Source organism: Lysobacter sp. cf310, from assembly GCF_900114355.1.
Classification (GTDB): domain Bacteria; phylum Pseudomonadota; class Gammaproteobacteria; order Xanthomonadales; family Xanthomonadaceae; genus Lysobacter.
The window spans coordinates 583,907-639,935 of sequence record NZ_FOSS01000003.1; the positions used below are offsets into that span (position 1 = coordinate 583,907).

Below are 56,029 nucleotides of genomic sequence, written 5' to 3' on the forward strand. Positions count from 1 at the left end.
CCGTCCTCGTCCTCGTCGCCGCGCTGGCCGCTGCGCTCGGCCTGTGGGCCGCACAACGCCACTTCGGTACGGCCGCGCCTTCGCAGTGGCCGCAGACCCAGGCCGTGCGCCTGTTCGCGCCGCCGCGCGAGCTGCCGGCCTACTCATTGCGCCAGTCCGATGGCACCGCCTTGGTGCCGGGCGAGCTCAAGGGCCACTGGACCCTGGTGTTCCTGGGCTTCACCCATTGCCCCGACATCTGCCCGACCACCCTGGGCGAGATGGCGCAGGCGCAGAAGCAGTGGGCCTCGATCCCGGAAGCGCTGCGTCCGCGCGTGCTGTTCGTGTCGGTCGATCCGGAACGCGACACGCCCGACCGTATCGGCGAGTACGCCCATGCCTTCCACAAGGACACCCTGGCCGCGACCGCGGATCTGCCGGCGCTGGAGCGCTTCGCCAAATCGCTGAGCATGGTGTTCGCCAAGGTGCCGCCGCCCGAAGGCGTGCCGGCCAATCAGTACTCGGTCGATCACAGCGCCTCGATGGCGGTACTGGACCCGCAGGGCCGCATGGCCGGACTGATCCAGCCGCCGCTGGATCCCAAGGCCATCGCCGCCGACATGGCCGCCCTGACCGAGGCCATGCCGTGAGCCTGCTGACCACCTTCACCTACGTGCTGCCGCACCGCGCGCTGTCGTCGATCGCGCGCGCCCTGGCCTACTCCAGCCGCCCGGCGGTCAGCCAGTGGCTGATCGATACGGTCACGCGCAAGTTCGGCGTCGACCTGTCCGAGGCGGCCGAATCCGATCCGCGCGCCTACCCGACCTTCAACGCCTTCTTCACCCGCGCGCTCAAGCCGGGCGCGCGCGTGGCCGATGCCGATCCGCGCAGCCTGCTGATGCCGGCCGACGGACGCATCAGCCAATGCGGGCCGATCGTGGACGGCGACATCTTCCAGGCCAAGGGCCAGTCCTTCACCGCCGCCGAGTTGCTGGGCGACGATGCGGCGGCCGAGCCGTTCGAGAACGGCGTGTACGCGACCGTGTACCTGTCGCCGAAGGACTATCACCGCGTGCACATGCCCTGGGCCGGCACCCTGCGCGAAACCGTGCACGTGCCGGGGCGTTTGTTCTCGGTCGGTCCGGACGCGGTGCGCAACGTGCCGCGCCTGTTCGCGCGCAACGAACGCCTGGTCTGCCACTTCGATACCGACTTCGGCCCGATGGCGGTGGTGATGGTGGGCGCGCTGCTGGTCTCCGGCGTGGAAACGGTGTGGAGCGGCGTCGAGATTCCGCGCTACGCCGACACCGTGACGGTCAAGGACTATCGCGGCGCCGGCATCGCGCTGGACCGTTTCGCCGAAATGGCCCGCTTCAACTACGGCTCGACCGTGATCGTGCTGCTGCCGCCGGGCGTGGCCACGCTGTCGCCGACGCTGGCCGCGGAGACGGCGGTGTGGCTCGGGCAGGCGCTGGCCACTCGGACCGACTGAAGACGCCGGCGCGCCAACCCCTCTCCGCAGCGGAGAGGGGTTGGGCCAATACCAACAAACTCAGTAGATCGGCGTAGCCACATAGGCCATGCCGGCGCCGGTCTGCGGATTGATCGCTTGTCCGCTGATGCGGCCGAAATCGTCGATGTCGGTCGCGGTGGTCAGGCGCGGGCCGTCGGCCGGGAAATCCGCGATCAGATCGCGCAGACGATGGACGCCGCCATCGCGCCACAGCACCGCATCGCACGCCGACATGCTGGCATCCGTGCAGGAACGGCCCACCGCGTGCCGCCACAGGTTCAAGCCGTTGGCCTGCGCATTGAGATGGCCGGCCAGCTTCGGCAGCGCGCGCATGCCGCCATGGCGCGTCCACAGGAACGCGCCCCAGTCCGGCGCGCCTTCGTCGGTGAGCGACTGATTGCCGAAGCCGACCACGTCGCCCTGCGGATTGATCGCCATCGGCGTGTTCCAGGCCGCGCCGCCGATATCACCCAGCACCGTCGGTTTGCCGCGCTCCCACAACACTGCGCGTATCGCGCTGAACTTGCCGACCGCGTCGTCGCAGATGCCGGAAATACCGACCACCTGGCCGCGGTCGTTGATCGCGGTGGCGGCGCTGACCGTATCGCCAGCCGCCACCACCGGCGGCAGCTCCTTGATGCGGTTACGGCGCGGTTCCCACAACGCGGCGCGGAACTGGAACTTCTGCGGCAGCGTGCAGCCGACCGGGTCGCGCACCGTGGTCTCGGCCCAGCCCACGACCTGGCCGAAATTGTTGGCGCCGGTGGCGAAGCCATGGGTGCCGCCGAAGGTCGGCAAGGCCCGCATATGCCCGTCCTCCCAGACGAAGCCCAGGCATTGGTAGCGCGGGCCACCGGCCGGTCGCGCCAGCAGGAAGGCCGAGCAGCTCCAGTCCTCGTTCTCGCTGTCGATCACATTGGTTTCGGCGATGCCGGCGATGATGCCGCGCACGTTCTTCACCGGCCAGACCACGGCGCTCTGACGCTCCGGGCTGCCCAGGGTGCCCAGGTCGGTGATCTGCCGGTTGCGCCAGAGCACGGCGTGACGATGCGACGGCGCCGGCGAGGTAAGCGTCGACCGGCCGGCGACCCAGCCCAGATCGTTGATGCTGGTGGCGGTGCTGGAACCGCCCAGCGACGGCAGGTAATCGATGCGGTAACGCGGCGGCGCGGCCTGGGCGGCGCCGATGGCGAACAGACTCAGACTCAACAGCGAAACGGGCAGCGAGAGCTTCATGGCGGGCTCCTTCGGGCCGAGCGCGGTCGTCGCGATGCGCGAGCGCGATCGGCGTGGATGTATCGACGGTGATGCGATTACGCGCCGGCGGCGCAGCGTCTGTATGCGCTGGGTTACGGCCGATTACTCGCCGTTTTCGGACGACTTCCTGTCGCGTGGCGCATGCGAATCTTCAGGCGTCGCCCGGAACAGGAAAGATGTGCGCAGCCTGCGGATTGACGCTGCGTGAAACAGCGATTGGAGCGGTGTCGGCTCACTCACTCCCAACGCATCGACCGCGCCAGCTGGCGGATCGGCGCTCGCTACGATGAATCGGCCTGCGCGCACGCAGGTGCCACGGCAAAAGCCGGGCACTCGCGGAAACGCCATGAGCGCCGGCCGCCGCGCGCAGGCAATCGCACCCGGCGGCCGATCGTCAGCAGTCCTGCCGGCGACGCGCGCCGGCAGGCGCTACATCGAGCGCGCGGCCCGTTGGCTTTGCTGCTGCTCCTGCTGCTCGGTCTGCGGCGCGGGCACGGCGCCCAAACGCTGTTGCAGTTCTTCGCTGCGACCGCGCAACGCGTCGGCCAGGGGCATCGAGGCGATCCGGCGACCGGGATCGCTCAGTTCGCCCTGCACTACCAGCACATTGGGCTCCTGCCCGGGCGGCGAACGCCCGAGCATCACGTGGTCGATGCGGTCGAAACGGTGCTGCGCGGCCAGGCAAGCCACGTTGAGATCCAGGCATGCGCGCGCATCGCCGCTCACCGCGCCCAGCTGAGCGTCCAGGCCGCGGCCCTGATCGCGTGCCTGCCGCAACAGCGGATGGTCCGCGCGCTCGGGCGCCACCGGCGCATCCACGTCCAGGCTTGCGCGCAGTCCGGGCGCGCGCGGGTCCACGTGCAGCAGTTGGCTGACGTTGCCGTCGCGGGCCAGGTTGAGGTCGGTGGTGCCGTCGCGGTTGCGCACGCGGCTGAGGTCGTTGCGCGCGACCTCCGACCACTGCCCGTCCAGATAGGCGCGGCCGGGTCCGTCGCGATTCCAAAGCACGAAGTCGTCGCCCTGAGCGTACAGCCCGCCGGTGGCGCGGTTGCGGCCCTCGGCCTGCGGGCGGCCGTAGGCGTAGCCCGCGCCGCGGTCCAGGGCATCGATGAACGCCGGCGCCTGTTCCTTCTGCAGGAACAGCTCCTTGATGGTGGTGTACTCGGCGCGCTGGTTGGGACGGGTCGCGTCCTGGCCCAGCTGCGAAGGATTGGCCAGCGGATCCGCGAGTACGCCCTGCCAGGCGGTATGCAGGGGGCTGCGCGCATCGGCATTGCGTAGTGCGACCACCACCTCGGCCCCGGCCAGGGTGGCGTCGCGGCCGGACTCCATGTAGTCGCCGTTGGCGCGCAGCATGCGGCCGATGGCCTGATTGACGTCCGCGACGCTGTCGTGGGTGCCGTTGTTCATGTCGCGCAACAGGCCCGGCGCCCAGCGATCGCCGCTTTGGTTCTCGACCTTGGCGACCATGGCCGCCAGACGGATCTGATCGTCCGGTGTCGAATTGCGGAACAGCGCGGTCTGACGCACCTGCGCCAGGGTGCCGGTCATCAGCTCCTCGACCTGGGCCGCGTCGCGATCGTGGATGTAGGTGACGCCGGCATCGGAGCGCAGGAAGGTATTGAGGTTGCGTTCGATGCGCGCGTCCATCGGCCGGCCGTTCTGCGCGTCGATGGTGTCGCCGTTGCGGGCCAGGTCGGCGGCGGTCTGGCGACGCTCGGCCGCGCTGAGCGCGGTGCCGGCCGGCTGGGTCGCGGCCCAGGCCTGGTACGCGTCCAGCAGGGACGGAATCACTTCCGGGTGCTGGCCCAGATCGGTCTGCAGGGTGCCGATGGAATAACCGCTGTTGCCTACCGGGGACATGCGGCCGGTATCGGCGTCGCGGTTGCCGGCGAAGGACAGGCGCGTGGATACGTCGCGCCCGCCAATGCTGCCTTCGGACCCCACGCCGATGGCGAAATACGCCACGGCGCGCAGTTCGGCATCGGTCAGCGGGCGCGGCGTGGCGGCGGCGGGTGCTACTTGGTCTGCGGGTACGTTCATCGCGTCGCCTCCTTGGCGTGATCGCGCTCAGTCCTGTTCGGCGTCTTCTTCGCAGCCGCTGGTGTCGTCGGGCACGGCCTGGCCGGCCCCGGCTGGGTGCAGTTTCAGATAAGGCCGGTAGCCGTCGCCGGACTTGCGGTACCAGCCCAGCGCGGCGCCTTCGCGCGCCAGGTAGGCCGATGCTTCGCCATAGTTCGGGCAGGTGGGGATTTTGCCACCGGCCTCGCCTTCGCTGCACAGGCGCAGATACAAACGGCCGTCGCGCAGCTCGCCCTGCAACTGGCCGTTGTCCCCGCGCGCGCGGGTGCCGTCGTCCCAGCGGCCGCTGACGCCGTTGCCGGACTCGACCAATTCCAGGTGGGCGCTGTGCTGCCAGCCGCAGGACTGGCGATAGGCCCACTGGCCCGAGAATTCTTGCTTCGGCGCCGCCACGACGGGTGCGACCGCAGGTGCGGCGGCGGGCGCGGGCGCAGCGGCGGTCCGCTCGGGAGTCGCCGCCTCGGCCGGCTCGACGGCAGCGCTGTCGGGGCTGGGCGACTTGGCGGCGCAAGCCGGCAGCGCCAATAAGGCGGCTAAGGCGAAAACGCTGAAACAACGTCCTGTAAGCATGGGGCCACCGAGGCTCCTGTCGGTGGCTCAGTAGTAGCACGAGGCTCGGACCGACGACAAGGCAGAGCGAAGGCGCACAAAGCATGCCGCTGACGGCCGCTCACCCGAGTGCGGCAATGCCTGCGCGACGACGGACGCTCGTCGCCCGCGCGACCCGCGCAGCCGCCGTGGATCGAGGTGCCGCCGCGGCGATCGCGGCGCCGGCCATGCGAGCAGGCGCGGCTATCGGCCCTGCTCCAACTCGCCCAAGTTGCGCTCGAACCTCGCGACCAGGGCCGGGTCGGCGTCCTTGCGGTGCTGGTCGAGAAAGCGCCGCAATTCGCTGCGGTATTCCTCGACGAACTCGGGATTGTCCGGACTCGCCGCCAGTTGCGCGGCGGCCCTGTCCACCGGCCCGCGCGCCTGCGCGACCGCCCAGCGGCGTCCGTAGTCGGACTCGTCGCTCATGATCGCGACGTTGCGTTCGAAGCCCGGCACGTACTTGACCACGAAGCGCTGCCCCTGCGGCGGCAGCAGGATGGTGTTGCGGATCGGATAGATGCTGGCCGACATGGTGTCGAACTCGAACTTGACGTCGCGCCCGTCCGCGGTGCGCAGCACCGCCCAGTAATCGGAAATGTACTGGTCGTTGAGGGTGGAGTTGGTCAGCTCGGAGTGCACGATCACCGCCGTGCCGCGGCTGCCGTAGGCATTGAGGAACCAGGCGTTGAGGATATGGCCGGTGAAGATGTTGAGCTGACCGCCGATGAACGCCGCCAGCAACAGCAGCATCCAGCGCGCCTTTCCGGTCCACCGCAGCATCAACAGGCTCGCTGCCAGCGCCAGCAGGACCAGCGCCAACCACGACCAGAACGGATGGTGCGCGAGCGCGTAGAAGAACCCGGAAAGTACGATCATGAGGCGAGAGCGATCCGTGGTGGGCCGCACTCATATTCGCATCGTCGTACGACCTATTGCACCGGATTCGGTATCGGGGCTGGGCAAAGACGGCATCGCCGCAGAAAACGGCGATGCCGCCGCCTAGACGCCCGCGGTCAGGGCGGATCGCAACAGGCGATGCACGAACCGCCCGAAGCGCGTACGCCGCTGCGCCGCTGCGCCGATCAGCAGTATGTACAACAACACGTCCGCGATCGATCCTTGCATGCTCCGTTTCGACATGGCGCTCCCTGCCTTGAACGACGACGTTTCGTTGCGGCGGTCGCTCGCCGCTGTGTCGCTCGTTTATAGGGCGAGGCCGTAGCCGGTACAAGCCGGCAAGCCCGTGTTTGCGCCGAGCCGAATAGCGGCGATGTAAATCAGCCGCACTGCTTGTAGACAGGTGGCACTGATTGCGTGCTCACGCGCTTTAGCGCTCGCGCACAGACAAGCCGATCCAGGTCTGCGCCAGCCAGTAAGTCGCCAGCACCACCACGCTCGCGCTCGCGAACGGTGCGGCGAAACGGTCGATCGCCAGGCTGGCGTCGGAGATCACGAAGCTCAGGCCGCCCAGGGCCGCCAGCGCGGTCGCGCGCGTGCGCTGCCGCCACCACAGCGCCGCGGCCTGCGCGGCCATCGCCGCCAGCACCGCCACGTAGACCACGACCGGTACGCGCAGCTCGCTCGGCAGATGCGGCCACAACACCGCCAGCACGGCGGCGGCGAGCGCGGCGTAGGCCAGGAACGGCCACAGCGCCGCGAACGCGCGCGCCCGGCGCGTGAACGCGACCAGATAGGCCAGGTGCGCGCACAGAAAGCTGCCCAGCCCGAACACGAACCAGTCGCCGGGCAGCATCAGGAACACGTCGCCCAGGGTCGACAGCGCCAGGCCGATCAGGATCGCGGGCCGATACGTCGGGGCGCCGGTCCGCATGCGCCAGACCATCGCCAGCACCAGCAAGGTCGCGCTGGGTTTGGCTAGGTAGTGCAGCCAGGGCAGCGGCGCCATCGCACCGACGATCGCGAGCACCGACGCCAGCGCGATGGCGGGCAGCCAGTAGCGTGCGCCACCGTCGCTGGATTTCGCCCTGTCGATCGTATCGGTCGGTCCCACGCCCTGCCCCTCCACTTACGATGCGGTCTGTCGCTGTTCGATCATCGCCTGCATGTAGCCGCGCAGTCGCCCTTCGCAGCGACGGGTTGCGACGTCGATCGAAGTTTCGGCGGCCGCGCGCGATCGTTCCATCGCCGCCGCCGAACGTTCGGCGTCGCCGCGCAGGCCCGCGGCCAGGGCCTGCAGGCGCGGCATCAGATAGGGAGCGTCGCGTTGCACCGCCGGCGCGAGGCCGATGGCCTCGATATGACCGGCATCGCCGCTGGCCATGCTGCGGCAGAACGCGATTTCGGCCCGCAACAGCGGCAGGAAGCTGCGACTCATCGCGACCAACAGGGTTTCGTCGAGCGCCGACACGCGGCGGTTCAAGGCACGCTCCAAGGCGTCGACCCGCCGCCATTCCCCGAGATTCTGCAGCGCCTTGAGCCGGAACCATTCGTCCAGCAAAGGCAACACGTCGGCGCGCTCGGCCAGCACGCGCAGCTCGCTCTCGGGCAATTCGTCGGCGGTGACGCCGCGCAAGGACCGGCCTATCAGCCGCATCCATACCTGCCCGGGATCCTTCTGCGCGTCCGCGGGCCAATGCCGCAGCTGCAGCAACTGCAGTCCGTCCGAGGCCAGGGATCGGCTCTGGTAGGGCAGCAGATTGGCGCCGAAGCCGGCGAAATTGAGCAGCGCGAGCGCGATGCACAGCAGTTGCCAGGACGAGGCTGCCATCGTCGCCAGCATCGCCCCCAGGGCCAGGGCCAGCGCGAGATTCGCCAGCGGACCGCCCAGCAGCATGACCGCGCAATCGCGGCGCGCAGGCCGCTCGGGATCGGGGAACGCGAGCACATACCCGCCGACCTCGCGCGCGTACTCGCTACGGCACCGGCGCAAGCGCCAGCCACCGACCACCGCCCGCAACTCGATCGGTCCGATGGCCACGGCGAGTACGCTCATGCGCCGTATGCGCGCGCCCAGGTAGTGGCCGAACTCGTGCACGGCGAGCGCCAGGTACACGGCCCCGAAGAACAGCAGCCCCCAAGCCAGCACCGCCGACAAGCCGGACAGCGGTTCGACGATAGAGCTGCAGGTCACGGCGGCGCCGAAGACGCTCACGGCCACCAGCGTGCCCGCCAGCGTCTCCATCACCCGGTTCAGCCGCGGCGACCAGGACCAGGGCGCCGTCGCGCCCTGGTCCGTCTGCTTTTCGTCAGCGGCGTCCATGCCGACGGCGCTTACTTGCAGCCGTCGATCTTCAAGGTCTGGCCCGGGCGGATCGAATAACGAGGCGCCTTCAGGCCGTTACGCTTGGCCAGTTTGCCGGTGTCGCACTGGAACTTCTGCGCGATCGAGGTCAGGGTTTCGCCGCGCTGCACGCGATAGCTCTTGGGCTTGTCTTTTTCCTTGGCCTTGGGCGGGTCCGGCGGCGCCGGCGCGACCGCGACCGTACCGTCCTCGCCCGCCGCGGTGGAGGTCACCATCGTCACCGGACCGGTGCGCACGATCGCCGTGCTCGGATCGCTGAGCATCAGGGTGCGCGCCAGATCGGCGCGCGCGCCCTGCACGCACCAGCGGTTGTACAGGCCGACGATCTTGGTGGTGGCGTTGAGACTGGTGCCGGTGGGCAGATAGCTGTCGGCCTGGTAGCGCGGATTGAGATTGCGCAGCACGCGCATGTAGCCGTCGCGGGTGCCGCCGTTGCCCAGGCAGATGGTCAACTGGTAGATCGAGCTGGGCTGGCTCAGGCGCAGGTTGGCCGGCTTGGGATCGACCTTGGGGAAGCTCAGGCCGTATTCCTTCGGGTGCAGGAACAGCCAGGCCGCGGCGATCACCATCGGCACATAGTCGCGGGTTTCGGGCGGGAACTGGTTGTAGACCGACTCGTCCCAGAAATTGCGGCCGCCGCTGGCGTTGAACACGCGCTGGGCGCGGCCCTCGCCGCCGTTGTAGGCGGCCAACGACATCTCGATGCTGTTGTTGAGCGCGGCCATGCGTTCGTTGAGGTATTCCGCGCTGGCCTGGGCCGAGGCGCGCGCGTCGTAGCGGGTGTCGAAGCCGGTGCCGTCGTCGCCCAGGCCGAAACGCCTGCCGGTCGCGTACATGAACTGCATCGGGCCGGCCGCGCCGGCGCGCGAGGTCGAGTGCACGCGGCCGTTGGATTCCTTGGCCATGATGCCGAACAGCAGCGCTTCGGGCAGGCCGGCGCGCTCGTACTGCGGCCACATCATCTGGCGCATGTACTGGTAGTTCTCGTGGCTCTGGATCAGCGAGCCGCGCATGTCGGTCAGCCAGCGGCGGATGCCCGCCTGCACGGCCGGGTTGTACTGCACCATCTTCACGAAGCGCTGGCCGTCGGCGTTGAGCAGGGCGGCGGCGCGCGCGGCCTGGGGCACGTCGGCGGCCAGCGAGCCGTCGGTGTCCAGCAGGGTCTCGTCTTCCTCGTCGCCGGCGTCGGCGCGCGATTCGGCATCGGCATTGGCCTTGAGCAGACGCTTGTAGCTGGTCAGCATCGTGGTGAGCTGGCAGCCCTTCTGCTTGTTGCAGGCGGTGATCACGTCCTCCATGTCCTCCAGCGCCGCGTCGCTGAGCTTCTGGCCCTCCGGATCGGCGTTGCGGATCTGCACCAGGGCGGCGCGGTACTTGGCCTCGGCGGCCTGCATGCGCTGGTTCAGGGCGTCGACGGCGGCCTGGTCGCGCTTGGACAGGGCCGAGGCATCGAAGGACAGCGCGGCCAGCGCGAGGACGGCGACGGGCGCGAAGGCGCCGGAAAGACGGACAAATGGGGGCATGGACGACAAGGGCAGCGAAGGGTCCAGGCAGGGTAGCCGCGGGGTCCATGCGGGGCAAGGAAGCGTGAGCGCGCGCACCTTGCCGGTTCATCTGGCGCGGGCCGACGCCGACACGCCGATACCACGCTGCCGCTAGAATCGACCGATCTTCCAACGGACGCGGACATGGACTCGACGCAGAACGCCATCCTCCTGGGCAAGGCGGTGACCACGCCCGAGAGCGGCCAGGTCTACCTGCAGGCCAAGCTGGGCAACCGCCACGGCCTGGTCGCCGGCGCCACCGGCACCGGCAAGACCGTGACCCTGATGACGATCGCGGAAGGGTTTTCGCGCCTGGGCGTGCCGGTGTTCCTGGCCGACGTGAAGGGCGACGTCGCCGGCCTGGCCGTGGCCGGGACCGCGAACGACAAGCTGCTGGCGCGCGTGGCCGAGCTGGGCGTGCCCGATTGGACGCCCGAGGCCAGCCCCACCGTGTTCTGGGACCTGTTCGGCAAGCTCGGCCATCCGGTCCGCACCACCGCCAGCGAGATGGGCCCGACCCTGCTGGCGCGCATCCTGGAGCTCAACGACACCCAGTCGGGCGTGCTCGACATCGTGTTCAAGCTCGCCGACGACCGCGGCCTGCTGCTGCTCGACCTCAAGGACCTGCGCGCGCTGCTGGCGCTGGTGGCGGAGGAGCGCAAGGACATCTCGACCTCCTACGGCCTGGTCAGCACCCAGTCGGTGGGCGCGATCCAGCGCGCCCTGCTGCGCCTGGAGCAGGAGGGCGGCGACGCCTTCTTCGGCGAGCCGGCGCTGGAGCTGACCGACCTGATGCGCACCGCGCCCAACGGCCGCGGCCTGATCAACATCCTCGCCTCCGATCAGCTGATCATGAAGCCGCGTCTGTACTCGAGCTTCCTGCTGTGGCTGCTGTCGGAGCTGTTCGAAAACCTGCCGGAAGTGGGCGATCTGGACAAGCCCAAGCTGGTGTTCGTGTTCGACGAGGCGCATCTGCTGTTCGACGACGCCCCGCCGGCGCTGCAACAGCGCGTGGAACAGGTGGTGCGCATCATCCGTTCCAAGGGCGTGGGCGTGTATTTCTGCTCGCAGTTCCCCGACGACGTGCCCGACGACATCCTCGGCCAGCTCGGCAACCGCGTGCAGCATGCGCTGCGCGCGTTCACCCCGCGCGATCAGAAGGCGGTCAAGACCGCGGCCGAAACCTTCGTGCCCAACCCCGCGCTGAACGTCGCCGAGGCGATCTCAAAGCTCGGCACCGGCGAGGCCCTGGTCTCGACCCTGCAGGACAAGGGCGTGCCGATGCCGGTGGAGCGCACCCTGATCGCGCCGCCGCGCTGCCGCATGGGTGCGATCACCGAGGCCGAACGCGCGCAGGTGCGCGCCGGCAGCCCGGTGGGCCACAAGTACGACACCGCGATCGATCGCGAATCGGCCGCGGAAATGCTGGCCAAGCGCGCCGAGACCGCAGCCACTCAGGCCGAGGCGCCGCCGGCCAAGACCCGCGAACAGGACGAAGCCGAGCAAGGCGGCTTCGGCCAGGCGGTCAAGGACGCGGTGTTCGGCACCAAGCGCCGCCAAGGCATGGTCGAAACCATGGCCAAGCAGACCGCGCGCACCGTCGGCAACCAGATCGGCCGGCAGATCCTGCGCGGCCTGCTGGGCGGCATCTTCGGCGGTCGCAAGTAAGCAGCGCCGCCCTTCCCTTCAATCGCATCGCCCATGTCCGTTTCGATCGTCAACCAGGAGCGTGTCCGTATGAACCCGAAGTTGCTCGTGCTCGCCAGCGTCGCCCTGATCGCCCTCGCCGGCTGCGAACCGCAGAAGCCGGCCGAACCCGCCGCCGATGCGCCCAAGGCCGAAGCCGCGGCCGCGCCGGCCGCCGCGCCGGAACCGGCGGCGCCGGTCGCGCCCGCGTTGGATCCCAAGGCCTTCGCCGGCACCTTCAGCGGCACCCTGCCCTGCGCCGACTGCCCGGGCATCAACACCACGCTCGAGCTCAAGGCCGACGGCAGCTACGCCGTCGCCACCAATTACCAGGACCGCAAGAACAGCGAGACCAAGGGCGACGGCACCTGGACCGCCGAGGAAGCCGGCCAGCGCATCCGCCTGGACCCCAACAGCAAGAGCGAGGAAGACAGCCTGTACCAGGTGGTGTCGGCCGACGAGATCCGCGCGTTGGACAAGGAAGGCAAGGCCATCGACAGCCAGGCCAACCTCAGCCTCAAGCGCCAGGCCGGCGCGCTGTAACGACGCATGGGCCGATGGCGACCTCCCGCGGAACACAGCACCGCCCTGATCACGCGGGAGGGCCACGCCCGGCTCAAGCAGGAGCTGGACCAGCTGTGGCGCGTCCAGCGCCCTGAAGTAGTGAAAGCCCTGGCCGCCGCGGCGGCCGAGGGCGATCGCTCGGAAAACGCCGAGTACATCTACCGCAAGAAGCAGTTGGGCGAGATCGACCGCCGCGTGCGCTATCTGAGCAAGCGCGTGCCCGCGCTGCGCGTGGTCGAGACCGCGCCTTCCGACCCGGACGCGGTGTATTTCGGGGCCTGGATCGAAGTGGAGAACATCGCCGACGGCGAACTGCAGCGTTACCGCATCGTCGGTCCCGACGAGACCGACGCACGCCTGGGCCACATCAGCATCGATTCGCCGCTGGCGCGGGCGATGCTGAAGAAGCGCGTCGACGACGAGTTCGAAGCGGCCCTGCCCGGCGGGGCGGCGCGGTTCGCGATCGTGGCGGTGGAATACCAGGACTGAGCAATAAGGGCGCCAGCCAGAAGCCTCAGCCCTCCGCCTCCAACTCCGCGTCGATCAAGGCGTCCGGGCTCGGCGTCTCTTCCATATACACCGGCGCCGACTTGCTCGAGAGCTTGCGCTCCGGGTCGTAACGGTAGGCCTCGTCGCCCTTGCCGCTGTCGTTGACGCGGCCGCGCTGGACGATGCGCGCGCCGGTCAGCAGGTTCCAGCTGAGCTTGAAGGTGTCGTGGCTGTTGGTGCGGCTGTAACGCTCGGCATCCAGGCCGATCAGGCGCATGCGCTTGGTCTGCGCGTCGTAGCGATATCGATAGGTGGTCGCGGTGGCGGTGGTGCCGCCGGTGAGGTCTCCGACGATCAGCACGCCCTTCTTGAACGACAGCGAGGCCGAACCCAGCGGCGCGACCTCGAGCGCGGCTTCGCCCGCAGGCGAATGGCCCCAATCGAATTCGTCCTTGTAGCCCAGCATCAGCTTCAGCAGGCGCTTCTCGTCGTTGCCGCCGACGTAGACGGTGTCGCCGATGCCGTCGCCGTTGAAGTCGCCGTCCAGGCGGGTCTCGACCTGGGAGTCGTCGGGCAGATAGTCCACCAGCATGCTTTGAGTCATCGGCTCCAGCTTGGGCTCCTGCGCCCCCGCCGTGCCGACGAACGCCAGCGCCAACCCCATCCCCACCCACATCGTCTTGCTGCGTTTCATCGTCCGTCCCCTGTGTCAGTCCCTTGCGCGCAATCCTACTCCCGCGCCGCTTCCCAGATTCACGCAAAAGCGGCGCCGCGCAGGCCAGGGCGGGATGGCCGGCCTACGACCGCGCGCCTAAGATGGCCGCAGACGCGGACGACACCGGAGACCGGGTTTGGAATTCGACGCCCAACTGCGCGGCCTGCTCAGCGCGATCGCGATCGGCGTGCTGATCGGGGTGGTGCGCGAGCGCGCCCACCTCGGCGACAGCACCGCCGTGGCCGGCGTGCGCACCCATTCGGTGGTCGCGATCGCGGCCGCCGTGGCGGCGCTGCTCGGTACCGCGGTGTTGGCGGCGCTGGTGGTGGTGGTCGGCGCGCTGGCCCTGGCCAGCTATCTGCATACCCGCAACGACGACCCGGGCCTGACCGGCGAGGTCGCCCTGCCCGCGACCGCGCTGCTGGCGGCGTATGCGCAGAGCGAACCCGCGCTGGCCGCCGGCCTGGGCGTGCTCGTGGCCGGCTTGTTGTTCGCCAAGCGGTCCTTGCAGGCCTTCGCGCGTCGAGTGGTGTCCGAGCGCGAACTGCAGGACGCGTTGCTGCTGGCCGCGGCGGCGCTGATCGTGCTGCCGCTGCTGCCCGACGCCGCGGTCGATCCCTGGGGCGTGCTGGTGCCCTCGGCGCTGTGGCGCCTGGTGGTGCTGGTGATGGCGGTGGGCATGCTCGGTCATATCGCGCTGCGCAGCGTCGGCGCGCGCTGGGGCCTGCCGGTGGCCGGCTTCTTTTCCGGCTTCGCCTCTTCGACCGCGGCGGTGGCCGGCTTCGGCGAACGCAGCCGCAGCGAGGCCGGCCTGACTTCGGTGTCCGCGGCCGCGGCCCTGCTCGCCAATCTGGCTTCGCTGGCGCTGTTCGCGGGCGTGATCGGCACCGCCGCGCCCGCGCTGCTGCGCGCTTGCGCGTGGCCGCTGGCCGCCGCGGCGATGGCGCTGACGATCGCCGCGGCGCTGGGCCTGCATCGCAGCGGCGGCAGCGATGCCTTGCCGAAGGCGCCGCCCGCGCGCGCGTTCCGCCTGAGCCAGGCCCTGTTGCTGGCGGCGGTGATCGCGGCGGTGCTGTTGCTGTCGGCGTGGATGCGCCATCTGTTCGGCGACGCCGGCGCGCTGATCACCGCCGTGCTGGTGGCCCTGGCCGAATTGCATGCGGCCGCGGCCAGCGTGGCCCAGCTGACCCAAGCCGGCGATCTGAGCCTGGACCACGCGCGTTGGGGCGTGGTCGGCCTGCTCGCCGCCAGCGCCGCGGCCAAGACCGTGCTGGCCTTCGCCAGCGGCAATCGCCGCTACGCCCTGCACGTCGCGGCGGGCCTGCTCGGCATGGCCGCGGCCAGCGCCGCCGCGACCTGGGCGACGGCGTGAGCTAGCTCAATCCTCGAACGCGACTTCGCCGTAGAGGTCGTGTTCGTCGCTGCCCAGGATCTGCACGTCGACGAACTCGCCCGGCTGCAGGCCGGCTTCGAAGCCGTTCTGGATCTGGACCAGGCCGTCGATGTCCGGCGCATCGCCCATGCTGCGCGCGATCGCGAGCTCGCCGTCCAGCGCGTCGACGATGCAACGCTGCACGCTGCCGACCTTGGCCTCGAGCTTGGCCGCCGAGATCTCGGCCTGGCGCTCCATGAAGCGCGCCAGACGCTCCTGCTTGACCTCTTCGGGCAGCGGATCGGGCAGCGCGTTGGCCTGGGCGCCGTCGACCGGCGAATAGGCGAACGCGCCGACGCGGTCGAGCTGGGCCTCGTCGAGGAAATCCAGCAGCTCCTCGAACTCGGCCTCGGTCTCGCCCGGGAAGCCGACGATGAAGGTGCTGCGGATGGTGATGTCGGGCGCGATGCCGCGCCAGCGCTGGATCCGCTCCAGGGTCTTGTCGACCGCGCCGGGACGCTTCATCAGCTTGAGCACGCGCGGGCTGGCGTGCTGGAACGGAATGTCCAGGTACGGCAGCAGGATCGGCATGCCGTTGGCGCCGGTCTGCGCCATCAGCGGAATGATGTCGTCCACGTGCGGATAGGGATAGACGTAGTGCAGGCGCGTCCACAGGCCGAGCTCGCCCAGGCCTTCGCACAACGCCTTCATGCGGGTCTGGTAGGTCTTGCCGCGCCATTCGCGCTCGGCGTACTTCACGTCCACGCCGTAGGCCGAGGTGTCCTGCGAGATCACCAGCAGCTCGCGCACGCCGCCCATGGCCAGCTTCTCGGCTTCGCGCAGCACCTGATCGACCGGACGCGAGACCAGATCGCCGCGCATCGAGGGGATGATGCAGAAGCTGCAGCGGTGATTGCAGCCTTCGGAAATCTTCAGGTAGGCGTAGTGCTTGGGCGTGAGCTTGACCCCGATGCCCTCCTCGGCCTCGAACGCGCGGCGCGGCACCAGGTCGATGAAGGGATCGTGCTTGGGCGGCAGTGCGGCGTGCACCGCGGTCATCACGCTGGCGTAGTCCTGCGGGCCGCTGATCGAGAGCACGTCGGGGTGGGTCTCGCGGATCAGCTCCGAGCGCTTGCCCAGGCAGCCGGTGACGATGACCTTGCCGTTCTCGGCGATCGCCTCGCCGATCGCATCCAGCGATTCGGTCACCGCCGAATCGATGAAGCCGCAGGTGTTGACCACCACCACGTCGGCGGCGTCGTAGCTCTGGACGATGTCGTAGCCCTCCACGCGCAGCTGGGTGAGGATGCGTTCGGAATCGACCAGGGCCTTGGGGCAACCGAGGCTGACGAAACCGACTTTGGGATTGGCTAGGGACATGCGTGCGAGGGCCTGGCGGGACGCTCGGGCGCGCATGCGCGCGGGATCGGGCGTACTGGCTGAGTAATGGAATGCGGATGCCCGTGGGCAGGCGCGGAACGGAGGCGAAACCGGCGCGGGCCGCCGCCGGGGTCGCGAATTATAGCCCCGGCGCTAAACTGGACTCGATTCCCGCAGCTGAACGGAGGCCGCCATGGGCCAGTGGACCGATCTGGACACCCCGCACGGGCCGGTCGCGGCCTGGCGCGCCGACCCCACCGGCCCTTCGCGCGGCGCGCTGGTGCTGCTGCAGGAGATCTTCGGGGTCAACGCCCACATCCGCAGCGTCGCCGACCGCTTCGGCCAGGCCGGCTACACCACCCTGGCGCCGGACCTGTTCGCTCCGGTCCAGGCGCATATCGAGCTGGGCTACGACAACGAGGCGGCCGCACGCGGGGGCGAACTGCGCAATGCGGTCGGTTTCGAGCGTGCGGTCGAGATCGCCGGCGCCGCCGCACACCGCCTGCAGGACGAAGGCCTGCGCACCGGCGCGGTGGGGTTCTGCTGGGGCGGCAGCCTGGCCTTTCTGTGCAATACCCGCCTGGGCCTGCCGGCGGTGAGCTATTACGGCGCGCGCACCGTGCCGTTCCTGGGCGAGCCGACGCGCGCGCCCATGGTGTTCCACTTCGGCGAGCGCGATGCCAGCATCCCGCCCGAGGCCATCGACGCCCACCGCGCGGCGCTGCCGAACGCGCCGATCTACCTCTATAACGCCGGCCACGGCTTCAACTGCGACCTGCGCCCGGATTACCACGCCGACAGCGCGGACCTGGCCTGGAGGCGTACCCTGGACTTCTTTGCGGACGCGCTGAAATGAATCCCTGGCACCTGCATCCGCAACTGGCGGACGACACCCACCCGGTCGCGCAGTTCAAGCTGTGCGAACTGCGCCTGATGGACGACGCCAATCATCCCTGGCTGATCCTGGTGCCGCGCATCGAGGACGCGGTCGAGCTGATCGATCTGAACGAGGCCCAGCAGACCGAGCTGATGCGCGAAGTCGCGGTCGCCAGCCGTGCCCTGCAAAAGGCGTTCTCGCCGCACAAGCTCAATGTCGCCGCGCTGGGCAACCTGGTGCCGCAGCTGCACGTGCACGTGATCGCGCGCTTCCGCGAGGACATCGCCTGGCCGCGTCCGGTCTGGGGCATGGCGACCGCGCAGCCGTATTCGCCCGAAGCGCTGATCAGCCGCATCCGGCGCCTGCAGGACGCGCTGGCGGCGTGAGCGCGCATGCGCCGCTGGCGCTGGCGCTGGCCGACGACGCCTGGTTGCTGCGCTACGCCGACGGCGATGCCACCGCCATCGACGATGCGATCAACGCGCGCGTGCATGCCGACGCGGCGCGCCTGCGCGCGAGCGCGCCAGCGTGGTTGCGCGATCTGGTGCCGGCCTACGCGAGTCTGGCGGTGTTCTTCGACCCGGCCGCGATCGACGCGGAGCGCGTGCGCGAGTGGTTGCATGACCGCCTCAGTGGCAGCGCTTCGACCATGGCCGTCGCCGCGGCGCGCGAAATCGAAATTCCCGTCGTCTACGGCGGCGAGGACGGTCCCGATCTTGTAGCGGCCGCCGCCGAACTCGGCCTGACGCCGCAGCGCTTGATCGAACGCCACGCCGCCGGCGAATACACCGTGGCGATGATCGGCTTCGCGCCCGGTTTCCCTTATCTGTCGGGCCTGGACCCGGCGCTGGCGCTACCGCGCCTGGCGACGCCGCGCACGCGCGTGGCGGCCGGCAGCGTCGCCATCGGCGGCGCCCAGACCGGCATCTATCCGCGCGACAGCCCCGGCGGCTGGCGCATCCTCGGGCGCACGCCGCTGCGCTTGTTCGACCCCGCGCGCGAGCCGCCGACCGCGCTGCTGCCGGGAGACCGCGTGCGCTTTCGCGCCATCGATGCCGCCGCCGCGGCGGCGATCCGGGACCCGCCGGCATGACGCGCGTCGTCGAGGTCGTAGCGCCCGGCTTGCTGAGCACGCTGCAGGACCTGGGCCGCGACGGCTGGCGCCATCTCGGCGTGGCGCGCGCCGGCGCACTGGATCCGGACGCCGCGCGCCTGGGCAACCGCCTGGTCGGCAACGCGCCGGAGGCGGCGGTGCTGGAACTGACCCTGCACGGCCCGACCCTGCGCTTCGACGCGCCGTTGCGGATCGCCTTGACCGGCCGCTGCGTGGTGGCGCGTTTCGACGGCATCGCCTTGCCGATGGGGCGGCCTATCGACCTGCCCGCCGGCACTTTGAGCCTGGGGGCGGTGCGCGATGGCGCGCGCGCCTGGCTCGCCGTCGACGGCGGCTTCGCGGCGGCGCCCGTGCTGGGCAGCCGCAGCACCGACCTGCGCGGCGGCTTCGGCGGCCACGAGGGCTGCGCCTTGCGCGCGGGCGACCGGCTGGCCCTGGTCCCCGGTTCGATGTTCGCGATCGAGACGCCGCGCATTCCCGGTTGGTGGGCCGATCCGGAATTCGACGAGCACCGCGACGCGCCCGTGCGCTACTTGCCTTGCAACGATGCGGCGGCGGCCGCCTTGGCCAGCCGGGCCTGGCAGGTCAGCGCCGCCAGCAACCGCCAGGGCCTGCGCCTGCACGGCGCGCCCTTGACCGGCGCACGCGCGGGCGGCCTGTCAGAACCGGTGGCGCCCGGCACCTTGCAACTGCCGCCCGACGGCCAGCCTATCGTCTTGCTGGCCGACGCCCAGACCGTCGGCGGTTATCCGCGTTTGGGCCACGTCATCGCCGCCGACCTGCCGCGGCTGGCGCAACTGCCTCCGCACGCCACGCTGCGCTTTCGAGCCTGCACGGCCGCGCAGGCCCAAGCCGCCGCGGCCGAAGCGCGGGCGCGGCTGCAGCGTTTGTATTTGGCGCTGGAACGCCCGCTGGCGCGATTTCTGTCCGCCGCCACGTGACCGGCCGAGCCGCGAGGCTCGCTCTCTGTGGGAGCGGCGTAAGCCGCGAATGCGTCACCTCAAGCTACGGTGTCAGTGATTCGCTTCGCGTCCATCGAGCCGCGACGCAAGCGTTGTAGCGCGATCGCGGCTTACGCCGCTCCCACATTGGCCCGCGCGGCACGTTGCGATGTCCACACCACACCGCGACCACGCTCTCATCGCACACGACTTCGGGCACTGGTTGCTGCCGGCGCGACATGCTTAGCATGCCCGCTCGACCCCGCTCCGGAGAGTTCGCATGCGTCCCGTCCGTCTGCTGTCTCTGTCCGCCTGCATCGTGCTCGCGCTGGTCGCGTGCAAGGCGCAGACGCCTGCTACGCCCGATGCCGCCGCCCCGGCCGCCACGGCCACCGCCGCCGCCAACGCCGACTGGCAGCCCGCGATCGACGCCTTCATCGACGGCTACTTCAATCACTACCCGACCGCCGCCGCCAGCGCCGGCAAGCACGAATTCGACGGCAAGCTGCCCGATTGGTCGCCCGAAGCCCTGGCCACCACCGGCGCCTGGCTGGAGCAGCAACGCGCCAAGCTGGCCGCGTTCGGCGACGACAAGCTAGACCCCGATCAGCGCTTCCAGCGCGAGTACGCGCTGTCGGTGATCGACGGCCAGCTGTTCTACCTGAAGGATTCCGGCTTCCCGAACAAGAACCCGGCCTTCTACGCCGGCGACCTCTCGCCGAGCATGTACCTCACCCGCCCCTACGCGCCGCTGCCGCAACGCATGGCCGCGTTCGCGAGCTATCAGGAAGCCCTGCCCAAGGCGGCCGAGCAGATCCGCGCCAACCTCAAGGGCCCGCTGCCGGCCAGCTACATCGAGTTCGGCAACATCGTGTTCGGCGGCCTGGCCGAGTTCTTCAAGAACGACGCGCCCAAGGCCTTCGCCGAGGTGCCCGATGCCGCGCTGCAGGCGCGTTTCAAGGCCTCCAACGCCAAGGCGATCGAGGCCATGCAGGGCCTGTCGGACTGGCTGACGGCGCAGAAGCCACAGGCCACCCAGGACTATGCGATCGGCGCCGAACGCTTCGCCAAGATGCTCAAGGCCACCGAACGCGTCGACCTGCCGCTGGACCGGCTCAAGGCGATCGGCGAGGCCGACCTGGCGCGCAATCTGGCCGCGCTCAAGGCCGCCTGCGATCAGTACGCCGCCGGCCAGACCATCAACGCCTGCATCGACAAGGTCAATGCCGACAAGCCGCAAGGCGGCGCGGTCGAAGGGGCGCGCGCGCAACTGGTCGACCTGCGCAAGTTCCTGGTCGAGAAGGACCTGGTCACCATCCCGGGCACCGAGGAAGCGCGCGTCGAGGAAGCGCCGCCGTTCAACCGCACCAACTTCGCCTACATCGAGATTCCGGGCCCGTACGAGAAGAACCTGCCCTCGGTCTACTACATCGCGCCGCCGGATCCGAAGTGGCCCAAGGCCGAGCAGGACGCCTACGTGCCGGGCAAGGCCGACCTGCTGTTCACCTCGGCGCACGAAGTCTGGCCGGGCCACTTCCTGCAATTCCTGCACGCCAACCGCTCGCAATGGAAGTTCGCTCAGCTGTTCGTGGGCTACGCCTACGCCGAAGGTTGGGCGCACTACACCGAGGAGATGATGTTCGATGCCGGCGTCGGCGGGGCCACGCCCGAGATTCACATCGGCCAGCTCAGCAACGCCCTGCTGCGCGACGTGCGCTTCATCTCCGCGATCGGCCTGCACACCGGCGGCATGACCGTCGCCCAGTCCGAGCAGATGTTCAAGGACAAGGCGTTCCAGGATCCGGGCAACGCGCGCCAGCAGGCCGCGCGCGGCACCTACGATCCGGGTTATCTGAACTACACCCTGGGCAAGCTGATGATCATGCAGCTGCGCGAGGATTGGACCGCCAGCCGCGGTGGCCGCAGCGCCTGGAAGGCGTTCCACGACCAGTTCCTGAGCTACGGCGGCCCGCCGGTGCCGCTGGTGCGCGCGCAGATGATGGGCGGCCCGGCCGAAGCCAAGCTGTGGCAGGCGCCGGCGGCGGCATCCGCTCCGGCGGCCGCGCCGGCTGGCGCCGACAAGCCGCAGACCGCGCCCGGCACCTGAACCCGCGCGCCGGGCCGCTGCGGCGGCCCGGCGCAAGCGGCCGCGGCGCCCAGCTTGGTGGCACACTGGGGCCTCACTCGGGGGAGCGATCTATGAGACCGAATATCGTCGGAGCGATCGTGCTGATCGTGCTCGGCACCGTGTTCCTGCTCGACAACCTGGGCCTGGCCGACATCAGCCTGGGGCGGCTGATCCGGACCTGGTGGCCGGCGATCCTGATCGTGGTCGGCCTGGGCATGCTGTTCAGGCCGCACCGCAAGCGCCACGACACCTGAGGTCCGCTGCGGCGCCGCTTTGAGGCAGAATCGCGGCGTGAGCGTTCCGAACCGCAAACGCATCGACTTCAACTGCGACCTCGGCGAGGGCTGCGGCGACGACGCCGCGATCCTGCCCTACGTTAGCTCGGCCAATATCGCCTGCGGCGGCCATGCCGGCGACGACGCCACCATGCGCGCGACCCTGCGCCTGTGCCGCGAACATGGCGTCGCGATCGGCGCCCACCCGGGCTACGAAGACCGCGAGCATTTCGGCCGCCGCGTGCTGCCGTTGGACCGCGACGAGATCGGCATGCTGATCCTCAGCCAGCTCGCGCGCCTGGCCGCGATCGCCGCCGACGAGGGCTTGCGCCTGAGCCACGTCAAACCGCATGGCGCGCTCTACAACCTGGCCGCCGACGACCGCATCGTCGCCGACGCCATCGTCGGTTCGGTCGCGGCCTTCGATCCCAAACTGGCCGTGTTCGGCCTGTCGGGCTCCGAACTCACCGCCGCCGCCGAGGCCGCCGGTCTGCGCGCGGTGCACGAAGTGTTCGCCGAACGCGGCTACGGCCCCAACGGCCGCCTGCTGCCACGCGGTACACCGGGCGCGGTGCTGGAGACCCTGGAACAGGCGGTCGCGCAGGTGCACAGCCTGGTCACGCGCGGCGAAGTCGTATGCGCCGACGGCAGCCGCCTGCCGCTGCGCGCCGATACCCTGTGCCTGCACGGCGACCGCGCCGACGCGCCCGAGTTCGCGCGCGCCGTGCGCGCCGCGCTCGAAGCCGACGGCATCCGCATCCTCGCGACCGACGCCGCGTGATCGCAGCGGCCGCTCCCGCCCGCATCGATTCCCCAGCGCGTCCGTCGCGGCGCGACGCGCAAGCGACCTCTCCCGACACGGACGTCCCCACCGCCGGCCGCGCCGCGGCCGCCAGGATCCGCCCATGAATTATTGGCCCTTGCTGGGCGTGGCCGCCGTCGTGCTCGGCTTCGCTCTGCGCCTGAATCCCGCTCTGGTGGTGGTGGCCGCCGGCTTCGTCACCGGCCTGGCCGCGCACCTCTCGCCGCTGGAGGTGCTCGAAGTGCTGGGCAAGGCCTTCACCGACAAGCGCTTCCTGCTGCTGTTCCTGCTGACCCTCCCGGTGATCGGCCTGCTCGAACGCCACGGCCTCAAGGAACACGCCCAGGCCTGGATCGCGAAACTGCGCGGCGCCACCATGGGCCGCCTGCTGATCGCCTATCTGCTGATGCGCCAGTTCTTTTCCGCCCTGGGCCTGACCAGCCTGGGCGGCCATCCGCAGACCGTGCGCCCGCTGCTGGCGCCGATGGCCGAAGGCGCGGCACAGGTGCGCCACGGCGAGTTACCTGAAGACGAGCGCCAACGCATCCGCGCGATGTCGGCCGGCACCGACAACGTCGGCCTGTTCTTCGGCGAAGACATCTTCATCGCCTTCGGCGCGGTGTTGCTGATCCAGAGCTTCTACGCCGAGCACGGCATCCAGCTGGACGCGTTGCAGATCGCGTTCTGGGGCATCCCCACGGCGATCTGCGCGTTCGCGATCCACACCGTGCGCATCCTGCGCTTCGAGCGCCGCCTGGCCAAACGCCTGGCCGCCGCGCAGCCGGAGACGCCGCCGGCATGATCACCCTCACCCACGTGTACTGGCTGCTCGGCGCCTACCTCGCCGCCCTGGCCTGGCGCGGCTGGCGCGACCGCGACAACCCGCGCCGCCACACCACCGCGCTGTTCTGGGGCCTGCTGGCGTTCCTGCTGTTCGCCGCCGACCGCCTGCCGCCGAAACTGGTCGGCGCCATCGTCGTGCTGCTGGCCCTGCTGGCCGGCTTCGGCGGCCTGCGCATGGGCGGCTACAGCCAGAGCAGCGCCGAGGAAAAACACAGCGAAGCGCAGCGTCTGGGCAATCGGCTGTTCTGGCCCGCGCTGCTGATTCCGGCGGTCACCTTGATCGGCGCGCTCGGCCTCAAGCGCATCCAGTTCGGCGGCACGCCCTTGCTGGAAACCGCCAACGTCACCCTGGTCTCGCTGGCGATCGCCTGCGCGATCGCGCTCGCCGCCGCCTGCCGCCTGACCCGGCAGACGCCATGGAGCGGCGTGGAGCAATCGCGGCGCCTGGTCGACTCGATCGGCTGGGCCGCCCTGCTGCCGCTGCTGCTGGCTTCGTTGGGCAGCGTGTTCGAGGCCGGCGGCGTCGGCCAAGCCACCGCCGCGGTGGTGCGCTCGGTGATTCCGGTCGACAACCCCTTCGTGGTCGTCGTCGCCTACGCGCTGGGCATGGCCTTGTTCACCATCATCATGGGCAACGCCTTCGCCGCGTTCCCGGTGATGACCGCCGGCATCGCCCTGCCGCTGCTGGTGCAGCAGCACGGCGCCGAGGCCGCCTCGCTGGCCGCGATCGGCATGCTCTCAGGCTATTGCGGCACCCTGATGACGCCGATGGCGGCCAACTTCAATCTGGTGCCGGCGGCATTGCTGGAACTCAAGGATCCTTACGGCGTGATTCGCGCGCAGTGGCCCACGGGCGCGCTGTTGCTGGCCTGCAATGTGCTGCTGATGTACTGGATCGCGTTCCGATGAGCGCGCGCAAACCGAGCGTACTGTTGACCGGCTTCGCGCCCTTCGGCGGCGAAGCCAGCAACCCCAGTTGGGACGCGGTGCAGCGCCTGGCCGGCAAGTCCGTGCGCGGCCACCGCATCGTCACGCGCTGCCTGCCCTGCGTGTTCGGCGCCTCGCTGCGCGAGCTGCGCGCGGCGATACGCGACACCCGGCCCGCGCTGGTGCTGTGCGTCGGCCAGGCCGGCGGCCGCAGCCAGCTGTCGTTGGAGCGGATCGCGATCAACGTCGACGACGCCCGCATCCCCGACAACGACGGCGCGCGCCCCATCGACGAGCCCGTGGTGGCCGAGGGCCCGGCGGCCTACTTCAGCGACCTGCCGATCAAGGCCATGCTGGCCGCGCTGCGCGCCGCCGGCATCCCCGCCGAGGTCTCGCAAACCGCCGGCACCTATGTCTGCAACCACGTCTTCTACGGCTTGATGCACGCGCTACGGCGCAGCCCCGGCGTGCGCGGCGGCTTCGTGCATATCCCGTATTCGCCGGCCCAGGCCGCGCAGCACCCGGGCGCGCCCAGCCTCTCGCTCGAGGTCGTCTCCGAAGGCCTGCGCATCGCGCTGGTCACCGCGCTCACGACCGTTGCGGACAGCAGAATCGCCGCCGGCGCCGAGCACTGACGCGTCTGCTCGGCTACCCCTGCTTGTCTTCCCTCTTTGAAAAAGGGGGATCGAGGGGGATTTGCTCTTGTCCGCAGCTAAAAGCAAATCCCCCCTAGCCCCCCTTTTTCAAAGGGGGGAATCAAGACAGCGGCGAACTCGCCACCATCACAGCGTTCGGCTCCCATTCGCCCACGACCAGCGAAGATGCCGCATCGCGTGCGATGCACGCCTCTGCCCCGGAGTACGCCATGCACCGTCATCTGTCCGCCGCCCTGCTCTGCACCCTGGGCATCTTCGCCGCGCCCACCGCGCAGGCCGGCTTGTTCGACAAGAATCCAGACCAGGTCGCACAGGAAGCCGTCGCCAAGAACCTGCGCGCGGTCACTTTGTGGGTCGAAGCCAGTTGGGGTTTCCGCAATCAGGGCGCCGCCAACAATCTCAGCCGCGCCCACCAGTCGTTCACCACGCGCGGTTACAACGTGGTTAGCGTGGAGCCGTACATCGAGAACGGCGATCTGCAGGGCTTTTTCGTGACGTATCAGAAGCCCTGATTCGTCCTGTGCGTGGTCAGGGCGCCCTGACCACGCGCGTACCAGCAATCAGGTCGTGCAGACAGCGGCGATCGCGGCGGAAGATCATCAAGATGTCCACCCACCCGTAAACCAGACTCAGGCCCGGAATCGCGGAGGCCGCATTGGTGGGCAAATAACGGCGCAGCAATAGCCGACCCAAACCGGGTTTGGCACCGTCCGTGCCAACGATCTTGATCTTGCACACCCGCTTGCCCCAGGTCTGCCCATAAGCATGCAAGGGGTAGGCCTGCACGAGCACGAATACCGCGAAGCCGATCGCCGCCCACAAGGCCATCACGCTAAACGGCATAAACAGGCGGCCAGCCTCGCTGTTGGCTCGAATCTGATCGAAATAGCCGCCGAAGTACGCCAAGGGCGTGACCATCACGAACGAGAGGATCCCGTCCAGGATGGCCGCACCGAGACGGCCCTCGCGCGTGGCCAGCTCGCTGTCGTCCGACACCGGCTCGATCAACTGCGCCTGCGGGCTGCGGTACGGGTTCTCTTCTTCCACGGTTCGTCCTTGCAGTGGTCGCCGATACGGCTCAGGTACGCGGCAGCGTCACGCCCGTCTGCCCCTGATACTTACCGCCACGGTCCTTGTACGAGGTCTCGCAGACCTCGTCGGACTGGAAGAACAGCATCTGCGCCACGCCTTCGTTGGCGTAGATGCGCGCGGGCAGCGGCGTGGTGTTGCTGAACTCCAGGGTCACGTGGCCTTCCCACTCCGGCTCCAGCGGGGTCACGTTGACGATGATGCCGCAGCGCGCATAGGTGCTCTTGCCCAGGCAGACCACCAGGGTGTCGCGTGGGATGCGGAAGTACTCGACCGTGCGCGCCAGCGCGAAGGAATTCGGCGGGATGATGCAGACGTCGTTCTCGATGTCGACGAAGCTGCCCGGGTCGAAATGCTTGGGGTCGACGATGGTCGAGTTGATGTTGGTGAACACCTTGAACTCGCGCGAGCAGCGCACGTCGTAGCCGTAGCTCGAAGTGCCGTAGCTGACGATGCGCTGGCCGTCGGCGGCGTGCTTGACCTGACCGGGCTCGAACGGCTCGATCATGCCGTGCTGCTCGGACATGCGACGGATCCAACGGTCGGACTTGATGCTCATGCGGGGGTCTCGGGGGCGTGCTGGGGCGAAAGCGCCGTGACCGCCGATTGTAAGCGAGCGGGGCCGGGCGTCGCCCGGCCCCAGGCCGCCCGCCGGGCCAGCGCCCGGCTCAGCCCAGCAGCGAGGCCGAAATCGAGGGCGCGACCCGCGGCCGCAGCGCCAGCCGCACCGCCAGATTGCGCGCCGCCGCGCGGTAGGCGCGGGCCGCCGCCGAGTCCGGCGCGGCCGCCACCACCGGCACACCGGCGTCGCCCTGCTCGCGGATCGCGATCTCCAGCGGCAGGCTGCCCAGCAAAGGCACCCCGTACTGCGCCGCCATGCGCGCGCCGCCGCCCTCGCCGAACACGTGCTCGGCATGCCCGCAGTTCGAGCACACGTGCACGGCCATGTTCTCGATCAGGCCCAGCACCGGCACATGCACCTTTTCGAACATCTTCAAGGCTTTGCGCGCGTCCAGGGTGGCTACGTCCTGCGGCGTGGTCACGATCACCGCGCCCGCCACCGGAATCTTCTGGGCCAGGGTCAGCTGAATATCGCCGGTGCCCGGCGGCAGATCGACGATCAGATAATCCAGCTCGCCCCAGCGCGTCTCATTGAGCAACTGGGTCAGCGCCGAGGTTGCCATCGGCCCGCGCCAGATCATCGGCGTGTCCTGCTCCACCAGCAGCCCGATCGACATCGCCGCGATCCCGTGCGCGTGCATCGGCTCGATGGTCTTGCCGTCCGGACTGTCCGGCTTGCCGCTCAAGCCCAGCATGGTCGGCACGCTGGGCCCGTAGATGTCGGCGTCCAACACCCCCACCCGCGCCCCGTCGGCCGCCAATGCCAGCGCCAGATTGACCGCCGTGGTCGACTTGCCCACCCCGCCCTTGCCCGACCCGACCGCGATCAGATTGCGTACGTTTTCCAGCGGCGCCAGATTCGGCTGCACGGCGTGCGAGGTGATGCGCGCGTTGAGCTCCAGACTCGCCAGGGTCTTGCCCTCGCCCGCGAGCAGGCCAGAGATCCCCTCACGTAGGGCGGCCTCGATGCCGCGCACCGGGAACCCGCAGGTCAGCGCCACCGCCACCCGGCCGTCGGCATCCACCGCGCGCACTTTGACGTCGGCTTCGGCGAGGGTGAATTGGGTGTCGGGCAGCAAAAGGGCGGAAATCTGGTTTTGCAGGGGTTCGCTCAAACGGGTCACCTAGGTAAAAGTCGCTGCACAGCGCCCGAGATCATCGCAGGGCCGCAGGCCGAACATGATACTGCGCTCTCCGTCTGTCTTGTGCCGGCGCGCGACTCGCGAAGCTCGTGGTGACGACGCAAATCGAATAAACGCCGACTTTCTATCGGGTCGATGACTCGAACTTAATCTTCGAACCTGCCGATATTCTCCGCAGAGAAACTGATGCGATCGCAAGGAAGATTCGATCGTGACCGCAAATGGCACTTCCACTGACGCCTTCGTTCTCCCCAAAGAGCGCTTTTCTACGAGTCGATCAGTACGGTCCATTTCGAGATCGCAACGTCGAGAAGCACCTCCCCCCCTACCTTTCATGCGCCAAACCGGTTCGGCGCACTTTGCATAATCTGTCTATTCGACAAGCACATGCAAAGCTCGTTAACGACATGTTACGTTCGGGTTCGTCGGGGGATTGACGACGAAGAAATGGCCAGGGACAGGCCCACCATCCAAAAAGTTAGGGGATAACTCATGGAAGTAACCGAGAAGCGGCTGCCGCGCAGCCGTCTGACTGCTGCACTTTTGGCGGCTTTGATCGCGCCCGCCGCCGGCGGTGCGTTCGCCCAGGACGCCGCGCCTGCCCAGCCTCAGCCTGCCAGCGACACGCCGACCGACGTCGACGGCGTCACCGTGGTCGGTTCGCGCATCAAGCGCGCGCAGATCGAAGGCCCGGCGCCGGTCACCGTCATCAGCCGCGACGACATCGACAAGCAAGGCTTCCAGACGGTCTCCGACATGCTGTCGTCGCTGACCCAGAACACCACCAACTCGTTCACCGGCGACCTCGCCGTCAACGGGTTCACGCCCAACGCCCAGGTGGTCAACCTGCGCAACCTCGGCCCGGGTTACACCCTGGTTCTGGTCAACGGCCGTCGCATCGCCGACTACCCGCAGCCCTACAACAGCGACCGTTCCTCGGTGAACGTCGGCGCCATCCCGTCCTCGATCATCGAGCGCGTGGAAGTTCTGGCCGGCGGCGCGTCCGCCATTTACGGTTCGGACGCGGTCGCGGGCGTGGTCAACATCGTCACCCGCACCAACTTCGACGGCAACCTGCTGCGCGGCACGGTCGGCACGACCGGCGCGGGCGGCGGCGACAGTGTCAACCTCGAGTACTCGGGCGGCCGCGTCGGCGACAACTGGAGCACGACCTACGCGCTGCAGTACAGCTACAACGAGCCGATCTTCGCCTCCCAGCGCGACTTCATGGACGACCTGCGTGACGGTCCGCGCGGCGACCGCGTCGGCCCCAGCTTGTCGCTGGTCGCGATCGACCTGCTCAACCGCAACCGCGCCGCCTACTACCCGGGCGACGCCGTCTGCGACCGCTTCGGTTTCTCGCCCTACCTGTCCGCCACCCGCGGCCAGATCTGCGGTTCCTACGACTCCGTCGCGTCGCGCTCGCTGTCCAACAAGCGCGAAGCCATGTCGGGCTACGCCTACGGCACCTACGACTTCAGCAATGGCATGCAGGGCTGGGGCAGCCTGATGCTGAACAACTCCGAGTCGACGTCCAGCAGCGGCACCGAGTTCTGGGGCACCGCCGGCGATCCGTTCCTGCCGGCCAGCTTCTACTTCGATGAAGGTCTGGGCACCTACGTCCAGCTGCAGCGCGTGCTGACACCGAAGGAAGTCGGCGGCAACACCGCCGTGGTGACCAAGTACAAGGAAAAGAGCTACGACTTCGCCACCGGCCTGCGCGGCGACTTCGGCGACCGTTTCGACTGGGATCTGTCGGCCTCGTACGGTCGTTACGATTACAAGTCGGACTCGCCGCGCCTGCTGGCCCAGGCCGTGCACGACTACTTCCTCGGCCCGCAGACCATCGACGACTACGGTTATGCGCACCACACCCTGAACCTGGATCGCTGGCACACGCCGTTGACCCCGGAGCAGTACCGCAGCATGTCGACCCGCGTGGTCAACAAGGGCCACACCACGTCGGCGCAGGCGAACTTCGTCATCAGCGGCGATCTGTTCGACATGCCGGCCGGTCCGGTGGGCTTCGCGGGCACGATGGAGTTCGGCCGTCAGACCATCGACCTCAAGAGCGATCCGCGCACCGATCCCGCACGTACGCCGGACGCAAACACGCCGTATAACCTGGTCAGCTCGGGCAACATCCAGGGCGAACGCGACCGCTACGCGATCGGCGCCGAGTTCCGCGTGCCGCTGCTGGATAACTTGAGCGCCCAGCTGGCCGGCCGTTACGACAAGTACGACGACATCACCCAGGTCGATGGCGCCTTCACCTACGGCCTGGGCCTGGAGTTCCGTCCGATCGAGCGCCTGTTGCTGCGTGCGAACTACTCCACCAGCTTCCGCGCGCCGGACATGCCGCTGGTGTTCGCGCAAGGCGTCGCCTCGTTCGCCGGCATCGTCGACTACTACGGCTGCCGCCGTGGCGGAGACACGGTCACCGAGTGCCGTGCCAACAACCACCCCAGCCAGTACCAAACGCTGAACCAGACCGTCGGCAACCCCGACCTGCAGGAAGAAAAGGGCAAGTCGCTCACCGCCGGTTTCGTGCTGGATCTGATCGAAGGTATGTCGATGTCCGTCGACTACTACAAGATCGTCCTGGACGACCAGGCCACGGGCCTGAGCCTGGACTACATCCTGGAGAACGAGGCCAACTGCCGTCTCGGCACGCTGCCGGACGGTTCGCCGGTCCCGCAGGGCCAGAACTCGGCGTTCTGCCAGGACATCGTGTCGCGCGTCACCCGTCAGGTCGCCCCGGGTAACCCGGACGGCCGCGTCGTCAACGTCCGCGCCGGCTACATTAACGCTTCGCGCTCGGAGAACACCGGCATCGACGCGACCTGGCGCTACCGTTTCGACACGGACCGTTGGGGCAACTTCGACTTCAATCTGGCCTACAGCCTGAGCCTGGGTGAGAAGTATCGGCAGTTCGAGGAAGACGATCTGATCGACTACCGCGACCGCCTGGACAACGACAACCAGCGCAGCCGCGTGCGCGGCAGCGTGACCTGGGAGAAGGGCGACTGGACGACGACCGTGTTCGGTCAGCGTCTGGGTTCGGCGCCGAATGCGGCCGAAGCCTCCGGTCGGGATGCGGTGACGGGCGTGTACTACGGCGCGCGCCTGCAGCCGTACATGCTCTACAACCTGTCGATCGAGAAGAAGTTCGGCGAGAACATGGAAGCCGCGTTCGTCGTCAACAACGTGCTCGACAACACCCACCGCAAGGATCCGAGCAACACGGGCTATCCGTTCTTCAACCCGTTCATCGGTGCCGACCCGTACGGCCGCGCGTTCTTCCTGCGTCTGTCGTACAAGTTCTGATCTGTTGCACTCCGCTACAAGAAAGGCCCGGCGCAAGCCGGGCCTTTTTCTTTGAAGGTTCGAGTAGTCGCGCCGTACACCCCTGGAGGTATTGCCTGCCTACGCGCGCGGCCATTGCCGTTCGAGCATGGGAAGACCGCCAGGCCAGTCAATACGCTGGACCCTGCGAAAAACACATTACGAATTGCATCAAACGCCAATATTCAGTGCATTTATCGGAATAAATCCAGTAAAAACAGATAGTTACAAACCACAGTGAACCTATAAAAAATTTGTGATCGTGTGATGACATCGGCGTTAACCGCATGTTAAGTTCGCCTACAAGGGGACAGCAACACGCCAAGGTCGGCACACAAGAAACACATCTAGTTCATTTGGGGGACAACCAATGGCAGTTCGCAACGCATCCGGCCTGCAGCGCAGCAGGCTGACGGCGGCGCTCATCAGCGCCTTGGTCCTTTCGGTCGCCGGCACGGCGAGCGCACAGGACGCCAACACGCAACCCGCTTCGACCCCGGAAAAAGCCACCGACATCGACGGCGTCGTGGTCACCGGTTCTCGCATCAAGCGCACCGAGATCGAAGGTCCGTCGCCGGTCACGGTGATCACCTCCGCTCAGATCGAGCGCGAAGGCTTCAACACCGTTTACGACGCGCTCAACACCCTGACCCAGGCTTCGGGTGCGACCCAGAACGAAGTCTTCCAGGGCGGCTTCACCCCGAACGCCAGCGTGATCAACCTGCGCGGCCTCGGCCCGGGTCGTACCCTGCTGCTGATCAACGGTCGTCGCGCCGCGGACTATCCGCTGCCCTACAACGGCCAGAGCAACTTCGCGAACTTCGGCAACATCCCGGCCGCCGCCGTGGACCGCATCGAAATCCTGGCCGGCGGCGCTTCGGCGATCTACGGTTCGGACGCGGTCGCGGGCGTAGTCAACGTCATCCTCAAGACCAACTTCGAAGGCGACCAGCTCAAGGTCCGCGCCAGCACCACCAGCCAGGGCGGCCGCGATATCGGCGACATCCAGTGGATCGGTGGCAAGACCGGCGACAACTGGAGCGTCACCTACGCCCTCGAGTACTTCAACAGCGAGCCGCTGTACGGCTATCAGCGCGACTTCATGGATTCGGCGCTGGACAACCCGCTGCCGCCCGCCTTCGTCGGCATCCAGCCGACTGGCACCATGCGCGTGCGTCGCCGCACCGGCTCCACCGCCGGTTCGTACTTCGCTCCGCCGGCTGGCGCCTGCGAACAGCTCGGTGACGAGTGGGTTCGCTGGAACTTCCGCTCCGCCTCCGCGGCGGGCGCGATCACCAACCTCGGCCAGGCCTGCGGCAGCTTCAAGGACGTCGGCTACCAGACCATCAGCAACGGCAACAGCGATCTGTCGGGCTACGCCTACGGCACCTACCAGTTCGACAACGGCATCGAAGGCTGGGCCAGCCTGCAGGCGTGGAAGTCCAAGGCCAAGTACGGCGCCGGCACCCAGTTCTGGGGCGGCCGCACCGTCGGCGCACTGTGGTTCGACCAAGGCTTCAACCAGCTGGTCGACGCGCAGCGCGTGTTCACCCCGCAGGAAGCCGGCGGCATCAAGAACCTGCTGGCCGAGAACGACGAGCGCTCGTACGACTTCGCGTTCGGCTTCCGCGGCACCTTCGGCGAGAAGTGGGACTGGGATCTGACCCTGTCGCGCGCCGAGTACAACATCAAGGTCGACCGTCCGCGTCTGCTCTCCACCGCGGTCAACGATTGGTTCCTGGGTCCGCAGCTGGGCACGCGCGTCGTCGGCGGCGTGACCTACCCGGTCTACAACCTCAACCAGTCGCGCTACTACCGTGCGTTGACCCCGGAACAGTTCGCGGCCCTCAACACCACGGTCCGCACCGACGCCGAGTCCTACGTCAACCAGGGCAACTTCGTGGTGTCGGGCGACCTGTTCAACCTGCCGGCCGGCCCGCTGGGCTTCGCCGCGGTGTTGGAAGCGTCGCAGCAGGAGTACAAGCTCACCGCCGATCCGCGCATCCTGCCCGATTACACCGGCGCCGACCGTCCGTACAACCTGACGGGTACTGGCGGCGGCGGCGAGCGTAGCCGCTACGCCCTGGGCGTCGAGTTCTCGGTGCCGATCTTCGACTCGTTGAAGGCCAGCTTCGCCGGTCGTTTCGACAAGTACGACGACGTCACCTCGGTGGACGACGCCAAGACCTGGAACGCCGGCCTCGAATGGCGTCCGCTGGACAACCTGATGTTCCGCGGTTCGTACTCGACCAGCTTCCGCGCCCCCGACATGCACTACGTGTTCGCCGAGCGCAGCGGTTCGTTCAGCGCCATCTTCGATACCCGTCGCTGCTTGCAGGATGGCGGCAGCGCCTCCAGCGGCTGCACCGGCACGCCCTACAACTACACCGCGTTCGGCGTCCGTCAGGGTACCCGCGACCTCGAAGAGGAAACCGGCAAGTCCTGGACCGCCGGTCTGGTGTGGGACATCTTCGAAGGCATGTCGTTCACGGCCGACTACTACAACATCGAGATCGAAGACGGCGTCTCCGACATCACCTCGGCCTACATCCTCGACGGCGAAGCCGGCTGCGCCACGGGTCTGACCCGTAACCGCACGCCGTTCACCCTGGGCGCTCCGGGCTCCGCGTTCTGTAACGACATGCTCTCGCGCGTGTCGCGTCTGAGCGCGCCGGGCACCCCGAACGACGGCCAGATCACGGAAATCCGCCGTGGCCCGATCAATCGCGCGGTTCAGAGCGTGACCGGCATCGACGCCACCCTGGATTACCGTTTCGACACCGACCGTCTGGGCGACTACCGCTTCCAGCTGGCCTACTCGCACACGCTGGAGCAGAAGACCGCCCAGTTCAAGGGCGACCCGGTGCTGGATTACCGCGACGACCTGACCAACTTCGACTTCCGCAGCCGCATCCGTGCGACCGCGACCTGGGAGCGCGACGATTGGCAGGCGGCGGTGTTCATGCTGCGCTACGGCAGCCTGCCGAACTGGCAGGAAACCGGCCGTATCGCGCCTTACTTCATCTGGAACACCAGCGTGGGTAAGAACATCACCGAGAACGCCAAGCTGGTCCTGTACGTGAACAACGTCTTCGACAAGACCCATCCGCGCGACGACGGCTTCAACAGCTATCCTTACTTCTGGCGTGCGTACAGCCCGATCGGCCGCGAAGTGGCCTTCGAGTTCCAGTACAGCTTCAAGTAAGCGACTGCTGCATTGTCCCCAGAAGCCCGGCGCAAGCCGGGCTTCTTTTTTGTCCGGTCGCGGCCTTTGGGGGCCCGCTTCCATACGCCGACGGATGCGGTATAAAGAAGGTCAGCCGCGGGGCTGCCGCGCGGCCAGAACCATGCCTATCCCTGGGAGGGGAACATGCGTACCAAACTGCTTGCATTGCTCCTGCTGGCGCTGCCGATGGCGGCGTTCGCGCAGAACACGCCGGTCGGACACTGGGTCACGATCGACGACAAGACCCAGAAGCCCAAGTCGGTGGTCGAAATCTACGAAGCGAAGGACGGCAGCCTCGCCGGCCGCGTCACCAAGGTGCTGCAGTCCGACCGCGGCCCCAACCCGGTCTGCGACAAGTGCTCGGGCGACCGCAAGAACAAGCCGGTCGAAGGCATGGTCATCCTGTGGAGCGTGCGCAAGCATGGCGACACCTGGGAAGACGGCAAGATCCTCGATCCGGCCAGCGGCAAGATCTATTCGGTCAAGGTCACGCCGGTCGACGGCGGCAAGAAGCTGGACGTGCGCGGCTTCATGGGCTTCTCGCTGCTGGGCCGTACCCAGACCTGGGTCCGTCAGTAAGCGTCAACCCCGTCATTGCGGTATCGACGACCCGGCCTAGGCCGGGTCGTTTCGTTTGGGGCGCCGGAGGACGATCGCGAAGGGGCCGGGACCACCGCGCCTGCGGAGGCGGGCCGCACGGGACCTGCAGCGGCCGCGTGCCATAATTCCCGACCTCCCACCGCAACGCCGCCCATGTCCCGCGAGTTCGTCGTTACCTGCGCCCTGCCCTACGCCAACGGGCACCTGCACCTAGGCCACCTGGTCGGTTACACCCAGGCCGATATCTGGTGCCGCGCGCAACGCATGTCGGGCCATCGGGCCTGGTACGTGTGCGCGGACGATACCCACGGCACGCCGATCATGCTCGCGGCCGAGAAGGCCGGGGTTACCCCGGAATCCTTCATCGCCGGCATCCAGGCCAGCCACGAGCGCGACTTCGCCGATTTCGGGGTCGCCTTCGACCACTACGATTCGACCAACTCGGCGCGCAACCGCGCGCTGACCGAGGCCTTCTACGCCAAGCTCGACAACAACGGCCACATCTCGCGGCGCTCGGTCGCGCAGCTGTACGATACGGTCAAGGGCATGTTTCTGCCCGACCGCTACGTCAAGGGCATCTGCCCGAACTGCGGTACGCCCGACCAATACGGCGACAACTGCGAGAACTGCGGCGCCACCTACGCGCCGACCGAACTCAAGGAACCGCGCTCGGTGGTCAGCGGCGCGACGCCGGAGCTGCGCGAGTCGGAGCATTTCTTTTTCGAGGTCGGCGGTTTCGAGGCGTTCCTGCGCGAGTGGCTCAGCGGCGACGTCGCGATCCCGGGCGTCAAGGCCAAGCTGCTGGAATGGCTGGACGCCGACGGCGGCCTGCGCGCCTGGGACATCTCGCGCGACGCGCCCTACTTCGGCTTCGAGATTCCCGGCCATCCGGGTAAGTACTTGTACGTGTGGCTGGACGCGCCGATCGGCTACCTCAGCAGCTTCGAGGCGCTGTGCGAGCGCGAAGGCTTGGATTTCTTCTCCTACCTCACCCGCGACAGCCAGGCCGAGCTGCACCATTTCATCGGCAAGGACATCGTGACCTTCCACGGCCTGTTCTGGCCGGCGGTGCTGCACGGCTCGGGGTTCCGCGCGCCGACCCGTCTGCACGTCAACGGCTATCTGATGGTCAACGGCGAGAAGATGTCGAAGTCGCGCGGCACCTTCATCCAGGCCCGCACCTATCTGGACGTCGGCCTGGACCCGGAAGCACTGCGCTACTACTTCGCGACCAAGACCGGCGGCGGCGTCGAGGATGTCGACCTCAACCTGGCCGATTTCGTCGCACGCGTGAACTCGGACCTGGTCGGCAAGTTCGTCAACCTGGCCAGCCGCTGCGCCGGTTTCATCGAGAAGCGCTTCGACGGCCGACTCGCCGACACCCTGCCCGAGCACGCGACCTATGCGCGCTTCGTCGAACAACTGCAGCCGATCGCACAGGCGTACGCACGCAACGAGGCCGCGACCGCGCTGCGCCTGACCATGGCCCTGGCCGACGAGGCCAACAAGTACATCGACGAGCACAAACCCTGGGTGCTGGCCAAGCAGGAAGGCGCCGACGCCGAGCTGCAGGCCGTGTGCACGCAGGGGCTCAACCTGTTCCGCGTGCTCGCCGCCGCGCTGAAGCCGGTGCTGCCGCGGGTGTCGGCGCAGGCCGAAGCCTTCCTGGGCGCGCCGGTCGCGTTGTGGAGCGATCTGCACGCGCCGCTGCTGGCGCACCGCATCGAGGCCTACACGCCCCTGTTCACCCGTATCGACCCCAAGCATATCGAGACCATGATCGAAGCCTCCAAGGAAACGCTGAAGACCGCCGAGACCGAAGCCGTCGCCGCGCCCGCCGTGAAGACGGCCGTGACCGCAGCTGCCGCCGCCCCGGCCGCAACGCCGGCCAATGCCGCCGCGATCATCGGCATCGACGACTTCGCCAAGCTCGACCTGCGTGTGGGCAAGGTGCTGGTCTGCGAGTTCGTCGAGGGTTCCGACAAGTTGCTGCGCTTCGAACTCGACGCCGGCGACCTCGGCACGCGCCAGATCTTCTCCGGTATCCGCGGCTCCTACGCCGAGCCGGAAAAGCTGGTCGGCCGCAACGTGGTGTTCATCGCCAACCTGGCGCCGCGCAAGATGCGCTTCGGCCTCAGCGAAGGCATGATCCTGTCGGCCGGTTTCGACGGCGGCGGCCTGCACCTGCTCGACGCCGACGGCGGCGCGCAGCCGGGCATGCCGGTGCGGTGAGGCGAGTAACGAGTGGAGAGCAATGAGGAGCGAGTAAAAGCGCTCTCTCGCTTCTCACCCCTCTCAGCTCACGTCTGCCCCATGGATTTGACCGAACGCCTAGACCGCCTGCTGCCGCAGACCCAATGCGGCCAGTGCGGTTATGCGGGCTGCCGCCCCTATGCCGAAGCGATGGCGCGCGGCGAAGCGGGCATCGACCATTGCCCGCCCGGCGGCGACGCCGGCGCGCGCGCGCTGGCGCGGCTGCTGAATGTGCCCGCGCGCCCCTACGACCGTACCCGCGGCACGCACAAGCCGGCGCCGGTGGCGGTGATCGTCGAGGCCGACTGCATTGGCTGCACCAAGTGCATCCAGGCCTGCCCGGTCGACGCCATCATCGGCGCGGCCAAACACATGCACACCGTGATCGAGCCGCTGTGCACCGGCTGCGAGCTGTGCGTGCCGGCCTGTCCGGTGGATTGCATCGTGTTGGAGCCGGCGCGGCCGGCGGCCTAGCGTTGGGCCCGCCGCAGGATGGGGTGAGCGCAAGCGAACCGCATCGTTCGCGAATCATCATTCGCATCGATATTGCGCCGACGCGGCGCGGTGCGGTTCGCTTGCGCTCACCGCACCCTACGAATGCGCTTTGGCGTTAGCGCTTACCGGCCGCTTCCTTGACAGGAGCCGCCGCGCCCGTGGCCGGCGGCGACGCCACATCGGCGGTACCGGGCGCGCAGGCCGAGCACACGCGTTCGATCTTGTAGCCTTTGGCGCGCAGCTTCTCGACCACGCCGTCCTCGCCCAGCAGGTGCAGCGCGCCGACCACCACCAGGGCGTCGTCCTTCTTGGACTCGTCCAGCATCTTCTGGATCTGCGGCACCCAGGCGTCGTTGCGCTCGACGTTGACGACGCGATACGTCTCCGGCGTCTTGTCCTTCATCTCGGTGCGGGTGAGTTCGTCGAGCTTGGCCAGGTCGCCGGCGCGCCAGGCGTCGTGCATGTCGGCGAGCATGCCCGGCATTTCGGTGGGGCGATCGAGGAAATCGCGCAGGCCTTCGATCTGCTCGGGCATCGGCGAGGAGTCCATCACCTTCAACTGATCCTCCATCGATTCCAAGCCGCCGGTGGGCTTCTTGGCCGTGCTCGCCTGCTTCATCAGGTGCATATCCAAGCCGAGCTGGGGGCTGAAGCCCATCGCCTGCGATACGCCCAGCAACAGCGACAGGTTCACGAACCAGGGCTCGTAACCGTCGAGCGCTGCAACCGGGACGCCCTGCTTGCCCATCAGGCGCGTCAGTTTCTCGCGCAGATCGGCGGGCAATACCTGGCTCAGCGTGCGGCCGTCGGAATAGCCGGCGGCGACCATGAACTTGGCGCCCGCGCCCGGATCGTTCATCTGCTCCGGCGGGATTTCGAACAGCAGCTTGTCGGCGGCCGCGAACGCGGCGTCGACGTCGGGCGACAACGGGTAGTCGTCGCTCTTGAGCAAGTGGAACGAGCCCAGCAGATAGACCGCGTTGTCGGCGTCGGACACCTTCCACAGCAAGGGCACCGGCGGCGCCTTGGTCGGCGCGGTGGCGGCCGGCGTCGCGGCCGGCGTCGCGGCTGCGGGCGCGGCGTCCTGCGCGGAGGCGATCGCCGAGCTCAGCGCGGCGAGGATCAGGGCGCAGGGCAGCAGGCGCTTGAAGTGCGGATTACGGAGCATGGGCTATCGTCCTTGGAGTCGGTCAATGCGCGCCGGCATAGGCCTTTTCGCCGGCGGTGATCGCCAGGTCGAGACGGTTTTCCTGCGGCGGCAGCGGGCAGGTCGCGAACGCGGTGAACGCGCACGGCGGGTTGTAGCTCTTGTTGAAGTCCAGCATCACGCGGCCGCCGATGCCCGGCTTGGGCGCGTCGAGGAAGCGTCCGGCGCCGTAGCTGCCGTGGCCGTTGGTGCGGTCGGCGAACACCAGGAACAGCTCGTCGCCGCCCTCGTCCAGGGCTTCGATGCGGTAGCTCTTGCCGTCGCGCTCGAACTCGACATAGCCCGGATTGGGCACCTGCTCGGTGGTGCCGACGATGTTGGCGATCGCGATGGTCTTGCCCGGCGGATGAGCGACGAACTTGCTGTCCACCACCCAACCGGCGTCGGCCTGCCAGTACGGAATGTCCTTGAAGCCGCTGCGCGTGGGCGCGTCGGAGTGCTTGACGCGCAAGGCGTAGCGATCGCCGCGCTTGATCACGGTCAGGATGCCCTTGCCCTCGTCGAAGCCGAGCTTGCTGGGGCCGACCGGATCGGTGTCGATGCGCAGGGCGGTCGCGCCCTTGAGCGGCTGGTCGTCCAGGGTGAACGCGGTGCCGCGTTCGGGCACGAAGCGCACGCTGCCGTTCTTCTTCAGATCGATCATGCCGAAGTGGCCGGGGCCCATCGCCAGGCGGATGCCGTTGTCGGGCTCGCTGCCGAAGTAATGCGGGCCCGGGTCTAACCAATGCAAGCCGACCAGGCTGGTCCAACCGTCGGGCTTGGTCAGGTTGGCTTTGCGCTCGTCGCGCCAGACCTGCTGCTCGCCGATGAAGGCGGCACTGGTGGGCTTGGAGGGCGCTTGCGCCTCGGCGGTGGCCTCGGTGCCGCTCGCGGCGGCGGCGCCGGCACCCGGCGCGTCGAGGTCGCTTTCGGAACGCTCGCCGCCACCGCACGCGGCCAGGGCGAGGCAGAACACGATCGGGGACAGCAGCATCGGGAGCAGCCGCAGTCGCGGCATGGTCGGCAGTCGCATTCTCAACGTCCTCGCAGGAACCAGCGGTCGATTTCGGACAGGCTGAAACGGGCCCAGGTCGGCCGGCCGTGATTGCATTGGCCGGAACGCTCGGTCGCTTCCATTTCGCGCAGCAGCGCGTTCATTTCGGGCAGGCTCAGGCGCCGGTTGGCGCGCACCGCGCCGTGGCAGGCCATGGTCGCCAGCAGCTCGTCGCGCGCCGCGGCCACGCGCCGCGATTCGCCGTGCTCGCGCAGGTCGGCCAGCACGTCGCGCAGCAGCGCCTCGACGTCGCCGTGCGCGAGCAAGGCTGGCACGCTGCGCAGGGTCAGCGATTGCGGGCCGCTGCGGGTCACGTCGAAACCCAGCGCGGCCAGGGTATCGGTTTCGCGCTCGGCGACCTCGGCTTCGCGCTCGGACACCGCCAGCGAGGCCGGCACCAGCAGCGGCTGGGTGCGCAGGCCTTCGCCGTCGTGGGCGTGCTTGAGCTTTTCGTAGCCGATGCGCTCGTGGGCGGCGTGCATGTCGACCACGATCAGGCCTTCGGCGCTTTCGGCCAGCACATAGATGCCGTGCAGCTGGGCGATCGCGTAGCCCAGCGGCGGCAGGCTGGCGTCGTCGCTGTGCGGCAGGGCCGGGCGTGGCGCCGCCGGGTCGAAGTCCAGTGGCGACGGAGCGGACGGATAGGTCTGCGTCGCCGCCGCGTCGCCGGGCGCGCCGTACAGCGCGGCGTAACCGTTGCGGGTCTCGGCGACCTGGAAGCCGAGCGGACGCGTGGGCGCGCTCCAGTTGTAGCTGGGCTGCGCGCTCTGCATCGGGGCGCCGGCGCCTTGCGCTGGCGCATACGGATCCTGCGCGCCCGGCTGCGGCGCGATGCCGGCGCGGGTTTCGGCCAGGGCATCGTGCAGAGTGCGATAGACGAAGTCGTGGATCAGGCGCGAGTCGCGGAAGCGCACCTCATGCTTGGCCGGGTGCACGTTGACGTCGACCCGGCGCGGGTCCAGTTCCAGGAACAGCACGTAGGCCGGCTGGCGCCCATGGAACAGCACGTCGGCATAGGCCTGCTTGACCGCGTGGGCGACGCTGCGATCGCGCACCGCGCGGCCGTTGACGTAAAGGTATTGCTGGTCGGCGCTGGCGCGGTTGTAGGCCGGCTGGGCGATCCAGCCGTGCAGGCGCAGGCCGGCGCCGGAGTGATCGACGCGCAGCGCGTTGCGCGCGAATTCCTCGCCCAGGGTTTCGTTGATGCGCACGTCCGAGAGCAGGTCGCCCTCGCCCTTCCAGCGCCGCGAAGGCTTGCCGTTGTGGGACACGCGCAGTTCCACGTCGGGTCGCGCCAGAGCGAGCTGGCGCAGCCATTCCTCGATGTGGCTGAGCTCGGTGCGCTCGGCCTTGAGGAATTTGCGCCGTGCCGGGACGTTGAAGAACAGGTCGCGCACTTCGACCGTGGTGCCTTGCGGATGTGGCTTGGGCGTGACCTGCCCGACCCGGCCGCCATCGACTTCCAGGGTCGCGCCGTGTTCGGCCTCGATCCGGCGCGAGACCACCGCGAACCGGCTGACCGAGGCGATCGAGGGCAAGGCCTCGCCGCGGAAGCCGAGCGTGGCCACGCCCTCCAGATCGTCCAGCGAGGCGATCTTGCTGGTGGCGTGGCGCGAGATCGCCAGCGGCAGTTCCTCGGCGGCGATGCCGGCGCCGTCGTCGCGGATCCGGATCAGGCGCACGCCGCCCTCTTCCAGGTCGATGTCGATGCGGGTCGCGCCGGCGTCGAGCGCGTTCTCGACCAGCTCCTTGACCACCGAAGCCGGACGTTCCACGACCTCGCCGGCCGCGATCTGATTGATGAGGGTGTCGGGGAGTTGACGAATAGCCACTGAGCGACCGGGCGCCGCGGCGGCGCCGTGAGAATACGGCTTCGATGATAGCCGCTCGCCTGGGGCTTCCGCGATCCGTTTACCGCTTTCGCGACGCAAGCCCGTTCCAGACGCGGGACGACGCAGGCCATGCGGGATCGGAACCGTCGGCGCGAACACCGCCGACGTAACTCAGGGGCTGCCGCCGCCTCCGCCCATCGCCACCGGCTGAGCGTCGGCGCGCGCGGCATACAGCGTGCCCGGCGGCGGCTGGCGGGTGAAATAGGTGTTGACGCCGTCGAGCACGGCGCGCGCGAGCGCGCGCTGGTGCGCGGGATCGGTCAGGCGGCGCTCTTCGTCCGGGTTGGAGATGAAGGCCGTCTCGACCAGCATCGCCGGCATGTCCGAGGTCCGCAGCACGGCGAAGTTGGCGCGCTCGATATGCGGCTTGTGGTTGTTGCCGACGCGCTTGAGCCCGTCCAGCACGTGGCCGGCCGCGTCTTCGGACGCCTTCATGTGGCCGCTCTGGGTCAGGTCCAGCAGCACCGAGGTCAGGGTGTTGTCGGCTTCCTGCAGGCGCACGCCGCCGACCAGGTCGGCCGAGTTCTCCTTGTCCGCCAGCCAGCGCGCGCGCTGCGAGGACGCGCCCTTCAGCGACAGCACGTAGACCGAGGAGCCCTTGGCGGCGCGGTTCTCGGCGGCGTCGGCGTGGATCGACACGAACATGTCGGCCTTGGCCTGGCGCGCGAGCTGGGCGCGCCGCGGCAGCGGGATGAACACGTCGCTGTCGCGGGTGAGGTAGGCCTTGAGCCCGGGCGTGGCATTGATTTGGCGCGCGAGTTCGCGCGCGATCGCCAGGGTCACGTCCTTCTCGCGCTTGCCGGCCTGACCGACCGCGCCGGGATCCTGGCCGCCATGGCCGGGATCGATGGCGATGATGAGCGGGCGCATGCCGCGGCCGCGCATCACATCCTTCATGGTCTTGACCGCACCGGGCGTGGCCAGGTCGTCGGCCGGCGGCGGCGCGGTCGTGGCGGCGCTCGGCATCGGCGTGGGCACGCCCGAGGCGATGCGGGTGGGCACACCGGTGGCGATGGTGGTGGGCACCGACGGCGCCGCGACGGTCGCGACCGGCATGGCGGCCGGGGGCGCGGCGGCGGCCGGCGTGCTGGACGCGTTGCGCGCGGCCAGTTCGGAGATCAAACGCGTGGTCGCAGCCGCGGACGCGGCGCTCTGGTCGACGCCGCGGCTCTCGGACACGACCGCGGTCGCGGCCGACGGCGAGACCGACGAGGACGACGCGGGCGCGGTATGCGCAACGACGGTGGCGGTCGTGGGCGGCGCGGCGACAGGCTGCGGCTCGACGCCGTCGCCCGGCCATTCCAGCACCAGACGCGCGCCGTTGGCGGCCGGCTCGATGCGCGGCTTGAGCGCGGCGACCGGCTGGGCCAGATCGAACACGATGCGCACGGTGCCCGGCGCGGGCTGGCCGGTACGCACGGATTTGACGATGCCCGCGCCGGTCGGCAGGCGCAGGCCCTTGGCCAGCGACGAGGCCGGCAGGTCCACCGCGAGACGGTCGGGGCCCTTGAGCGAGATCAGCTTGAATTCGGTGCCGCGATCCAGGGCGATCTCGGCGCGGGTGCCGGTGGCGCCGCTGCCGACGTCCAAGCCCTTGATTTCACTGGCGTGCGCAAGATTCCAGGCCAGCGCCGCGAGCAGCGCCATGCCGAGCAGGAATTTCTGAACGGTGGCCCCTTTTACGCGCATGGGTGCTAGTCAAGCACCAGCGCTTTAGAAAAGCAAGCATTTTTCCCTTACGAATCCGGCACCTGCCAGCACTTCCTGTGGAAACGTTCAGGAGTCGGCCGCAAGCTCCGAGGCAGCCGCCAGCGCCCGGACCCAGCCCAGGCCGGCCTCGGACTGCGGGATCAGCCGGGCCGAGCGCCCCGCCCCCTCGACCGCCAACTCGACCCGCAGGTCGGCCGGCGGCAGCCCGCCGCGACCGCGGTCGGGCCATTCGATCAACCACAGCGTGGCCTCGTCGCCGTCCAGACCGAGAAACTCGAGCTCGCCGACATCGCCGATGCGATACAGATCCAAATGCCAGGCTTCGCCGCCCGTGGCGAGCGGATAGCGTTCGACCAAGGTGTAGGTGGGGCTGCGAATCGCGCCTTGCACGCCCAGCGCGCGCAGCAACGCGCGTGCGAGCGTGGATTTGCCGGCGCCGAGATCGCCGCTGAGATGCACCACCGCGCGCCGCGGGCGCGTACGCGCGAGTGCGCCACCCAAGGCATCGGTGGCGTCGGCATCGCGCAACGACAATGCGATCGCGGCATCTTCGTACGCGGACGCATTTGCTTGAGACGAGATCAACGCGAACTCTCCGGATTGGCCAAGCGCCGCAACCACGGCATCAAGTCGGTAGGTAACAGACCACGCTCGCCGCCGTCGCGCGCGGCGGCGTCCGCGGCGGCCGAGTGCAACAGCGCGCCGCACACGGCGGCGTCGAAGGCGCTCAAGCCCTGCGCGCGCAACGCAGCGACGGTACCGCTGAGCACATCGCCCATGCCTCCGACCGCCATGCCTGGATTGCCCGCCGCGATCACGCAAGGCTCCGCATCCGGCCCGGTCACGATGGTGCCCGCGCCCTTCAATACGATGGCGCAGGCGTAGCGATCGCGCAACGCGCGCGCGGCGCCAAAGCGATCGGCCTGCACTTGCGCGGTATCGATGCCGAGCAAACGCGCCGCTTCGCCAGGATGCGGCGTGAGTACGCAGTCCGCATGCAACACCCGCGGTTGCCGGGCCAACAGATTCAAAGCATCCGCATCCAGCAGCAAGGGCCGCCCGCTCTCGAGCACGCAGGCCTGCAAGTCGCGCGCCCATTCGCCCTGCCCCAGTCCCGGGCCCAGGGCGATCACGCTCGCGCGCTCCACTGCATCGCGCAACTGTGTGGCGTCGCGCACTTCGCGCGGCATGGCTTCGGGTATGCGCGCCAGCACGGCTTGCACATGCTCGCCGCGCGTGGCGATCTCGACCAGACCGGCACCGCTGCGCAAAGCCGCCTGCGCGCACAACACGATCGCGCCGCCGCTGCCGTGATCGCCACCCACGCACAGCACGCGGCCGTTGCGGCCCTTGTGACTGTCGCGGCGGCGCGGCGACAACCAGCGCCGCAGGTCCTCCACTCGCAGCGAACGTGCGACCGGCGCACGATCGAAGTCCTCGGCGGACAGCTGCAGATCGGACAGGGCCAGAGCGCCGACGCAATCCAGGGCCGAACCGGTACTCAAGCCGAACTTGCGTGCGATGAACTCGATGGTGCCATCGGCGACCACAGATGGCGTGTAGGCGACGCCGCGTTCGGCATCCACACCACTGGGCACGTCCAACGCGAACACCGGCGCGGTCTGCGCATTGATCGCTGCGATCAAGGCCGCCGCCTCCGCGTCCGGTGCACGCGACAAGCCGATGCCGAACAAGGCGTCGACGATCAGGTCCGCGTCGAACACGCCGCCCGCATAGGTTTCGCTGCGACCTCCCGCCGCCGCGTACGCACCCGCGGCGCGCTGCGCGAGGTCGCCGCGCGGCGCGTGCGTGGCCAGGTGCGACACCCGCACCTCGCGCCCGCTAGCATGCGCATGCGTCGCCAGCACATAGCCGTCGCCGCCGTTATTGCCCGGCCCACACACCACCACGATGCGCTGCGCCGCGGGCCAGCGCCGCAGCAGTTCGCGCCAGCCCGCCGTGCCAGCACGGCGCATCAGCTCGTAGGCGTCGCCCAGGTGCCTGCTCGCGCGCGCCTCGACCGCACGCAACGCGGCGGTGTCGTAAAGCCCGGAATCGAAGGAGAAATCGGCCGTAGGCATCGCACGATTCTATACTTGCCGCATCGTGAGCCCGCACCACGCCAGCCCCGACCCCACGCCCGCCGCGCCCGACTACGCGGCGCTGGCCCTGCGTATCCGCGAATTGGCGCGCGAACTGGGTTTCCAGCGCTGCGGCATCGCCGGCATCGAGCTGGGCCCCGACGAGGACTACCTGCGCGACTGGCTGGCGCAGGGGCTGTACGGCTCGATGGACTGGATGGCGCGCCACGGCGAGCTGCGTTCGCGCCCGCAGGCGCTGATTCCCGGGACCTTGCGGGTGATCTCGGTCGGGCTGGACTACGGCCGCAACGACGACGAGGACGCCTGGGCCACCCTGGCCGACCGCGAGCGCGCCTATGTCGCCCGCTATGCGCTGGGCCGGGACTACCACAAGCTGATGCGCCAGCGCCTGCAGCGCCTGGCCGACCGCATCGGCGAAACGGTGGGCCCGTTCGGGCACCGGGTGTTCGTGGATTCGGCGCCGGTGCTGGAGCGCGCCCTCGCGCGTAACGCCGGCCTGGGGTGGATCGGCAAGCACACCTGTCTGATCGACAAGGACGGCGGCTCCTGGTTCTTCCTGGGCGAGATCTACGTCGACCTGCCGCTGCCGATCGACGCGCCCGCCAGCGCGCACTGCGGTACCTGCGTGCGCTGCATCGAGGTCTGCCCGACCCAGGCCATCGTCGCCCCGCATCGTTTGGATGCGCGCCGCTGCATCGCCTATCTGACCATCGAACACGAAGGCGCGATCCCCGAGGAGCTGCGCCCCGCGATCGGCAACCGCATCTTCGGCTGCGACGATTGCCAGCTGGTCTGCCCCTGGAACAAGTTCGCCAAGCGCACCGACGAGCCGGATTTCCGCGCCCGCAACGATCTGGATCGCGCCAGCCTGGCGCAACTGTTCGCCTGGAGCGAAGCCGAGTTTCTGCAGCGCACCGAGGGCTCGGCGATCCGCCGCAGCGGCCATGAGCGTTGGCTGCGCAACATCGCGGTCGCGCTGGGCAATGCGCCGAGCACGCCCGAGGTGATCGCCGCATTGCGGTCGCGCCGCGAGGCCGACAGCGCGGTGGTGCGAGAGCATGTGGAGTGGGCCCTGGCGCGCCACGGCGCAGCCTGAGGCCGCCCTACGCGTCGCCTTGGGCAGGAGCGGCGTCAGCCGCGACCGCGGCACCCACAACGCATCGAAACCGCCGCCAACGCGAAACGGTGCGGTGCGCCTACGGCTTACCGCACCCGACGAGGTCGAATCAGCCGCGCAGCTGCGCGATCAGTTCCCGCGTCACCGGATCCTCGGCTTCGGCCTCGCCCGCAAGCGCGGGCAGCAGGCGGCTGGCGACCTGCTTGCCGAGTTCGACGCCGAACTGGTCGAAGGCGTTGATGTCCCAGAACACCGACTGCAGGTAGACGCTGTGCTCGTACAGCGCGAGCAGCGCGCCCAGCGAGCGCGGGGTCAGCGCCTCGAGCAGAATCGTGGTGCTGGGCCGGCTGCCGGCATAGGCGCGATGCGGGTCCTCGTTGGCCTGGCCGTTGGCGAAGGCCTCGGTCTGGGCGAGCAGATTGGCGTGCAGCGCGCGGTGATTCTCGGTGTAGGGCGTGTCGGCGCGGATCACGCCGATGAAATCGCCGGGCACGATGGAACTGCCCTGGTGCAGGGCCTGGAAAAAGCTGTGCTGGGTATCGGTGCCCACCCCGCCCCACCACACGGGCACGGTGTCGCCGACGATGGGGCTGCCGTCCAGGCGGGTCGACTTGCCCAGGCTCTCCATCACCAACTGCTGCAGATAGTTCGACAGCAGCTTGAGGCGGTCGTCATAGGCCAGCACCGCCTGCGTCGCATAACCCAGGCCGTTGCGGTTCCAGATCGCGGTCAGGGCATGCCAGGCGGCCAGATTGCGCGGCGGCGGCGTCTCCAGCACGTGCGCGTCCATCTCGGCGGCGCCGTCCAGGAAGGCCTCGAACGCGTCCATGCTGATCGCCAACGCGATCGGCAGACCGACCGCGGACCACAGCGAATAGCGCCCGCCGACCCAGTCCCACATCGGCAGGATGCGCTCGGGCGGGATTCCGAACGCGGCCGCCGGGCGTTCGACGTTGGCGCTGATCGCATACAGACGCTCGCCCGCGTACGCCCCCAGCCAGTCGCGCACCAGCGCGCCGTTGAGCAGGGTTTCCTGGGTGCCGAAGGTCTTGGAGATCAGCAGCGCGGCGGTGCGCGCCGGGTCCAGTCCGGCCAGGATGCGCTGGGCGGCGTGGCCGTCGACGTTGGACAGGAAGTGCACGCGAAAGCGTCCGGGCGCGGCGCCGCTGAGAGCGTCGGCGGCCAAGCGCGGCCCGAGGTCGGAACCGCCGATGCCGATGCTGACGATATCGGTGACCTCGCTGGCGGCCAGCGCGTCGACGATCGCGCGCATGCGCGCGCGCGCCTGCAGGGCCTGGGCGTGCGCGTCGCGTGCGAGCTGGGCCTGCGAGAAATCCCCGCGCAGCGCGGTATGCAGGGCCGGTCGGCGTTCGGTGATATTGACCGTCTCGCCGTCGAAGAGCGCGCGCAGGCGGGCAGCGAAACCGGCCTGTTCGGCCGCCGCGAACAGCGCGGTCAGGGCCTCGCGGTCGTAATGCTGGCGGGCGAAGCTGGCGTAGATCGGGCCGACCCGCAGCGCGAAATCCTGCGCGCGTGCCGGATCGGCGGCGATCAACTGCGGCAGCGTGGTGCTTGCGACGCGCCCCGCCTGGGCGCTCAGTGGGCTCAGTCGGGATGCGTCGCTCATGCGTTCTCTCAGGCCGCCTGGGCCGGCATCGAAGTATTGGTGTGGGTCAGCTGGTTGTGGCGGTCCACGTAGACCAGGGTCGGCTTGAACTTCGCCGCCTCGGCCTCGTCGCACACGCCGTAGGCGCAGATGATCACCAGGTCGCCGGGCTGGGCCTTGTGCGCGGCCGCGCCGTTGACCGAGATCACGCCGCTGCCCTCTTCGCCGCGGATGGCGTAGGTGACGAAGCGCTGGCCGTTGTTGACGTTGTAGATGTGGACCTGTTCGTACTCGCGGATGCCGGAGATGTCGAGCAGGCGGCCGTCGATCGCGCAGGACCCTTCGTAGTGGAGCTCGGCGTGGGTGACCGTGGCGCGGTGGATCTTGGCCTTGAGCAGGTTGAGTTGCATGTTCTCACTCCGTCCGCGGACGTGCGGGCGCGAAAAACCGAAGTCTAGCAGCGCATGGCGCAGTGCAACATCCTGGGCGTGACCCGCCCCTGGAACGGTGCATTGACGTTCAGGCGGCGAATTCGAGGTTGTCGATCAGGCGGGTCTTGCCCAGCCGCGCCGCGATCAGGGCGACCCGCGGGCCGTCGCTGGGGCCGGTTTCGGGCAGGCCGAGGTCGGCGCGGCGGATCGCCGCGTAGTCGACGACGAAGCCGGCGGTTTGCAGGCGTTGACGGGCCTCGGCCTCGACCGCCTCGCGTGGCGTGCCGGCCTGCAGGGCCTGGCGCATCCACTGCAGGCAGCGGTGGATCTCGGCCGCACGCGGGCGCTCCTGCTCGGACAGGTACTGGTTGCGCGAACTCAGCGCCAGGCCGTCGGCCTCGCGCAGGGTGTCGCCGGCAACGATCTCGATCGGGAAGGCCAGGTCGCGCACCAGATAGCGGATCACCGCCAGCTGCTGGTAGTCCTTGCGCCCGAACACCGCCAGGTCCGGCCGGACCTGGTTGAACAGACGTGCGACCACGGTGGCGACTCCGTCGAAATGGCCGGGACGGTGCGCGCCCTCCAGCCCATCGGTCACGTGCGGCACGCGCACCTCGACCGTGGCCTGCGGGCCGTAGGGGTACATGGTCTCGACCGTGGGCAGCCACATCAGGTCGGCGCCCGCGGCCGACAAGCCGGCGGCGTCGGCCTCCGGGGTGCGCGGATAGCGTCCGAAGTCCTCGTTCGGCCCGAACTGGGTCGGATTCACGAACACGCTGACCACGACCCGGTCGGCGCGCGCGCGTGCCAGCGCCACCAGCGAATGGTGGCCGGCGTGCAGGTTGCCCATGGTCGGCACGAATGCGACGCGCAAGCCGTCGCGACGCCAGGCGTCGATGGTGGAACGCAGTACGGCCAGATCGTCGACGGTCAGCATGCCTTGCTCGGTGTGGGGGCCAGGGAAACCGGCGGCGCCGACCAGGCCGATGCCGCAGGCTGCGAATTACACGCGCTAACGGCCGCGATCACAACGCCTGTATCGCAACACTGGGTTCAACCGGCGTAGGAATGCGCCTCGTCCGGGAAGCGGCGTTCGCGCACGGCGTCGGCGTAGGCGCGGAACGCGCCCTCGATCGAGCCGCCTTCGGCGAGGAAATCCTTGACGAATTTCGGCCGGCGATGGCCGGAGTTCACGCCCAGCAGATCGTGCAGCACCAGCACCTGGCCGTCGCATTGCACGCCCGCGCCGATACCGACGGTCGGAATCGCGAGGTCGGCGGTGATCGCGGCGGCGACCGGATTGGGCACGCACTCCAGCACCAGCAGCGAGGCGCCGGCGTCCTGCACGGCGCGCGCGTCCTCGCGCAGGCGCGCGGCGGCGGCTTCGTCGCGGCCCTGGACCTTGTAGCCGCCCAGGCGCAGCACCGACTGCGGGGTCAGGCCCAGGTGCGCGCACACCGGAATCTCGCGCTCGACCAGGAAGCGGATCACCTCCAGCTTGTGGCCCGCCCCTTCCAGCTTGACCATCGCCGCGCCCGCCTGCAGCAGCGCGGTCGCGGCGTCGAGCGCGCGCTCGGGCGTGGCGTCGGACTGGAACGGCAGGTCGGCGATCAGCAGCGCCTTGGACAGGCCGCGCGCGACGCAGGCGGTGTGGTAGGCGATGTCGTCCACGCGCACCGGCAAGGTGCTGTTGTGCCCCTGCACCACCATGCCCAGCGAATCGCCGATCAGCACCAGATCGATCCCGACCGCGTCCATGGTGCGCGCGAAGCCGGCGTCGTAGCAGGTCAGCATGACCAGGGGCCGGCCGTCGCGCTTGGCATCGGCGAGCATGGGCACGGTCCAGGCGGTCTTGCGCGGAGTGTCGGTGGGGGCCGAGGTGTACATGGGGTCAGGGTCTCGCCCGGCCGATCGCCGGACGCTCGCGGGGGTAGCCCTATAACTTACCGCCTAAGCCAGGGTTTGTATGTCGCCGATCTCGAGCAGGGCCAGGGCCTCGCGCGCCGGCCCGATGCCCGGAATCTGCGCATCGGGCGCGATTTCCAGCAGCGGCAGCAGCGCGAACGCGCGCTGGTGCAGGTGCGGATGCGGCAGACGCAGGCCGGGCTCGTCCAGGCTGTGCTGGCCGTACAGCAGCAGATCCAGGTCCAGCGTGCGCGGGCCCCAGCGGTCGCTGCCGTCCTCGCGGCGATCGCGGCCGGCCTCGCGCTCGATCGCCAGCATCGCGGTCAGCAAGGCCTGCGGCGTCAGCGTGGTTTCCAGCATGGCCGCGGCGTTGACGAAATCCGGCTGCGCGGTCACGCCCCAGGCCGGGGTGCGATACAGCGACGACGCGCGCAGCAAGCGCGTGCGCGGCAGCGCGGCCAGCGCCTGGAAGGCGCCGCGCAGGATCGCGGCGCTGTCGCCCAGGTTGCTGCCCAGGCCGACGAACGCGACCTCGGCGACGCTCATTCGCCGTCGTGGTGGTTCGTATCGACAGCGGCAGCGCCGGCCTCGGCCCCGCCGTTGCGGCGACGGCGGCGGCGCTTGCGCGGCGCGCTGCCGGGCTCGGCGTCGGACACCGGCTGCGCGTCCAGCTGCGCGGCCAGTTCGTCGCCGGGCTTGCCCTGGGCTTCGCTCCAGAACGCGACATCGGCCGCGTGCTCGTCGGAGGCGGCCAGGCGCAGATTGAGGAAGTCGTAGGCGGCGCGGAAACGCGGATGCGAGAGCAGGCGGAACACGCGCTTGCGCTGACGCTGCGAGAAGCGCGTCTGCAGCAGCCAGATTTCCTGCATCGGCAGCGAGAACCGGCGCGGCAGCGCGATCGTCTCCAGCTGATGCACAGTGACTCGGTCGGCGGCGCGGCGCTGGGCTTCGACCGCGTGCATGCCCTGCGCCTGCAGCGCCATCAGCGCGCGGCAGTAGGCCGGCCACAGCAGCATCGCGAACAGGAACGCCGGCGACACCGGCTCGTCGTTGGCGACCCGGGTGTCGGTGCCCTGCAGGCCTTCCAGCAGCATGCGCCGCAGCGCGCCGCTGCGATTGGATTTGAGCGCGGCCGCGGTCTCCGGCAGCAGCGCCGGCAGCAGACCGTAGCGCTCCAGGCCGAGGAAGCTCTGCACGGCATGGCCGGACAGGAACAGCTTCAGGCATTCCTCGAACAAACGCGCCGGCGCGGCGTCGCTGAGCAGCGAGGCCAGGGCCGGAATCGGCGCGGCGGTCGCGGCCTCGATCTCGAAGCCGAGCTTGGCCGCCAGGCGCACCGCGCGCAGCATGCGCACCGGGTCCTCGCGATAGCGCGTTTCCGGATCGCCGATCAGCCGCATCAGGCGGTTCTGGACGTCCTCGAAACCGCCGGTGTAGTCGCGCACCGAGAAGTCCTCGACCGCGTAATACAGCGCATTGGCGGTGAAGTCGCGGCGCACCGCGTCGTCCTCGATGCTGCCATAGACGTTGTCGCGGACCAGGCGGCCGCCGTTGTCGGTTTCGCGGTCGCCGCTGCCGTCGTCGCTGTTGGCGCGGAAGGTCGCGACCTCGATGATCTCGCGGCCGTAGACCACGTGCGCCAGGCGGAAACGGCGTCCGATCAGGCGGCAGTTGCGGAACAGGCCCTTGACTTGCTCCGGCGTGGCGTCGGTGGCCACGTCGAAGTCCTTGGGGTGGCCGCCGACCAGGATGTCGCGCACCGCGCCGCCCACCAGGTAGCCGCCGAAGCCGGCATCGCGCAGTCGGTACAGCACGCGCAGCGCGTTCGGGCTGATTTCCTTGCGCGAGACGTTGTGCTGCTCGCGCGGGATCACCCGCAACATGGGATGGACGTAGTCGTGACCGGTAGGATTTTCGGGCTGCATCGAGCGGTCGTCGCCGCGTTTGGGATCGCTGCCGCGGGGCAGTGGATCGCTGTGGGAAGGTGAACGGCCACCGGTCGGGACCGGTTGCCGAGCGCTATTCAGCCCCCTATACTAGCAGGCCGCATACGATTGAGAGTCGGATGCGGGTTTAACCTGCTCCCTTCGTCTAGAGGCCTAGGACGTGGCCCTCTCAAGGCTAAAACACGAGTTCGAATCTCGTAGGGAGCGCCAAATTCGGAATGCGAGCCGCCCGCGGCCTTCCACCCTCGCCGGTGAGAACGTTCCTACAGACCGAGCCCGCGCAGCGATGCGCGGGCTTTTTCTTGGCCCGAACGGTCGGCTAGCGCGCCCCGATGAGAGTCGCTCGCAACAACCCGCGAGGTGGCGATATCGGCTAGGTTTGCGCCCCCGCCTGTCGCTAAACTAGTCGCGACCGCTCACCCACGGAAGACCGTTCCATGCCCTTCGTCGTCACCGAGAACTGCATCAAGTGCAAGTACACCGACTGCGTCGAGGTGTGCCCGGTCGACTGTTTCCACGAGGGCCCGAACTTCCTGGTGATCGATCCGGACGAGTGCATCGATTGCACCCTGTGCGAGCCGGAATGCCCGATCAACGCGATCTATCCGGAAGACGACGTGCCGGCCGGGCAGGAAGCCTTCGTGGCGCTCAACGCCGAACTCGCCAAGGCCTGGCCGGTGATCACCACCCGCAAGGACGCCCTGGCCGACGCCAAGGATTGGGAAGGCAAGACCGACAAGCTCGGCTTGCTGGAGCGCTGAAGGATTCGGATAGCGCCCGGGTCGCGACGTCGCTCTCGATTCGTCATGCCCGCGCAAGCGCCACACGCTCGGGCTGGCGTGACTTGAGCGCCATGCGCCGACGTGGGCAGGCGTCCATGCAAGCGACGCAAGTCCGCCGCCCCGGCGTCGTTTAACGCACACGAGCAGCCCGGCACGCGAATCGCGGAGCGAGGCTGTGCACGCAACCGACAAACCCGCCCCACCCCATCCCACCCAAACAAAAACGGGCGCCTCTCGGCGCCCGTTCTCGCGGTACCGCTTAAGCCGCGATCACTTGCTGCCCAGCGCTTCCTTCAGCGTCGCGATCAGCTTGATCGGCGGCTGGCCGCTGGCCGGCAGGCCGCGCGGATCGACCGCGGACACGTAGGCGCCGGCTTCGACCGCGCTCACGCGGACCAGGAAATTGGTGCCTTCGTAGTTGACGTCGTAGGCGCCCAGCAGCTGGGCGCGGCTGGCGATGGTCAGGCCTTCGACCTTGGCCAGCGCGTCGCCGACCTTGGCATAGGCTTCGTCGCGGCTGCCGGCGGTGGTGAAGCCGATCGGCGAAGCGGCGCTGGCGACCGCGGTCGGCGCGCGCTCGGAGGCGGACACCGAACCGTTCGGGATCGCCATGGCGCCGTCGGTACGCGGACGGTCGAGGTCCGGCGGCACTTCCAGCGGACGCTGCTCGGCGTTCTCGGCGTACAGCGGGTTGCTGCCCTTGCGGAACCAGCTGCAACCGGCGGTGGCGACCAGGCCGATCAGCAGTGCGCCGACTGCGACGCGGGACAGGGAAACATTGGAACGCATGGGCAAATCTCCTGCGGGGTTCAGGCTGCGAGCGTAGCGCGGCAGTCGTGTTCGAGTTCGCGTACCAGCGCATGAGCGCTGGCGGCGGCGTCTTGGTGGGCGGCCGACAAGGCGGTCAGCGGCAGGCGCAGGCCGTGGCCGATGCCCTGGCGGGCGAGCACGGCCTTGAGCGGGATCGGATTGGATTCGACGCCGAGGAAGTCGTAAAGCGGCGCCAGGCGCGCGTCCCAGGCCTGGGCGTCGTCGCCGCGGCCGGCGCGGGCCAGATCGGCCAGACGGCGGAACGAGGCCGGCACCAGATTGGACGCGACCGAGACGATGCCGTCGGCGCCGGCCAGCATGGCGCGGCAGGCGGTCGGGTCGTCGCCGCTGAGCACGGCGAAGCCGGCATCCTGGAACGCGAGCAGCGCGCTCATGCGCTCGGCTTCGCTGCGCGCTTCCTTGATGCCGACGATGCGCGGATGCCCGGCCAGCTGGGCCACCGTTTCCGGCAGCAGGTCGCAGCCGGTGCGGCCGGGCACGTTGTACAGCACCAGCGGCAAGGCGCCGTCGTCGGCGATCGCGCGGTAATGCGCGACCAGGCCGGCCTGGGTCGGGCGCACGTAGGGCGGCGTCACCACCAGGGCGGCGTCGGCGCCCAGCGCGGCCACGCGCCGGGTCAGTTCGATGGTTTTGGCGGTGTTGGACAGGCCGGTGCCGGCCAGCACCGGGATGCGCCCGCCGATCTGCTCGACCGCGGTGCGCAGCAGGGTGTCGTATTCGGGATCGTGCAGGGCCGCGGCCTCGCCGGTGGAGCCGGCGACCACCACGGCCTGGGTGCCGCCATCGAGCTGCGCCGCCAGCAGGGCGCGCCAGGCATCGAGGTCGAGTTCGCCGGCCGCGTCGAACGGCGTGGCCAGCGCGGTGATGCTGCCAGAGAGTCGCAAGTGAGGGCCTTCGCGCGGAGCGCTGTGTGAGCGGCGGCACGAAATGCCGCCAAGTGCCGATGTTACTGCCTTGCGATGTTACTTGCGGGCCGAAAGCGCGGGCAAGTATGCTGGCTTCAAGCCGCAGCCCGTGCGCGGGCCGCCGTTCAGTATCCGAGCCACTCGCTCCCCTTGCAGGCGCCGCCTTGACCGATTCCGCTGCCCGGCCGTCGCCGAACGAAAATCACCTCCTGATCAACGCCTATACGACGCATCCGGAGTCGCCGCTGTTGTCGGTGACGCGCCGGATCGCCGATTCCGGCTGCAACCTGGTGGACGCGCGCCTGTCCACCGTGGGCCGCGACGTCTCCGTGACCGCGCTCGCGGTCGGCTCCTGGGACGCGGTCGCCAAGCTCGAAGCCATGCTCACGCGCCTGGAGCGCGAGGAAGGCCTGAAGCTGGTCTGGTACCGCACCGGCCCGAAGCAGGTGCAATCCAATCTGCTGCCCTACATCGTCGAAGTGGTCGCCGCCGACAAGCCGGGGATCCTGTTCCAGCTCGCCGACTTCTTCGATCGCCAGGGCATCACCATCGAGAGCCTGCACTGCTCGCGCTACCGCGCCATGCAGACCGGCGCCGACATGTTCTCGGCCCAGGTGACCATCGGCGTGCCCTCCAGCATGCACATCGCCGCGCTGCGCGACGACTTCCTGGAGTTCTGCGATCACTTGAATCTCGATGCCATCATGGACCCGATGAAGTTCTGAGGATCAGACAGCACGCATGCTCGACACCGGCAACCGCCTCGACAAGACCGTTTCCTCCCTGCCCCTGGT

The 56,029-nt window shown here is 68.9% G+C and carries 53 protein-coding genes and 1 tRNA gene (2 of these 54 cut by a window edge); 28 read left to right on the plus strand and 26 right to left on the minus strand.

Going from position 1 to position 56,029, the window contains the following annotated elements:
• A protein-coding gene (locus tag BMZ45_RS13900; protein ID WP_091637118.1) for an SCO family protein crosses the window boundary here: on the plus strand, window positions 1–629 show its 3' portion. Its footprint begins 16 nt before the window's first position; 629 of the gene's 645 nt are visible here — the last part of the coding sequence; its start codon lies beyond the left edge, outside the window; it ends in the stop codon at window positions 627–629.
• On the plus strand, window positions 626–1,471 hold the full coding sequence (gene asd, locus BMZ45_RS13905; protein ID WP_091637119.1) for an archaetidylserine decarboxylase: 846 nt from the start codon (window positions 626–628) through the stop codon (window positions 1,469–1,471). Before BMZ45_RS13900 ends, asd begins: the two co-directional genes overlap by 4 nt.
• A 60-nt stretch (window positions 1,472–1,531) precedes the next feature.
• Here the strand turns inward: asd and BMZ45_RS13910 are convergent, their stop codons facing one another.
• Complete coding sequence (locus tag BMZ45_RS13910; protein WP_091637120.1) at window positions 1,532–2,728, minus strand: hypothetical protein; 1,197 nt, start codon at window positions 2,726–2,728, stop codon at window positions 1,532–1,534.
• Here BMZ45_RS13910 and BMZ45_RS21845 point away from each other — a divergent pair.
• Entirely contained in the window at window positions 2,727–2,957 is a 231-nt protein-coding gene (locus tag BMZ45_RS21845; protein WP_139215514.1) for a hypothetical protein, read from the plus strand. The two genes, BMZ45_RS13910 and BMZ45_RS21845, sit on opposite strands and share 2 nt — an antisense overlap.
• 221 nt (window positions 2,958–3,178) lie before the next feature.
• Here the strand turns inward: BMZ45_RS21845 and BMZ45_RS13915 are convergent, their stop codons facing one another.
• From BMZ45_RS13915 to BMZ45_RS13940, 6 genes are all read right to left on the minus strand, one after another.
• Entirely contained in the window at window positions 3,179–4,792 is a 1,614-nt protein-coding gene (locus BMZ45_RS13915; protein ID WP_091637121.1) for an XVIPCD domain-containing protein, read from the minus strand.
• Between the two features lie 27 nt (window positions 4,793–4,819).
• Window positions 4,820–5,224 carry a hypothetical protein gene (locus BMZ45_RS13920; RefSeq protein ID WP_139215515.1) on the minus strand — a complete coding sequence of 135 codons (405 nt, stop codon included), beginning with the start codon at window positions 5,222–5,224 and terminating at the stop codon, window positions 4,820–4,822.
• A 399-nt stretch (window positions 5,225–5,623) separates the two neighbouring features.
• Window positions 5,624–6,298 carry a hypothetical protein gene (locus BMZ45_RS13925; RefSeq protein ID WP_091637123.1) on the minus strand — a complete coding sequence of 225 codons (675 nt, stop codon included), beginning with the start codon at window positions 6,296–6,298 and terminating at the stop codon, window positions 5,624–5,626.
• 451 nt (window positions 6,299–6,749) lie between these two features.
• Window positions 6,750–7,433 carry a lysoplasmalogenase gene (locus tag BMZ45_RS13930; RefSeq protein ID WP_254776645.1) on the minus strand — a complete coding sequence of 228 codons (684 nt, stop codon included), beginning with the start codon at window positions 7,431–7,433 and terminating at the stop codon, window positions 6,750–6,752.
• Between the two features lie 15 nt (window positions 7,434–7,448).
• Window positions 7,449–8,642 (minus strand): site-2 protease family protein, encoded by a 1,194-nt coding sequence (locus tag BMZ45_RS13935; RefSeq protein WP_091637124.1) that lies wholly within the window; start codon window positions 8,640–8,642, stop codon window positions 7,449–7,451.
• A gap of 11 nt (window positions 8,643–8,653) precedes the next feature.
• Window positions 8,654–10,207, minus strand: a complete 1,554-nt coding sequence (locus BMZ45_RS13940) for a transglycosylase SLT domain-containing protein (RefSeq protein ID WP_091637125.1) — start codon at window positions 10,205–10,207, stop codon at window positions 8,654–8,656.
• A gap of 165 nt (window positions 10,208–10,372) precedes the next feature.
• Between BMZ45_RS13940 and BMZ45_RS13945 the strand changes: the two genes are divergently transcribed.
• The 3 genes from BMZ45_RS13945 (at window position 10,373) to greB (ending at window position 12,967) form a co-directional block, all read left to right on the plus strand.
• Window positions 10,373–11,896 (plus strand): helicase HerA-like domain-containing protein, encoded by a 1,524-nt coding sequence (locus BMZ45_RS13945; RefSeq protein WP_091637126.1) that lies wholly within the window; start codon window positions 10,373–10,375, stop codon window positions 11,894–11,896.
• 69 nt (window positions 11,897–11,965) lie between these two features.
• Window positions 11,966–12,457, plus strand: a complete 492-nt coding sequence (locus BMZ45_RS13950; RefSeq protein WP_139215516.1) for a copper resistance protein NlpE — start codon at window positions 11,966–11,968, stop codon at window positions 12,455–12,457.
• A 6-nt stretch (window positions 12,458–12,463) separates the two neighbouring features.
• Window positions 12,464–12,967 (plus strand): transcription elongation factor GreB, encoded by a 504-nt coding sequence (gene greB / locus BMZ45_RS13955; protein WP_091637128.1) that lies wholly within the window; start codon window positions 12,464–12,466, stop codon window positions 12,965–12,967.
• Window positions 12,968–12,992: 25 nt separating this feature from the next.
• Here the strand turns inward: greB and BMZ45_RS13960 are convergent, their stop codons facing one another.
• Window positions 12,993–13,661, minus strand: coding sequence for a hypothetical protein (locus BMZ45_RS13960; protein WP_091637129.1), 669 nt, complete (start codon window positions 13,659–13,661; stop codon window positions 12,993–12,995).
• 157 nt (window positions 13,662–13,818) lie between these two features.
• Between BMZ45_RS13960 and BMZ45_RS13965 the strand changes: the two genes are divergently transcribed.
• Window positions 13,819–15,054: a DUF4010 domain-containing protein gene (locus BMZ45_RS13965; protein ID WP_091637130.1), complete on the plus strand. Its 1,236-nt coding sequence runs from the start codon at window positions 13,819–13,821 to the stop codon at window positions 15,052–15,054.
• A gap of 6 nt (window positions 15,055–15,060) precedes the next feature.
• Here BMZ45_RS13965 and rimO read toward each other — a convergent pair whose 3' ends face one another.
• The gene (rimO, locus tag BMZ45_RS13970; RefSeq protein WP_091637131.1) at window positions 15,061–16,434 is read right to left on the minus strand and encodes a 30S ribosomal protein S12 methylthiotransferase RimO; all 1,374 of its coding nucleotides are present in this window, start codon (window positions 16,432–16,434) and stop codon (window positions 15,061–15,063) included.
• A 193-nt stretch (window positions 16,435–16,627) separates the two neighbouring features.
• On the opposite strand from rimO, the gene BMZ45_RS13975 reads away from it, so the two are divergent.
• The 11 genes from BMZ45_RS13975 to BMZ45_RS14025 all read left to right on the plus strand — a co-directional run bounded on the left by BMZ45_RS13975 (window position 16,628) and on the right by BMZ45_RS14025 (window position 25,509).
• Complete coding sequence (locus BMZ45_RS13975; RefSeq protein ID WP_091637132.1) at window positions 16,628–17,290, plus strand: dienelactone hydrolase family protein; 663 nt, start codon at window positions 16,628–16,630, stop codon at window positions 17,288–17,290.
• Window positions 17,287–17,697 carry an HIT family protein gene (locus BMZ45_RS13980; protein ID WP_091637133.1) on the plus strand — a complete coding sequence of 137 codons (411 nt, stop codon included), beginning with the start codon at window positions 17,287–17,289 and terminating at the stop codon, window positions 17,695–17,697. Before BMZ45_RS13975 ends, BMZ45_RS13980 begins: the two co-directional genes overlap by 4 nt.
• Window positions 17,694–18,404 (plus strand): 5-oxoprolinase subunit PxpB, encoded by a 711-nt coding sequence (gene pxpB / locus BMZ45_RS13985; RefSeq protein ID WP_091637134.1) that lies wholly within the window; start codon window positions 17,694–17,696, stop codon window positions 18,402–18,404. Before BMZ45_RS13980 ends, pxpB begins: the two co-directional genes overlap by 4 nt.
• Window positions 18,401–19,366, plus strand: coding sequence for a 5-oxoprolinase subunit C family protein (locus BMZ45_RS13990; protein WP_091637135.1), 966 nt, complete (start codon window positions 18,401–18,403; stop codon window positions 19,364–19,366). The genes pxpB and BMZ45_RS13990 overlap by 4 nt, the downstream gene beginning before the upstream one ends.
• A 280-nt stretch (window positions 19,367–19,646) precedes the next feature.
• The gene (locus BMZ45_RS13995) at window positions 19,647–21,473 is read left to right on the plus strand and encodes a DUF885 domain-containing protein (protein ID WP_091637136.1); all 1,827 of its coding nucleotides are present in this window, start codon (window positions 19,647–19,649) and stop codon (window positions 21,471–21,473) included.
• Between the two features lie 92 nt (window positions 21,474–21,565).
• Window positions 21,566–21,748, plus strand: a complete 183-nt coding sequence (locus tag BMZ45_RS14000; RefSeq protein ID WP_091637137.1) for a LiaI-LiaF-like domain-containing protein — start codon at window positions 21,566–21,568, stop codon at window positions 21,746–21,748.
• 37 nt (window positions 21,749–21,785) lie between these two features.
• Entirely contained in the window at window positions 21,786–22,550 is a 765-nt protein-coding gene (locus BMZ45_RS14005) for a 5-oxoprolinase subunit PxpA (RefSeq protein ID WP_091637138.1), read from the plus strand.
• Between the two features lie 124 nt (window positions 22,551–22,674).
• Complete coding sequence (locus BMZ45_RS14010) at window positions 22,675–23,373, plus strand: DUF969 domain-containing protein (protein WP_091637139.1); 699 nt, start codon at window positions 22,675–22,677, stop codon at window positions 23,371–23,373.
• Window positions 23,370–24,323 (plus strand): DUF979 domain-containing protein, encoded by a 954-nt coding sequence (locus BMZ45_RS14015; RefSeq protein ID WP_091637140.1) that lies wholly within the window; start codon window positions 23,370–23,372, stop codon window positions 24,321–24,323. Before BMZ45_RS14010 ends, BMZ45_RS14015 begins: the two co-directional genes overlap by 4 nt.
• Window positions 24,320–24,976, plus strand: coding sequence for a pyroglutamyl-peptidase I (gene pcp, locus BMZ45_RS14020; protein WP_091637141.1), 657 nt, complete (start codon window positions 24,320–24,322; stop codon window positions 24,974–24,976). The genes BMZ45_RS14015 and pcp overlap by 4 nt, the downstream gene beginning before the upstream one ends.
• A 230-nt stretch (window positions 24,977–25,206) precedes the next feature.
• Window positions 25,207–25,509, plus strand: a complete 303-nt coding sequence (locus tag BMZ45_RS14025) for a hypothetical protein (RefSeq protein WP_091637142.1) — start codon at window positions 25,207–25,209, stop codon at window positions 25,507–25,509.
• A 16-nt stretch (window positions 25,510–25,525) separates the two neighbouring features.
• Here BMZ45_RS14025 and BMZ45_RS14030 read toward each other — a convergent pair whose 3' ends face one another.
• The 3 genes from BMZ45_RS14030 to apbC form a co-directional block, all read right to left on the minus strand.
• Window positions 25,526–26,044, minus strand: coding sequence for an RDD family protein (locus tag BMZ45_RS14030; RefSeq protein WP_175489068.1), 519 nt, complete (start codon window positions 26,042–26,044; stop codon window positions 25,526–25,528).
• A 31-nt stretch (window positions 26,045–26,075) separates the two neighbouring features.
• A complete protein-coding gene (gene dcd, locus BMZ45_RS14035; RefSeq protein WP_055899878.1) occupies window positions 26,076–26,645 on the minus strand; it encodes a dCTP deaminase in 570 nt (189 codons plus the stop codon).
• Window positions 26,646–26,754: 109 nt separating this feature from the next.
• Window positions 26,755–27,831 (minus strand): iron-sulfur cluster carrier protein ApbC, encoded by a 1,077-nt coding sequence (gene apbC, locus BMZ45_RS14040; RefSeq protein ID WP_343124207.1) that lies wholly within the window; start codon window positions 27,829–27,831, stop codon window positions 26,755–26,757.
• A gap of 510 nt (window positions 27,832–28,341) precedes the next feature.
• On the opposite strand from apbC, the gene BMZ45_RS14045 reads away from it, so the two are divergent.
• From BMZ45_RS14045 to rnfB, 5 genes are all read left to right on the plus strand, one after another.
• The gene (locus tag BMZ45_RS14045) at window positions 28,342–31,176 is read left to right on the plus strand and encodes a TonB-dependent receptor domain-containing protein (RefSeq protein WP_091637144.1); all 2,835 of its coding nucleotides are present in this window, start codon (window positions 28,342–28,344) and stop codon (window positions 31,174–31,176) included.
• A 388-nt stretch (window positions 31,177–31,564) separates the two neighbouring features.
• Window positions 31,565–34,399: a TonB-dependent receptor plug domain-containing protein gene (locus tag BMZ45_RS14050; RefSeq protein WP_254776647.1), complete on the plus strand. Its 2,835-nt coding sequence runs from the start codon at window positions 31,565–31,567 to the stop codon at window positions 34,397–34,399.
• Window positions 34,400–34,564: 165 nt separating this feature from the next.
• On the plus strand, window positions 34,565–34,999 hold the full coding sequence (locus BMZ45_RS14055; protein WP_091637145.1) for a DUF2147 domain-containing protein: 435 nt from the start codon (window positions 34,565–34,567) through the stop codon (window positions 34,997–34,999).
• Window positions 35,000–35,173: 174 nt separating this feature from the next.
• Window positions 35,174–37,252: a methionine--tRNA ligase gene (gene metG / locus BMZ45_RS14060; RefSeq protein ID WP_091637146.1), complete on the plus strand. Its 2,079-nt coding sequence runs from the start codon at window positions 35,174–35,176 to the stop codon at window positions 37,250–37,252.
• Window positions 37,253–37,333: 81 nt separating this feature from the next.
• On the plus strand, window positions 37,334–37,747 hold the full coding sequence (gene rnfB / locus BMZ45_RS14065) for an Rnf electron transport complex subunit RnfB (RefSeq protein WP_091637147.1): 414 nt from the start codon (window positions 37,334–37,336) through the stop codon (window positions 37,745–37,747).
• A 136-nt stretch (window positions 37,748–37,883) separates the two neighbouring features.
• Here the strand turns inward: rnfB and BMZ45_RS14070 are convergent, their stop codons facing one another.
• The 6 genes from BMZ45_RS14070 to BMZ45_RS14095 form a co-directional block, all read right to left on the minus strand.
• A complete protein-coding gene (locus BMZ45_RS14070; protein WP_091637148.1) occupies window positions 37,884–38,936 on the minus strand; it encodes a TraB/GumN family protein in 1,053 nt (350 codons plus the stop codon).
• Window positions 38,937–38,958: 22 nt separating this feature from the next.
• Complete coding sequence (locus BMZ45_RS14075; protein ID WP_254776648.1) at window positions 38,959–39,948, minus strand: DUF1684 domain-containing protein; 990 nt, start codon at window positions 39,946–39,948, stop codon at window positions 38,959–38,961.
• A gap of 41 nt (window positions 39,949–39,989) precedes the next feature.
• Entirely contained in the window at window positions 39,990–41,840 is a 1,851-nt protein-coding gene (gene mutL, locus BMZ45_RS14080; protein WP_091637150.1) for a DNA mismatch repair endonuclease MutL, read from the minus strand.
• Window positions 41,841–42,011: 171 nt separating this feature from the next.
• Window positions 42,012–43,547 carry an N-acetylmuramoyl-L-alanine amidase gene (locus BMZ45_RS14085; RefSeq protein ID WP_175489083.1) on the minus strand — a complete coding sequence of 512 codons (1,536 nt, stop codon included), beginning with the start codon at window positions 43,545–43,547 and terminating at the stop codon, window positions 42,012–42,014.
• A 129-nt stretch (window positions 43,548–43,676) separates the two neighbouring features.
• The gene (tsaE, locus tag BMZ45_RS14090; protein ID WP_091637270.1) at window positions 43,677–44,150 is read right to left on the minus strand and encodes a tRNA (adenosine(37)-N6)-threonylcarbamoyltransferase complex ATPase subunit type 1 TsaE; all 474 of its coding nucleotides are present in this window, start codon (window positions 44,148–44,150) and stop codon (window positions 43,677–43,679) included.
• A gap of 41 nt (window positions 44,151–44,191) precedes the next feature.
• On the minus strand, window positions 44,192–45,691 hold the full coding sequence (locus BMZ45_RS14095; protein ID WP_091637152.1) for an NAD(P)H-hydrate dehydratase: 1,500 nt from the start codon (window positions 45,689–45,691) through the stop codon (window positions 44,192–44,194).
• 25 nt (window positions 45,692–45,716) lie between these two features.
• On the opposite strand from BMZ45_RS14095, the gene queG reads away from it, so the two are divergent.
• Window positions 45,717–46,808: a tRNA epoxyqueuosine(34) reductase QueG gene (gene queG, locus BMZ45_RS14100; protein ID WP_175489069.1), complete on the plus strand. Its 1,092-nt coding sequence runs from the start codon at window positions 45,717–45,719 to the stop codon at window positions 46,806–46,808.
• A gap of 130 nt (window positions 46,809–46,938) precedes the next feature.
• Here queG and pgi read toward each other — a convergent pair whose 3' ends face one another.
• The 6 genes from pgi to pcnB form a co-directional block, all read right to left on the minus strand.
• Entirely contained in the window at window positions 46,939–48,456 is a 1,518-nt protein-coding gene (gene pgi, locus BMZ45_RS14105) for a glucose-6-phosphate isomerase (protein WP_091637153.1), read from the minus strand.
• 8 nt (window positions 48,457–48,464) lie between these two features.
• Window positions 48,465–48,845: an aspartate 1-decarboxylase gene (gene panD, locus BMZ45_RS14110; protein ID WP_056175616.1), complete on the minus strand. Its 381-nt coding sequence runs from the start codon at window positions 48,843–48,845 to the stop codon at window positions 48,465–48,467.
• Between the two features lie 109 nt (window positions 48,846–48,954).
• Window positions 48,955–49,803: a pantoate--beta-alanine ligase gene (panC, locus tag BMZ45_RS14115; protein ID WP_091637154.1), complete on the minus strand. Its 849-nt coding sequence runs from the start codon at window positions 49,801–49,803 to the stop codon at window positions 48,955–48,957.
• Between the two features lie 116 nt (window positions 49,804–49,919).
• Entirely contained in the window at window positions 49,920–50,753 is an 834-nt protein-coding gene (gene panB, locus BMZ45_RS14120; RefSeq protein ID WP_091637155.1) for a 3-methyl-2-oxobutanoate hydroxymethyltransferase, read from the minus strand.
• Window positions 50,754–50,816: 63 nt separating this feature from the next.
• Window positions 50,817–51,317 carry a 2-amino-4-hydroxy-6-hydroxymethyldihydropteridine diphosphokinase gene (folK, locus tag BMZ45_RS14125; RefSeq protein WP_091637156.1) on the minus strand — a complete coding sequence of 167 codons (501 nt, stop codon included), beginning with the start codon at window positions 51,315–51,317 and terminating at the stop codon, window positions 50,817–50,819.
• Complete coding sequence (gene pcnB, locus BMZ45_RS14130) at window positions 51,314–52,696, minus strand: polynucleotide adenylyltransferase PcnB (RefSeq protein ID WP_091637157.1); 1,383 nt, start codon at window positions 52,694–52,696, stop codon at window positions 51,314–51,316. The genes folK and pcnB overlap by 4 nt, the downstream gene beginning before the upstream one ends.
• A 155-nt stretch (window positions 52,697–52,851) precedes the next feature.
• On the opposite strand from pcnB, the gene BMZ45_RS14135 reads away from it, so the two are divergent.
• Together BMZ45_RS14135 and fdxA are read left to right on the plus strand one after the other, a co-directional pair.
• Window positions 52,852–52,927: transfer RNA gene (locus BMZ45_RS14135), tRNA-Glu, on the plus strand.
• A gap of 227 nt (window positions 52,928–53,154) precedes the next feature.
• Window positions 53,155–53,478 carry a ferredoxin FdxA gene (fdxA, locus tag BMZ45_RS14140; protein WP_056175631.1) on the plus strand — a complete coding sequence of 108 codons (324 nt, stop codon included), beginning with the start codon at window positions 53,155–53,157 and terminating at the stop codon, window positions 53,476–53,478.
• A 291-nt stretch (window positions 53,479–53,769) separates the two neighbouring features.
• Here the strand turns inward: fdxA and BMZ45_RS14145 are convergent, their stop codons facing one another.
• Together BMZ45_RS14145 and dapA are read right to left on the minus strand one after the other, a co-directional pair.
• Window positions 53,770–54,288 (minus strand): hypothetical protein, encoded by a 519-nt coding sequence (locus BMZ45_RS14145; protein ID WP_091637158.1) that lies wholly within the window; start codon window positions 54,286–54,288, stop codon window positions 53,770–53,772.
• Between the two features lie 20 nt (window positions 54,289–54,308).
• Window positions 54,309–55,214: a 4-hydroxy-tetrahydrodipicolinate synthase gene (gene dapA, locus BMZ45_RS14150; RefSeq protein WP_091637159.1), complete on the minus strand. Its 906-nt coding sequence runs from the start codon at window positions 55,212–55,214 to the stop codon at window positions 54,309–54,311.
• 107 nt (window positions 55,215–55,321) lie between these two features.
• Between dapA and BMZ45_RS14155 the strand changes: the two genes are divergently transcribed.
• Together BMZ45_RS14155 and BMZ45_RS14160 are read left to right on the plus strand one after the other, a co-directional pair.
• The gene (locus BMZ45_RS14155; RefSeq protein ID WP_091637160.1) at window positions 55,322–55,960 is read left to right on the plus strand and encodes a glycine cleavage system protein R; all 639 of its coding nucleotides are present in this window, start codon (window positions 55,322–55,324) and stop codon (window positions 55,958–55,960) included.
• A gap of 16 nt (window positions 55,961–55,976) precedes the next feature.
• Window positions 55,977–56,029: the beginning of a peroxiredoxin gene (locus tag BMZ45_RS14160; protein ID WP_056175642.1), read on the plus strand. 430 nt of this gene lie beyond the right edge of the window; 53 of the gene's 483 nt are visible here — the first part of the coding sequence; the start codon lies at window positions 55,977–55,979; its stop codon lies beyond the right edge, outside the window.

What these genes read in the sequence shown, in the direction of transcription:
- BMZ45_RS21845 (WP_139215514.1), top strand. Translation starts at nt 2,727, where the DNA reads ATGGCGGGCTCCTTCGGGCCGAGCGCGGTCGTCGCGATGCGCGAGCGC.
- BMZ45_RS13910 (WP_091637120.1), bottom strand. Translation starts at nt 2,728, where the DNA reads ATGAAGCTCTCGCTGCCCGTTTCGCTGTTGAGTCTGAGTCTGTTCGCC.
- BMZ45_RS13915 (WP_091637121.1), bottom strand. Translation starts at nt 4,792, where the DNA reads ATGAACGTACCCGCAGACCAAGTAGCACCCGCCGCCGCCACGCCGCGC.
- BMZ45_RS13925 (WP_091637123.1), bottom strand. Translation starts at nt 6,298, where the DNA reads ATGATCGTACTTTCCGGGTTCTTCTACGCGCTCGCGCACCATCCGTTC.
- BMZ45_RS13935 (WP_091637124.1), bottom strand. Translation starts at nt 8,642, where the DNA reads ATGGACGCCGCTGACGAAAAGCAGACGGACCAGGGCGCGACGGCGCCC.
- BMZ45_RS13940 (WP_091637125.1), bottom strand. Translation starts at nt 10,207, where the DNA reads ATGCCCCCATTTGTCCGTCTTTCCGGCGCCTTCGCGCCCGTCGCCGTC.
- BMZ45_RS13945 (WP_091637126.1), top strand. Translation starts at nt 10,373, where the DNA reads ATGGACTCGACGCAGAACGCCATCCTCCTGGGCAAGGCGGTGACCACG.
- BMZ45_RS13950 (WP_139215516.1), top strand. Translation starts at nt 11,966, where the DNA reads ATGAACCCGAAGTTGCTCGTGCTCGCCAGCGTCGCCCTGATCGCCCTC.
- greB (WP_091637128.1), top strand. Translation starts at nt 12,464, where the DNA reads ATGGGCCGATGGCGACCTCCCGCGGAACACAGCACCGCCCTGATCACG.
- BMZ45_RS13960 (WP_091637129.1), bottom strand. Translation starts at nt 13,661, where the DNA reads ATGAAACGCAGCAAGACGATGTGGGTGGGGATGGGGTTGGCGCTGGCG.
- rimO (WP_091637131.1), bottom strand. Translation starts at nt 16,434, where the DNA reads ATGTCCCTAGCCAATCCCAAAGTCGGTTTCGTCAGCCTCGGTTGCCCC.
- BMZ45_RS13975 (WP_091637132.1), top strand. Translation starts at nt 16,628, where the DNA reads ATGGGCCAGTGGACCGATCTGGACACCCCGCACGGGCCGGTCGCGGCC.
- BMZ45_RS13980 (WP_091637133.1), top strand. Translation starts at nt 17,287, where the DNA reads ATGAATCCCTGGCACCTGCATCCGCAACTGGCGGACGACACCCACCCG.
- BMZ45_RS13990 (WP_091637135.1), top strand. Translation starts at nt 18,401, where the DNA reads ATGACGCGCGTCGTCGAGGTCGTAGCGCCCGGCTTGCTGAGCACGCTG.
- BMZ45_RS13995 (WP_091637136.1), top strand. Translation starts at nt 19,647, where the DNA reads ATGCGTCCCGTCCGTCTGCTGTCTCTGTCCGCCTGCATCGTGCTCGCG.
- BMZ45_RS14000 (WP_091637137.1), top strand. Translation starts at nt 21,566, where the DNA reads ATGAGACCGAATATCGTCGGAGCGATCGTGCTGATCGTGCTCGGCACC.
- BMZ45_RS14010 (WP_091637139.1), top strand. Translation starts at nt 22,675, where the DNA reads ATGAATTATTGGCCCTTGCTGGGCGTGGCCGCCGTCGTGCTCGGCTTC.
- BMZ45_RS14015 (WP_091637140.1), top strand. Translation starts at nt 23,370, where the DNA reads ATGATCACCCTCACCCACGTGTACTGGCTGCTCGGCGCCTACCTCGCC.
- pcp (WP_091637141.1), top strand. Translation starts at nt 24,320, where the DNA reads ATGAGCGCGCGCAAACCGAGCGTACTGTTGACCGGCTTCGCGCCCTTC.
- BMZ45_RS14025 (WP_091637142.1), top strand. Translation starts at nt 25,207, where the DNA reads ATGCACCGTCATCTGTCCGCCGCCCTGCTCTGCACCCTGGGCATCTTC.
- dcd (WP_055899878.1), bottom strand. Translation starts at nt 26,645, where the DNA reads ATGAGCATCAAGTCCGACCGTTGGATCCGTCGCATGTCCGAGCAGCAC.
- BMZ45_RS14045 (WP_091637144.1), top strand. Translation starts at nt 28,342, where the DNA reads ATGGAAGTAACCGAGAAGCGGCTGCCGCGCAGCCGTCTGACTGCTGCA.
- BMZ45_RS14050 (WP_254776647.1), top strand. Translation starts at nt 31,565, where the DNA reads ATGGCAGTTCGCAACGCATCCGGCCTGCAGCGCAGCAGGCTGACGGCG.
- BMZ45_RS14055 (WP_091637145.1), top strand. Translation starts at nt 34,565, where the DNA reads ATGCGTACCAAACTGCTTGCATTGCTCCTGCTGGCGCTGCCGATGGCG.
- metG (WP_091637146.1), top strand. Translation starts at nt 35,174, where the DNA reads ATGTCCCGCGAGTTCGTCGTTACCTGCGCCCTGCCCTACGCCAACGGG.
- rnfB (WP_091637147.1), top strand. Translation starts at nt 37,334, where the DNA reads ATGGATTTGACCGAACGCCTAGACCGCCTGCTGCCGCAGACCCAATGC.
- BMZ45_RS14070 (WP_091637148.1), bottom strand. Translation starts at nt 38,936, where the DNA reads ATGCTCCGTAATCCGCACTTCAAGCGCCTGCTGCCCTGCGCCCTGATC.
- BMZ45_RS14075 (WP_254776648.1), bottom strand. Translation starts at nt 39,948, where the DNA reads ATGCTGCTGTCCCCGATCGTGTTCTGCCTCGCCCTGGCCGCGTGCGGT.
- BMZ45_RS14085 (WP_175489083.1), bottom strand. Translation starts at nt 43,547, where the DNA reads ATGGCGCTGCTCGCGGCGCTGGCCTGGAATCTTGCGCACGCCAGTGAA.
- BMZ45_RS14095 (WP_091637152.1), bottom strand. Translation starts at nt 45,691, where the DNA reads ATGCCTACGGCCGATTTCTCCTTCGATTCCGGGCTTTACGACACCGCC.
- pgi (WP_091637153.1), bottom strand. Translation starts at nt 48,456, where the DNA reads ATGAGCGACGCATCCCGACTGAGCCCACTGAGCGCCCAGGCGGGGCGC.
- panD (WP_056175616.1), bottom strand. Translation starts at nt 48,845, where the DNA reads ATGCAACTCAACCTGCTCAAGGCCAAGATCCACCGCGCCACGGTCACC.
- panC (WP_091637154.1), bottom strand. Translation starts at nt 49,803, where the DNA reads ATGCTGACCGTCGACGATCTGGCCGTACTGCGTTCCACCATCGACGCC.
- panB (WP_091637155.1), bottom strand. Translation starts at nt 50,753, where the DNA reads ATGTACACCTCGGCCCCCACCGACACTCCGCGCAAGACCGCCTGGACC.
- folK (WP_091637156.1), bottom strand. Translation starts at nt 51,317, where the DNA reads ATGAGCGTCGCCGAGGTCGCGTTCGTCGGCCTGGGCAGCAACCTGGGC.
- pcnB (WP_091637157.1), bottom strand. Translation starts at nt 52,696, where the DNA reads ATGCAGCCCGAAAATCCTACCGGTCACGACTACGTCCATCCCATGTTG.
- fdxA (WP_056175631.1), top strand. Translation starts at nt 53,155, where the DNA reads ATGCCCTTCGTCGTCACCGAGAACTGCATCAAGTGCAAGTACACCGAC.
- BMZ45_RS14145 (WP_091637158.1), bottom strand. Translation starts at nt 54,288, where the DNA reads ATGCGTTCCAATGTTTCCCTGTCCCGCGTCGCAGTCGGCGCACTGCTG.
- BMZ45_RS14155 (WP_091637160.1), top strand. Translation starts at nt 55,322, where the DNA reads ATGCTGGCTTCAAGCCGCAGCCCGTGCGCGGGCCGCCGTTCAGTATCC.